The organism is Corallococcus interemptor (genome assembly GCF_003668875.1).
Classification (GTDB): Bacteria; Myxococcota; Myxococcia; order Myxococcales; family Myxococcaceae; genus Corallococcus; species Corallococcus interemptor.
Genome location: NZ_RAWM01000036.1, coordinates 1 through 55,928, shown reverse-complemented (window position 1 = coordinate 55,928; position 55,928 = coordinate 1). Strand labels below are relative to the sequence as shown.

Below are 55,928 nucleotides of genomic sequence, written 5' to 3'. Positions count from 1 at the left end.
ATCGGCCCGCGGGCTCGTAGCGTCTTTGGCTATATCTACGACTTCGGTGACGACTGGGTGCACCGCATCCGGGTCAAGAAGGTGCAGCCTCCCGAGGTCGGCAAGCGCTACCCCACATGCACCGCCGGAGCACGCGCTGCTCCACCCGACGACTGCGGTGGTGTCCCTGGTTATGAAGACCTGCTTGAGGCGCTTCGAGATCCGGAGCACGAGGAGCACGAAGAATTGTTGGAGTGGGTCGGAGGTTCCTTCAACCCCGAGGCGTTTGACCTGAAGGCCACGGACAAGGCGGTCCGCGCCGTCAAGTGACTGGATCCTCAGGAGCGGACCGGGAGCTCACGGAAGGAGATGCCGGTCCAACCCCCCTGCTCCACCGCGTCCTTGAAGCGGTCCGTGCCGATGAGCAGCGTGCTGAAGTTGCCCGCGCGGAACAGGTCGGTGTCCGTGGGGAGTGAGGCCCCGTCGAGGATGGGGTCATCCGGAAGACGCACCCCCAGCCGTCCGCAGGTGGCGCAGGGCGGTTCCATGTCGGGGGGCAAGCAGTCCCGATGGAGCTGGCCGCGTGGTTCGATCTGGAGCTCGAGGAGTTCTGGAGGCGTCTTTTGACGGAACCGCAGCTCGGTCTTGCAGCCGAGGAGCCCACGCACGCCCGCAGCCTGGAGGCTGTCGAAGGCGTCACGACGTACGAGGATCCAGCAGCTTTCGAGCCCTGAGAAGGGAGCGAACCGGCCTGTCGCGGTACCCACCAATGGACCGAAGGAAGTACCGGGTGGAAGCCGTGAACCTGGAGGCACCAGGGGACGGACCAGTTCCCGAAGACGGGTGAGTTCGTCAAAGGGTTCGGGCCGCGCTTCTTCGAACTCTCCTCGTTCTGGGAGGTTCGACAGATCTACAGCGGGGTATTGGTGTCCCCACCCGCCCCAGGTTGCGCCGCAACCCGGGCAGTCCTTGATGCCAGGCAGCTTCCATTTGTGCGTGGCATTGTAATCGGCGCTGTAGAGCGCCTGAGCCGCCTTGTCGTTTCGGAGCTCGAAGTAACAGGTCACGGGAGTCGGTCCTCGCATGCGCGAGGGTCAGTTGTACTTCTCGATGGGGCCACCCAGAAGCTGGAAGCGGTAGATGAGCTCCCCGGCGTGCTTGAAGATCTCTGGGGCTTTGGCTCCTTCGTTCTTGCTCTGGAACTCGCGCCACGCTTCATTCCATAAGCCACCTCTGGACCCACCACCGTGGATGCGTCGGTGAACGTGCACGGGGATGGGGATTGTGTACTGGTGGATGTCGATCCCTTTGAACTTGAACCACTCAGCAAGGTCCTGCGCCTGCGGGAAGATGTGGTGCTTCTCGAACTTCCCCGCCGGAGCTGCCGCTGAGGCGGCACGGGCTTGGGGTTCCCATACCAGGGGAACACCATCACCGGTTCCGCATCACCCGGCAGGCCCATGCTGCCGCCCCAGTTGCGCCGGGGTCCGCTTCCGGGCGCGGGAGCCACGGCCACGGGTGGTGGCCGGGGTGGCAGTCCGCGCGCCAGCACCACCTCCCCGGGCACGTCCTCGCACCGGAAGAAGCCGCACGCCGTGTCCCCGCACACGAGGGTCACACAGGCGTCGCTGCTCGCATCTCCGCACTCGGCTTCGGCTTCATCCCAGCGCTGCTGGAGCGGCGTGCTGGATGCGCATGCTGCCATCCACAGCGCCAGGAACATCAGCATCTTTCGCATGGCGGGAAAATCTACTCATATCTGGCGTCCCTATGACCAACGTCAGACTTGAAGATCTGGGCAACGCAACGACCCTCGGCTCCCTTCGCGAATCCCGATGGTCAGGGGAACTCCGTGCCTTCGAGGGATTCGATCCCTGCATCATCCGGAGCATCGACACAGACGTGGATGTCCCTGGATGCATCAAAACGGGTGACGGTCCCTACGTCATCCAGATCAACGGCTCGCTCAAGACGAAGGACCACCTCCATCTCTGGACCGAGGACTACTTTCCCGGGCTGATCATCGTCCGAGGAGATCTTCACGCCCGAACGCTGTCGTTCGGCAACGGAGCCCGGATCTTCGTCGAGGGCTCCGTTCTCGTGGAGGACTGCCTCTTCGGGCAGTACGGGGACCACAACGCGGTCCTCAGCGCCACGGGGGAACTTCAGGCGCGGGCCGTCTTCCTCGCGCACGGCGCCCGTGTCTACGCGGACAGAGGCGTGCGCGCCCTGGTCTACGCGCCGCGGGGAAGCTGGGAGTCTCTGACGCCTGACATTGAGAACGAAGGCATCGGGGATGGCGTTGCGTCCTTCGACCCCTCGGTGCTCGACCGCTACGGCGATCTCCACTTCCGTCAGGCCGAGGAATCCGCGCGTGCGGGGAAGCCCCTGTTCCTTCCCGGCGTGGAAGAGCGCTTTCCCCAGCGACTGTCCTCACGAAAGACAGACTGAACTCCAACCGCCCTGCTCCACCGCGTCCTTGAAGCGGTCCGTGCCGATGATCATGGTGCTGAAGTTGCCCCGCGGAGCCAGAAGAAGCCGCCCGCACACCAGGGTCACACAGGCATCGCTGCTTGCGTCACCGCACTCCGCTTCGGCTTCATCCCAGCGCTGCTGGAGCGGCGTGCTGGACGCGCACGCCGCCATCCACGCTCAGGGCAGCGGCCCCTCCACCAATCGCAATACATCCGCGAGCACTCCCGCCGCAGTCACCGCGGCTCCCGCTCCGTAGCCTCGAATCACCAACGGCGTCGGGCTGTACCGCTCCGACAGGAAGCTCAGCGCGTTCTCGCCTCCCTTCACCGCCGCCAGCGGATGCTCCAGCGGCACCGGCACCAGGCCCACGCTCACACCCTCCGGGCCCACGCTGCCCACGTAGCGCAGCACCTTGCCTTCCTTCCGGTGCGCGTCCACCCGCTTCTGGAAGATCTCATCCGCCTGCGGCAGCCGTGCCAGGAACTCCGGCAGCGGGCCCTTCGCGTCGAACTCCTCCGGCAACAGCGACGCCAGCGCCACCTCCTCCAGCTCCAGCGAACGCCCCAGCTCCCGCGCGAGGATGAGCACCTTGCGCGCCACGTCCGTGCCCTCCAGGTCGTCTCGCGGGTCCGGCTCCGTGAAGCCCTTCTCCATCGCCGTGCCCACCGCCCTCGACAGCGGCACACCGGCCTCCGTCAGCCCCAGGATGAACGACAGCGAACCCGACAGGATGCCCTCCACCCGGTGCACCGTGTCTCCCGTGCGCAGCAGGTTCTTCAATGTGTCGATGACCGGCAGCCCCGCCCCCACGTTCGTCTCGTAGAGGAACTTGCGCTGGTGACGCACCGCCGTCTCCCGCAGCGCCCTCCAGTGCTCCTGCCGCCCCGCGTTGGCCTTCTTGTTCGCCGTCACCACATGCAGCCCGGACGCCATCAGCGCCGGATAACCCAACGCCACGTCCTCGCTGCTCGTGCAGTCCACGAAGATGGGCCGGCCCGGACGCCTCGCCTTCGCCCACGCCCGGAACGTGTCCAGCGTGAAGCCAGACTCGCTCGCCTCCAGCCGCGCCTTCCAGCCATCCAGCGCCACGCCCTCCGGCGCCACCAGGCTGTGTCTGCTGTTGGCAATGGCACACACCCGCAAATCCAGCCCATGCGCCCGCAGCTTCGGCGCCTGTTGATGGATCTGCCGCAGCAGCTCCCCGCCCACCGTGCCCACGCCCGCCACCAGCAGCTCCACCACCTCCGTGGTGCCAAAGGCCTTGCGGTGCACGTGCGCCATCGCTCGCGGGCCGTCCTCGCGTGCAATCACCGCGGAGATGCTGCGCTCGCTCGACCCCTGCGCGATGGCCGCGATGCTGCAATCCACGTCCGCCAGCGCGCTGAAGAACGTCCCCGCCACGCCCACCCGGTGCCGCATCCCGTCTCCCACGATGCTCAACACCGCGAGCCCCGGCTGGTGCTCGATGGGGTCCACCTTCCCCGCTTCACGCTCCACCTCGAACGCATCCTCCAGCGCCAGCACCGCCCTCGCCGCCTCGGATTCGCCCACGCAGAAGCTGATGGAGGACTCACTGGAGCCCTGCGTGATCAGCACCACGGAGATGGACGCCCGCGCCATCGCCTCGAAGACGCGCGCGGCCGTGCCCGGCACTCCCTTCAACCCCGCGCCCGCGATGTTGATGAGCGCGATGTCCGGCAGGAACGACAACCCCCGCACCGGATGCCGCGACGCCGGCGCCGTGGCCGTCACCCGCGTGCCCGGATGCTCCGGCCGGAAGCTGTTGCACACCCGCACCGGGATGCCCCGCTCCCTCGCGGGGGCGATCGTCTTCGGATGCAGCACCTTCGCGCCGAAGTAGGCCAGCTCCATCGCCTCCTCGAAGCTGACTTCTTCCAGCGCGAACGCCTCCGGCACCAGCCGGGGGTCCGCGCTGAAGATGCCGTCCACGTCCGTCCAGATCTCCAACAGCCGCGCATCCAGCGCCGCCGCCGCCAGCGCCGCCGAGTAGTCCGACCCACCCCGCCCCAGCGACATCGTCTTGCCGCGCGCATCCCCACCGAAGAAGCCCGGCATCAACATCAACCCCGGCCCGCCCTCGCGCAGCGGCGCGAACCGCGCGCGGATCTCCTCCACCCGGGGCGTCGCCTGCAGCGGGTCTCCCGTGCACACCAGCGCCTGCCTCGGGTCCACGCTCACGGGCGAAAGCCCCCGCGCCTCCAGCAGCGCCGCGAGCAGCAGGCACGACGCCCGCTCCCCCAACCCGGACAGGTGCGCCAGCACCGACGGCGAGCACTCGCGCAGGAGCCCCACGCCCTGCAACAGCCCGCGCAGCTCGGCACCCAGCGCCACCAGCCCCTCCGCCAGCGGCAGCGTCTGCGCGGGCTTCAGGTCCGCGCTCAGCACCTTCGCGATGGCGGAGTGCGTGTCGTCGAACCGGGCGCAGGCCTCCTGCACGGACTCGCCCTCCTGCGCCACCTTCGCCGCCTCCACCAGGAGGTTCGTGATGCCCGACGCCGCGGAGGCCACCACCATCACCCGCTCGGCCTTGCGCGCCTCCTCCACCAGCGCCACCACGCCGCGCATCCGTTCCGCATCCCCGACACTGGTGCCACCGAATTTCATCACGCGCATGACACGGCCTCCTTGCGGAACGGCGGGGGGGCTCGGTGATGGGGGGGACTTGAGGGAAGCGGCGTCATTCGGGTCCTCGGGGGTGGCAGCTGACAGGGGAAACGAAAAAGCCCCGCGCTCGGGAGGAGCGCGGGGCCGGGTTCGGAAGGGGGACCTTCAGGAGGTCCACTTCGGAAGTCAGGCGGTCCGCGCTCCGCGAGGAGTCAGGCCGGTGCGAGTGCGAGTCTCGGTCAGCGCGGTCTGGACGCGCGCGCCCACGGAGGACGTCGTCCCCTCGTGCCGCTGGCTGTTCCCGCTGCGTCCGGCCATGGAGTCCCCATCCTAGCCGCTTCCACCAGGCAAGGTCAGGGGGCAGGCAACCAGCCCCCCGCTCCATGGCACCCACCGTGGTGCATGCGCCCCCGGCTGCCGACATTGAGCGTGTGTGAGCTGTCCCACCACCTTCCGGAGCAACCCATGACCACCCGCAAGAAGAGCGACACCGCCCACAAGCCTGGCTTCGCCAAGGACCGCGTGGATCGGGGCCTGGAGGCGGACGACACCAAGCCCCTCTACGGTGATGACGTGAAGCACTCCACCGAGGAGCAGAAGTTCGCCCTCGACAGCGACGGCCCCGTCGGCGGCCCTGTCGCGAACCCGCGGAGCGTGCTCGACAACGTGGACGACGAGGAGCGCGAGGAGCGCGGCCGCCTCAAGGCCGAGGCCCGCCAGGAAGAGAACGAGCCCACCCGGGAATGAAAAAAACCGGGGCCCCGACACCCACGTCGGGACCCCGGCTTCAACACCTTGAAGTGAAGCGCCCGGCTACTTGGAAGCCGGCGTCTCCACCAGCGTGAGCTTGCCCAGGTTGAGCGGCGTCACCTGCTCCTGGATGACCAGCGGGTCGCCCACGAGCACCACCTGCATGGTGGCCGGATCCAGGTAGGACTCGGCCACGCGCTGCACCTCCGCGGCGCTGGCGTTCTCCAGCCCCTCCACGGTGCGCTTGAACTCATCCATCGGCCGGCGGTGGAAGTAGAGCTGCGCGGCGCTGCCGCCCAGGCCCTCCACCGTCTCGAAGGCGCCCGGGAACGCGCGGATGAGGCCTTCACGCGCGGCGGCCAGCTCCTTCTCCGTGATGGGGTTGGACTTGATGCCTGCCAGCTCCTTGATGAACTCATTGAGCGCCGGGCCCGTCACGTCCTGCCGCACGGCCGCGTACGCGGTGAGCGGACCCACGCCCAGGCGCGTGCCCAGGTGCGCGTTGGCGCCGTAGCTGTAGCCCTTGTCCTCGCGGATGTTCATGTTCAGCCGGCTGCCGAAGAAGCCGCCGAACACCGTGGTGGCCAGCTCCAGCGGGTACTCGTCCGGGTGGCCCGCGGCGAGGCCGGGACGGCCCACCAGCACCACCGTCTGCTCCAGGCCCGGCTTGGGCACCACGCGCACCTGCTGACGCGGCGGCGCGGGAGGCGCGGGCGGCGGCTTGGGCGCCACGGCCCCGCCCTTCCACCCGCCGAAGTACTTCTTCCCCCACTCCACGGCCTGCTGGAGCGTCACGTCACCGGTCATGATGAGCGCGGCGGCGCGAGGCCCCGTGTTCTTCAGGTAGAAGTTCTTCGCGTCCGCCAGCGTGAGCGACTCCACCGTCTTCGGCGTGCCGCCGGACGTGTGGCCGTACGGGTGGTCCGCGCCGAACACGGCCTGGTAGTAGGCCTGCTGCGCCAGGAAGTTCGGGTCGCCCATGCGGCGCACCAGCTCACCCAGCTGCTGCTTCTTGCGGCGCTCGAAGGCCTTCGCGTCGAAGGTGGGCCGCAGGACGACGTCCGACAGCAGGCTCATCGCCGCGTCCACGTTGGTGGTGAGCACGCGCGCGCCCACGAAGGCGCCGTCCGGATCCACCGACATCGCGGGCGACACGCCCAGGTCCGCGAACGCGTTGTCCAGCGCCACCGTGTCGCGCTTGCCCGCGCCCTCCAGCAGCATGCGGTAGGACAGGTCCGCGATGCCCAGCTTCGCGGCGGGCTCCTGCGCCACGCCCGCGGCGAAGGCGATGCCCACGAACACCAGGGGCAATTCCTTGCGCGTGCTGACGATGACGGTGAGGCCGTTGTCCAGCTTCGCCTGCTCGAAGGTGGGCAGCACCAGCTCCGGCGACTGGCCGGGCTTGGGCTGCTGGTCGCGGAACGCCTCCGCGTCCGGCGCCGGTGTCTGGGTTTGCGGCTGGGATGCGGGCGGTGTCTCCGCGGGAGGCGTCTCCGCGGGCCTGGTGGTGGCGCAGCCGGCGACGGACAGCGCGAGGAGGGCAGTAAGGATTCGGCGGTGCATGACTTAACGGGCCTCCTTGCCCGGAGCGGAAGACGGCGCGGCCTTGCCGGCGGGCGGCACGGCGTGCAGCACGACGCGCCCGTCGGGGCGCAGCACGTCGTTGGCGAACTGCTTCACCGTTTCGGGCGTCACCTCCTGGTAGCGCGACAGGTCCTGCGCCACGTAGCTGGGCTCGCCCACGAACTGGTTGTACGACTGGAGCGTGTCGGACTTGCTGCCGGAGCCGCCCACGGCCTGCAGGCCCGCCAGCTGCCGCGTGTCATAGCGGGTGCGCGCGCGGACGATCTCCTCCTGCGTGACGCCGTCCTTGCGGACCTCGTCCAGCACCGCGTCGATCTCCTTCTTCAGCTGGTCCGTGGTGACGCCGGGCCGGGCCACCGCCTCGATGGAGAAGACGGACTGCGCGCCCTGGCTCTGCTGCACGGCCTCCACGTTCTGCGCCAGCTGCTTGTCCAGCACCAGCCGGCGGTACAGGCGGCTCGCGCGGCCCGTGCCCAGCGCGGTGGCCAGCACGTCCGCCGTCGCGTCTCCGGGCTTCAGGTACGGGGCGGTGAGCCAGGACATGGAGAGCAGCGGCAGCGTGGCCACCTTCTCGTCGTGGCGGATGGTCGTCTCGCGAGTGACCCGCACGGGCTTCACGTCCGGACGCTGGGGCTTGGGCCCGGAGGGCAGCGTGGCGAAGTACTTCTCCACCAGCGCCTTGGCCTTCGCGGGGTCGAAGTCGCCCACGATGGCGAGCGTCGCGTTGGAGGGCGCGTACCACTTGCGGAAGAACGCCTTCACGTCATCCACCGTGGCCGCGTCCAGGTCCTTCATGGAGCCAATCACGTTGCCGGAGTACGGGTGCGGAGGCGGGAACAGCGCCTGCCACGCCTTCTCCTGCGCCTCGCCGTAGGGGGCCGTCTCCACGCCCTGGCGGCGCTCGTTCTTCACGACCTCCTTCTGCGTCTGGAGCTTCTTCTCCGTGAGCGAGTCCAGCAGGAAGCCCATGCGGTCGCTCTCCAACCACAGCGCCGTCTCCAGCAGGTTGCTGGGCACGGTCTCGTAGTAGTTGGTGCGGTCGAAGCTGGTGGTGCCGTTCAGGTCCGTGGCGCCCGCCTGCTCCAGCAGGCCGATGTGCACGTCGTCCGGCACGTGCTTGGAGCCCTGGAACATCATGTGCTCGAAGAGGTGCGCGAACCCGGTGCGGCCCGGCGTCTCGTCGTAGGCGCCCACGTGGTACCAGACGTTGACGGCCACCACGGGCAGCTTGCGGTCCACGGAGAGGATGACCTCCATGCCGTTGGGCAGCGTGTACTTCTCATACGGGATGGCCAGGTTTTCGCGGCCGGGCTCCAGCGGCTTCGCCTGGGGGGTCTGAGCGAGCGCCGGAAGCCCCACGAACAGGGCCGCTGCGGCGAGGGCCTTCAATCGGGACAAGGTTCCTCCACGGTTCAGGACGGTCTGTCGCGCGCTTAGCACGCGCCCCGGGGCCTGTAAGCCGGAAGGCGACCGGGTGGGCGCCGGGGTGCCGGGTGTTGCTCGCCGTGCGACACTGCGGCCATGAGCCTGGAGGTGCCCCTTTCCCAGCAGGGCCGCTGCGCCGTCCACCCGGACCTGCCCGCGGGCGGTACATGCTTCCGCTGCGGCGGCTTCTTCTGCGCGGACTGCGCCACGTCCGTGCCGGGCCTGGTGGCACGGCTGTACTGCAGGGCCTGCGCGGCGCGCCCGGACGTGAACTACCTGGAGGCCCTGCGCCAGCGTTACTGGGGCAAGCGGGATGGATGGGCGTGGTGGGTTGCGGGAGTGACGCTGCTGTGCTGCGTGGCCACGGCCGCCGCCCTGACGGAGTGGGGGCTGGACGCGACGAAGGATTCGCTGTTCGCGCTCCTCTTCTTGGTGCCCGTACCGGTGGGCGTGGCCTTCTTCCTGGGCAAGCGCTGGGCGCGGCATGCGCTGCTGGCCACGCCGCTGGTGATGGCGGTGGTGGCGGGGGCCCTGGTGCCGGATGCGCGCTTCTTCTTCGCCTTGTGCGTCATGCCCGCGCTGCTCATCGGGGTGCGCATCCACCGCGACGCGCGCAATCAGCTCTTCTTCCAGCTGCCGGTGCCGCCCAGGGCGCTGAAGGCGCTGTGGGAGCAGCGCTTCAACAACCCCATGGCGCAGCAGGCCCTGCGGTTCGGGTTCAGCTCGGTGCTGATGCCCCTGCTCGCGCCCATCGCGGTGATTTGCGGCGCGGTGGCGCTGACGCGCGTGGACCCGGAGGCGACCCCGCCCATCGGCCGCCGGGGCCAGGCCATCACCGGCCTGGTCCTGGGGCTCGTGGGTCCGTTGCTGTGGTGGCTCGTCCTGCTGCCGTTGCTGAGCGGCCGGACCCACTTCTGACCGCGGCGGTCAGGGGGACCGGACGCTCACCCTCCCCCGCGTGCGGATGGCGTCGCGCGCCTTCTCCAGCGCGCCCTCACACGCGCCGGTCGCGTTGTCCAGGACCATCTCCGAGCCCACCCGGGACAGGTTCCCGTTCCGGTAGCACGCGCCCAAGGGCAGGTCCGTCAGCCACTGGCTGTGGACGAACGTCACGTGCAGCAAGCCGCCCTCCTCCAACCTGACGTCATGGGGGGACTCGAAGCCCATCACCGTGCCTCCGCTCAGGAAGATGGTCATGTTCCAAGACTGTCCGTCCAAGGCGAGGGTGCGGGCCGAGAAGCCACCCTCCCCCAGCACGAAGCTCACGCGCCGGTAGGTGCCGGGCGGCAGCCTCAGCTCTCCCCCCTTCCAGGCCTTCCCCGTGGAGAGGTCGATGGAGAACGGACCCGCGAGCGTGAGCGTGGCCGGGGGACCTTCGGGCTGCTCGCACCCGGTGCCCTGCGGCAGCGGGTCGCTCAGGTCGCCGCAGCGCATCCCCTCGCCCAATTCCACACGGATGTCGGCCACCTCCATGCGGACCTCATTCAGGGCGAAGCGCATGCCGTCGCTGGACATGATTTCGGGAGGACCGGCTGGGTCGGTCATGGCATGGACGCCGGACGCCGGAACCGGCAGGGAAGACGCGCCCACCGAGGCCGTGTTCAGCGAGAAGACGAGCCGGGTGGGGCTCGGGTCGCCACAGCCGGACATCCCCAGGGACAGCAAAGACAGACACAACCAACGTGAGTTCATGGACATGGGTTCACCGGTGGGAGGCGAGGTACATCCGGGTGCTGACTTCGATGTTCTGCTGCATGCGCTCGGCGGCGCCCGCGCACGCACCCGTCCCTGTCTCCAGGCGCAGCGTGGTGCCATCCAGGGTGAGGTCTCCCAATGCCAGACAGCTGGCCACGGGGATGCCGTCGAGCCACGTGGTCAAATCCAGGCTGCCCACCACGACGGTGTCCTCCGCGGGAACGGCGATGTCGAAGGGGCCCCGGGGCTCGAAGCGCAGGGCCGCGGTGGAGGCGAAGGCCACCTTCAGGACATGGCGCTGATCCTCCCAGGTGAAGCTCGCGTCCACGCTGAAGCTGGGGAGCGCGGGGGTGTTCTGGCCCAGGCGGGCTTCGATGCGGGAATAGGTTCCTTCCGGGATGCGGAGCGTCCGGTCCGGGATGATCGTGGCGCTCAACCAGTTCACGTCCAGCGGCTCCCGCACGCTCAACGCCCCGGGCTGTCCGTCCGCCGCGTCGGTGCAGGTCATCAACGGAGCCAGCTTGCCCTCGTAGTCCGAGCACTCGCGCCCGGACGGCAACTCCAGACGCACGTCGAACAGCGTGGCGTTGGCGGACTCCACCGTGAACTTGAGGCCGTCGTTCGAGGTGAAGGTGGGCGACACGAGCGGGGCGTCCATCGCCGTCCGCCGGGACGGCGAGGACTCCTCCGTCAGCGGACGCGTGTAGGTCGTCGCGTTGATGCCGAAGCGCAGCTCGGTGGTGTCCGGGCCGCTGTCACACGCAGGCAGACCCAGCACGGCGACAGCAAGGCCGGAAGCACGCAACCAGGGGATGGAGGGCATGTCGGAAGGAAGCACCGCGAAAGGGGGAGCGCCTCCGGCCGGACGTCCCGATGCGAGCGCCTCGGAAGGCCCTCGAAGCCCCAGCATGCCCGATGCCCGGGGAGATGGACAGACATCCGTGAAGGCAGGCCATGTCAGCGGACAGGCGGGTGCCCACGCTGAAGGAGGAACCCCCACAGGAGAGACGCCATGGCAACGCAACGAGTAGGCGACGTGATGACCCCGGACGTGGAGGTCGTCCGCCCGTCGGATTCCCTGAGGGTCGCCGCGGAGAAGATGCGCGCGCTGAACGTGGGCCCCATCCCGGTGTGTGACGGCGACCAGCTGGTGGGCATGGTCACGGACCGGGACATCGTGATTCGCGCGGTGGCACAGGGCCTGGACGCCGAGCGCACGCAGGTGGCCCAGGCGATGACCCGCGGCGTGGAGTTCTGCTACGACGACGACGACCTCACCCAGGCGGCCGAGAAGATGAGGGCCTCGCAGATCCGCCGCATCCTGGTATTGAACCGGGCCAAGCGGCTGGTGGGCATCCTCGCGCTGGGAGACATCGCGGCGGAGCTCAGCGACCAGGAGAGCGGCAGGACACTCGAGGAGGTCTCCGCCCCGTCACAGCCGGCCGCGCCGCACTGAAAGCAGCGGCTACATGCCGCCGAGCTTCGTCTCCAGCTCAGACAGGTCGCGGTGCACGGCGGCGTCCGTCTCCCGCAGGCCCTCCACCTTGCGCACGGCGGAGATGACGGTGGAGTGGTCCTTGTTGAAGCGCGAGGCGATCTCCGGGAAGGAGCTCTTGGTGAGCTTGCGGCTGAGGTACATGGCCACCTGGCGCGCGTGCGCGAGCGCCTTGTGGCGCCGGTCCTCCTTCAGCGCCTCCACGGTGACCTTGTAGAAGCGGGCCACCTCGCGCTGGATGGCCTCCACGTCCACGGTGCGCTGCGCGGGCAGGATGTCGCGCAGCACCTGGGACGCGAACTCCTCCGTCACCGGCTGCTTCGTGAGGCTGTGCATCGCGGACAGCTTCACGAGCGCGCCTTCCAGCTCACGCACGTTCTTCTGCACATGCTTCGCGATGAAGTGCGCCACGGGGTCCGGCAGGTTGAGGCCTTCCTGTTCGGCCTTCTTCTGGAGGATGGCGACGCGCGTCTCGTAGGAGGGCTCGCGGATGTCCGCCATGAGGCCCATGGCGAAGCGGCTGCGCAGGCGGTCCTCCATGCCGGGCACCTCCGCGGGCACCATGTCGCTGGTGAGCACGATGGCCTTGTTGAGGCCGAAGAGCGTCTCGAAGGTGTAGAAGAACTCCTTCTGCGTCTCCTCGCGCTTGCCCAGGAACTGGATGTCGTCGATGAGGAGCACGTCGCACTCTTCGCGGAACTTCCGGCGGAAGTCCGTCATGCGGTGCTCGCGCACGCTCTCCACGTACTCGTTCGTGAATTGCTCGCTGGAGAGGTAGACGATGCGCTGGGTGGGGTCCTTCTCCCAGATGTGGTTGCCCACGGCCTGGAGCAGGTGCGTCTTGCCCAGGCCGGTGCCGCCGTAGATGTAGAGCGGGTTGTAGTTGTGGCCCGGCCGGTGGGCCACGGCCTGCGCGGCGGCGGCGGGCAGCTGGTTGCTGTCCGCGACGACGTAGGTGTCGAAGGTGAAGCGCGGGTTGAGGCGCGAGGGCCGCGTCGAGTTCACCTTGATGGTGGGCGTGGGCGGCAGGTCGGAAGAAGTCGGCGGAGGGCCGACGACGACCTCATAGGCGACGCGGCCCAGGGACGGCTCCAGCCGGGCCAGGTGCGTCTCCAGCATGGAGCGGTAGTGGTCATCCACCCAGTCGCGGAAGAAGCGGTCCGGAACGCCCAGGACCAGGGCGTTCTCGCGCACCTCCATGGGGCGCATCCGCTCCAGCCAGGTGAGGGCGTAGTGCAGGCCCTCCTGGCGGATGGCTTCCAGCGTGCGGGTCCAGATGACGCCGGCACTGGGAAGCGAAGGCGAAGGGGCTTGGGCGAGGGCGTTCACGTAGGAGGCTCAAGAACGCGCGCGGAAGGAGGGAACCCGCGGGCGTTCGGCGGTGCTAACACCCGCTCTCCGGCTGATCAAGGAACCGGCCTGTAGCACGGATCAGCGGGACGCCCTTTGCGGGTGGAGATGAACACTCACCGTGGCCCACAACTCCTACGTCGGATCCAGCCGCATGAGGACCTCGGCCGGATCCTCGTGGGGCACGGTGTGGAAGCCGCACTTCTCCAGGACGCGGATCGACGCGAGGTTGTGGGTGGCGACCCACGCATGCAGCGGCCGGGTAGGCACGAGCGGGAGGAACTCGGAGAGGGCCCGGGTGGCGAGCCCCTGGCCCCAATGCTCGCGGCCGATCCAATAGGCGACGAGGCGCTGGCCCTCCTGTTCCCAGCTGCCGATGTTCCCCACCACCACGCCGCCCATCACGATGGTGCGGTTGATGTTCCCGGGGCGCAGGACGTTCGTGCGCCAGTGGGTCATGAACGCATCACGCTCCCGCGATGGAAATCCGGCCATGCGAGCCGCTTCGGGGTCGCGCTGGTGTTCGAAGAACAGGGGGAGGTCTTCATCCGTGACGTCGCGGAGGATCATCCTGGAGAAGCTACTTGAACGGGCCGCGCACCCACCCGCTCGCCGTTCCTTGCCCCCTGCTCCCTTTTCCTACATGATCGCCCGGTCCACCCGGCGCAGGGCTGCACGGTCGGCGCTGGTGATCCTTTCGACCTTACCCACTTTTTCCAAGGGGTCGAACAGGCACTTTCCTCCAAGAGTTACGGCAGGTTGAGCGTCCTCAATCTGCTGCGGAGTGAAAGTCGCAGGGGTGGCTACAAGGGGGGCCCAGCGGCAAGAATCTGGACCCTTAAAGGCGGCATGAGCATCCCCCAGCAGGCACCAAGATCCAGGTGGCATTAGGTCAGCAGAGGCAAAGGCCGAACAAGGCCGACTAGCGCATGCCGGGCCCATGGACGCCAGGTGGTGACCTACGAAGGACGTGGCAGTAGGAACATCCCATCGCCGAGCTCCAGAAGACCCAGCGGGTGCACAGCAGCTTCAAGCCTTCGGGCGGCAAACCCGAGACCTGGGCTCATGCCCGGAGAGACGACGAAGACGCTCTCCGGGCACTGCCTGCGTGTGGGCTACACCTTCTTCATCTTCTTGAGCTCGTAGCGCTCAAGCTCGTCAACCACCTGCTCGGCCCGTACGGCGGAGAAGCCACCGTGGACCTGCATCTCGTTGATGATGCTCTGGCGGACGCTGTGACGGGCGTGACCGTCGGCAAGGCAGAGCATGTACTTCACCACAATTACAATTTCCTTGAAACTCATGACGTTACTCAATGGACCATGGGTGTTTTAAGACCCGGAAATTGAAGAGGCACGCTGGCCTCTTCGGTGATCCATTATTCCAGTAGCGGCGGATCACATTTTGATGTGTTTGTAAAATTGAACCTTTGACCGCTTTGGTACAGCGCTATTTCGTAGCGCGTCGCGTTAACGAATCAGGCTGAAGCGGAGTCGACCGGCACGTCCCAATCAGGGGCCCGTCTAGGTGGCGAGATATTCTGCCGAGCCTGGGGCTCCTGGAACCCGACGCCGAAAAAGTGGACGGTATTGAGAAGAGCTATTTCCGCCGGCCCTCCTGGCCGCGCCCTCCCTCCCCTCTTCCAGCCTCCGAAGCCGCGGCGCGCTACCCCAAGGTGGGGAGAGGGCCGTCCGGCACGCGCCCTGCCCTGCGCCGGTGCATGGATATGGAACATCGGGTGGCGTTGGCGTCCCCCTGGGAAAGGCCGAAGCAGAGCCCCAGGAAGGTGCACGCGGGACGGACGGGAAACCTGTGGGGGAAGCCCTGCGCGGCGCGCTTAGGACGGCATGAAGCCCAGCCGCGCTCGAGAGGCAGGAAATCGCGGGGCTCCGCGCGTGGCGCCGTAGACGGTAGGAAATCGCGGGGCCTGGAACGCGGCGCGAAATTGCGGGCCGCGGACTCATCGCCGGAAGTGGCAGGAAATCGCGGGCCGCAGGCGCGTCGCCTGTGGCGGGCCTCAAGCTTGTGGACCCGTCCCTCGGCCACGCGGGCAGCCCAACACCCTATTAGCGCCCCCAGTCGGCATTCGGCTGGAGCTTGGCGCCAGAGGGCACCAACATGGAGAAGATCGACGCAGCTACCACCGGGAAGCGCACCAAGGCCATCCTGCGGGCCATCCGGGCCGCAGGCGAGCTGATTGGCCTGCTGCGGCTCCTCGCCGACCTCGCTGACCTCCTGACCCGCTTCTAGCGGACCAAGCTGGGGAGCTTGCCTGCGGGCAGGCTCCCCGGCTGCCGGAACCCGAGCCCCGCAACACGGTAGCCACCGACAGTGCCTCTCGCCCGCCCTGGCTGCGTCGCGACTGGCCCTGGAGGCGGGCCGCGTCGCCCGGCATGTCCCCTGCTCTGCACCGGCGCATGGACATGGAACAGCGGGTGGCGTTGGCGTGGTGCCTGGGACGTGCGGAAGCGGCCGGGTTAGGAAGGTCCTTTTGGGTACGGCTCCCACTTAGCAGGGGCGACCAGTTGCGCAGGCCAGAGACCACGAAGCCCCTTAGAGCGGGGCTTCGGACCTTTCCAAGGAGAGGCTCACGGGAGCAGATAGCTCGGCGCAGGCCCCGGCGTGAGCGAACCGCCTGAGCCGCCCGCACCGACCGTAGGTCGGCTCCAGAGGCTGTTCATCCTCTCCTGCTGCAGGCGTAGCTGCTCAGCCTGTTGACGCGCGATCTCATCGCGCTGCCGCTGAGCCCAGGCGTCGAACTCGGCTTGGGCTTGGACCTGTCTCGCGGCATCAGCGGCGGCCTGCTGTCGCGCCATCTGCGCAGCAAATTCCTGCGCCTGAGCGGCCTGACGCGCCAGCTCAGAGGTCATGTTGAACTGCGTAGCCGTGTCCGCAGCCTGCTGCTGGGCCAAGCGAGCCATCTCTGCCTGTCGCCGTACTTCCGCAGCCTTCGTGGCTTCCATCGCCGCGAAGGCGACGGCGGCTTGGGCTTGCTTCATCTCCTCGGCCTTCGCCTTCTCCGCCACTGCCATCGCTAAGGCGGAGATTCGCCTCACCTCCGCCACGACCTTCGCCTGGTGCTCCGCCTGAAGCTTACGCTCGCCTTCATCTCGGACGGAGTCTCGCCACGCGCGGCGGTAGCTCAGGGTGCCTCCCTCAAGGTCACACCAGACCATGAAGCTGGCTTCCCGATCGATCAGGAGGCCCGCCGGCGGCGCAGTATGCACTCCCCCCTTCTTCTGGCTAAGGGCGTAGGCATCCGCAGGAGATGGTCCCAAGCCAAGCTCAATGGGCCCCTGGAACACCTTTTGACCTTCAGAATGGGTGTAAACCTGGATGTCGATGAGGTAGCCGCTGCCGGGGGCGGCGCGCGAGAGCACGTCCTTGATGCGGGGGAACGCATCCCCGAGGGCGCGATCGATTTGAACGTCGATGGCTTGGTCCTGCACCCAACGCACCGCCCCGTCGATGCCGTTCCCAACTCGGACTCGGACGGACTCAATCTTGACCTTGGCAGGTGGGCCCTGGAAGGTGTTGTCAGTAACACCGATGCTCGCCCTGATTTCCGGAGAATCCGCTCGGGCTTCGAGGGAGAATCCGAAGAGGAATGCGTTGGACGTCAGGGTGGCGATAGTGACGGCGCGGACGCTGCGCTTCATGGTGTGTCCTCCGACCGCTGGTACTGCCCGGTGCGCCAGCTAAGGATGCCGACCTGCGCGGAGAGATGTCCTTCTCCCAGATATCTTCAGAAACTTGGAGCCTGCCTTGGGTAGCGAGGGGCGACCGCCGACGCATGGGTTCTTTTCCACACGAGGTGCCGCAAAGAACGCCTCGGGCCCGCGAACCTATTCACGGAGTGGCGGTCTGGTGTTCAGTCGTGCACCGTCACAGGTGCTCCCATGTAGAGAGTCTTCGTCCCCAACTCCTGTCCGAGGTGCCCGGCAAGGTTCATGCCTGGGTGGTGCAAGAAGGCAACAAGGGCGTCGTAGCGCCACAACCTGCCAGCCGCCCTACTCGACTTTCCTGAAAAGTGGTTAGTCGGGGCGGGATAGCCGCGGCACGGAGCCTGCTCTGCGCCGCCGCATGAACATGGAACAGCGGGTGGCGTTGGCGTGGCGCCTGGGGAAGGCCGAAGCGGAGCTCCAGGAAGCTGTGCGCGGGCTGGACGGGAGTCCTGCCTCCAGGACCAGGTACGCCCAGGCCCGTGAGGAGCACCGGCGGGCTGAGCGGCTTGCCCTGGTGGTTCTCGGTGCCCAGGAGGCATCGAGCCACGTGGAGCAGGTGCCGGCCACCTGACGCACGGCCCAGCGCCCTCGCCTGGGCGTTTCAGCACTTGGAAAGCCCGCGGGGCCGTCCGACGCCCGGAGAGCCCGTCCGCTTCACCAGCGAGGGCCACGACTTGAGGTGCCGCCCGATTTAACTGGCCCATTCAGACCAAGGAAGCGGCGTCCCGCTTTTTCGGCCCATGGTGGTCCGCCTCACCGAGGCGAGAGCCCCGGTCCGAAGCGCCGCCTGAATTGACCCTTCCACTAGACCCAGGAGCTTTCCGCCCTGGGATCCGACCGACCTCGGAGCAGCTCTGCTCCGCGGGGTGAGCGTGGAGGGAACGCACCCTTCAAAGCCCATCTGAATTGGACCTCATCTGCGCGCTGCATGATGTCCGTGCCCAGTGGTGGCCGGACACGACATGAGGCACCACCCGCGAGCGCCTCTCAAGAAGGCACCTCTTCTTGGCGCTGCATGATGCGGGCATGCACGAGCTTCCCTCTGCAAATGGCGCTTCGAACTTCATTCACAACCACCCCAGTCAGTCCCTCATCAACCACGACTTTCCGTGCGCATGACGCACAAGGAGTACCCCTTGGACACCAACGTTGCAGTTACCGTCACTAAACTCGCTGCGCAGAACCCGCTCATTGCCCTGGTCTTCTTCCTGGTCTGCTTCATCTGGTGGCGGGAGAGGATGATCAGCAAAGCCTGGGACATGATGCTGATGAAGACGATGGCCCCTCCACCGGAGAATCCACGGAAGAGGAAGCGTAGGTAGGAGGCGGGCCTTCGTGGCTGAAGATGCGGCAACGAAGGCTCTGAGACGCCTCGCCTCGCGCAGTGGAGATGGACCGCTTCACCATGTTGGAAGTTGTCATTTGCGCAGGCCTTATTAGGTACTCCTCAGCAGGGACGCCTTCGTCCCCGGAGAGCCGACCAATCTTGGCGCACATCATCCCCGTGGGATGAGCGTGGCGGAGGGACTGCGCCCTTCGAGGGCCCATCTGAATCGATACATTTCTCAGTGCTGCATGATGGGGAGCGCCCGTCATCGAGCGCCGTTGGTCTGCGGAATGATGAGGGAAATGCTCTCCATCTCCCTTCGAAATTGGACCCCATCTCGGCGCTGCATGATGGGGAGAGCCCGCCGCCAGGAAGCGGCGTTTTGTCGCGGGATGATGCTCAGTGCCGAGGAGGTGCCCTCCAACTTCCCTTCGAAATTGAACCCCATCTCGGCGCTGCATGATGCCGATTTGGACCACCAAACCCGAAGAACAAAGGAGTTTCACGATGAATGAAGTGCAAAACGATGTTTCCCGGCATTTCTCCTCTCGCCGTTTCTGGCTGAAGGTTCGGCGCCGGTGGCTGCCTGTCGTTGCCTTGGTCTTCAGCCTCGCCAATTCGACTGGGGGAATGGCGTCCACGGTCCACAAGTGGGGCGGAAACGAGGCGACGCAGAACTTCACCTGGCACTGCCACGAAAGCACTGCGTCGCATCTTCAGGAGGAGTCCCCTGCGGCATGCACCGCGCCGCAGGCCCAGTAGGACAACTACGAGCCGCCCCGGTCAGACATCGCCGGGGCGGCTCCCTACCCTGAGCCGCTACCTGGCCACAGGCACGCAAAGACGGTCAGAGCAGCTCAGCGACGACCGTATCCAGCTCCGTTTCAGCAAGCAGCTTCTTGAGTCGCCTGTACTCGGCCATGACGGGAGTCGCTGCCTGTCGCCGAGGGATCGGGAATCCGAACTGAGCCTTCAGCGTGGCTGGCCGTAGCGGGAGCACCAGCTTCGGTACGTCCAACATCCGGAGGGTATGGGGGCAGACAAGGGGAGTGAGATTGGACGTCAATTCGATGAGTGTGAACATGCAGGCCCATTCAGCGGAGCCCGCATTGACGTGTCGCGCACCACCTGCGAGGATGGGATGGTTGCACTAGAACGCGCTCCGCCAATACGGAGAACCGCTGTTCAAGGCTGAGGTGGTGCCAGCCATCTCGCCAGGGCCGGGGCCAGAATGGCCCGGCCTTCTTTTTTTATCCTGTGAGTTCGGGCCAAGAGAATCGTTGGCCCGCAAAGAGTTGGTCGGGAAGGCTCCCGATGTTAACTTTCGATCACTCTTGAATGCATACTGCCATTGGCGCTTGAATTTCGAGCGCGAATAGACAGTGGCAAACTTTTACGCCTGACTGCCTCGTGGATTGAGGCACGCGCTGTGAAAGTCAGCCCCAATCGGTGCATGTGATGCCAGCTACTGGTCGACGAGCTCGCAGCCGGTAACGACGACTTTGTCCGCAGCCAGCCCGGACACACGCCCGCGGATGGTGATGTGGGCGCCTCGGGAGAGGTTAGCCACCTTCTCGACGTGCTGTTCGGGGATGAAGCAGTGGAGCTTGGTAGGCTCGGTGCTGCTGGCGGAAGCGAGGACGAGGAATACGTTCCCGAGAGGGTCTCGCCCCCGGCCCTCCGCCCAGCCAGACGTCTTGATGAGGTGCCCGCGGTAGTTGGCATCCGCGAGCAGTTCGTTCGAGGCGTACGCCCGGAGGAAGGGGCCGATGTCCACCTGCTTGGGCTCCCCGGTGGCACTGGTGGGCTTGGCAGCCCTGCCCGACGTGTCCGCCAGGTTGAGGGCGACGCAGGAGCCGACGTAGCACAGGCCCAAGGCGCAGAAGGCGAGGAGGATGTTCCGCGTGGTGAGAAGCTGCCGGCGGACGGGCGCGCCGCACTTGGGGCAGGCCGCCGCGGAAGTCGCCACGTCGTTGCCGCACTCCCTGCACTTCACCAGCGCCATCACCCGCTCCTGAAACGAAAGGCCGTCTCGTTCCACGGCCTTCGAGCCGTGCTCGGCGACACGACATAGAAGACACGTCTCTAGTGACGTGGTAGGGTGGTTGTAGGCCCTCCTACGGTCCCGCCGCAAGATGGTGCGGCGCCAGGCCGAAAGAAGACGCCGCCCCGAGCGGGCGGCGCAGTACGAGTCCCCCGTGTACCGAGACCTCCAGCAGCGGCTGGCGGCTGCCGTACGTCGTCTGCGTCAGCAGAGGGAATGGACCCAGGAGGAAGCCGCGCACCGCTGCGGGATGACGGTGCGCGTCTATCAGCGCGTTGAGGGAGAAGAGGTCAACCTCACCCTCACCACCATCGCGCGGATCGCCGAAGGCTTTGAGGTGGATCCGGTCGAGTTGTTCAGGGTGGCGAAGGGACGGTAGGCGGCGGCCGGGGCGATAGCTGGGGAGCAGCCTGGTTGGGCTGCTTTCTTGGAGGTCCTTCCGGACGTGCCCTACTTTTCATTCCGGCTCTTTCTGCTGGTGCTGTTGATGGCGGGAACTGCCGCCGCGCAGCCCTCCCCTTCCCCTCGACAGCTTCGGCAGCGCGCCCTCTCGCTACTGGCGAGTCCGGTGGATGCTTCCGTCCAGGTTGCAAAGGGGACGCTCACCACCCTCATGTTCGACTCGCAGCTCTTGCCCAAGAGCGTCGTTGTGCAAGGGCGAGACACCCACTTCGAGCGCTTCGTGGTGGAGGAGCGCACCGTCACCTTCAAGCCCAAGGTGGACTTGGCCGATGACGAGCGGCTTCTCCTCACCGTCCGCTTCGCGGATGGGGCAGCTCCGCAAGAGGCCATCTTCGTGCTCGTCCCTGCTGGGGAGCAGGTGGATGCGGCTGTGGAAGTCCTTCGCCGCGCGCGCAACGCAGAGGCGCTTCAGCAGGAACTGACACAGGTGCAGGCTCAGCTCACTGCGCTTCAAGGCCGGTGCGGCGAAGGCGGGCCTTCAGGACTCATCCTCTCCGGGATGCTGGACTCACCTGTCGGCGTCAAATGGTTCGACTCGGCTGCTCCTTCGGGAAATGCCAGCGGGCTCAAGCTGGAGACTGGCGCGGTCTACCGGACCAGCACGTGGGCCGTGGTGATGGTGCGCGTGGTGAACCTCCCGGGCCAGCGCCCGTGGAGTCCCGGAGGGGTGCGTCTCTTCCGCCTGAATGGCCAGCCCGTTCCGGTGAAGTCCGTACGCATGGAGAAGCCCCAACTCGCTCCGGGTGAAGCGGGCCTCGTGCTCGTGGAAACCGGGGCGCTTTCCGAGCAGCCCACGGAGGACCTGCGGCTGGAGCTTGCGAGCCCCTCTGGGGACCGCGTCCTGCGAATCAGCGGTGTGGCTCTGCCGGCGCTGCGGTGATTGAGAAAGGGACGAGAAGAGGACCATGACGACGTCACCCGTTCATCCCGACCACCTCTCCCCCGGAAGCCAGGTGGGGCCCTGGAAGATTCTCGAACTGCTGGGAGGAGGCGGCGGGGGCCGGCTCTTCAAGGTGGAGCGGGAGGAGCATCCTGGCCAGCCCTTCACGCTGAAGGTGGCTCTGCGGCCCGCGGGCCAGCATGAGCAGGAGGAAGAGGACGCGGATGGCCGTGTTTCGCGCGAGGCCGCCATCCACATGGCCTTCGACACCGGGTTGAAGATTCATGCCCTGGACCACTGGCTGGGGCCGTCCGGCTACCTCTACTTCGTAACGGACTACGTGGAGGGGGAGACGTTCACGGAGTGGTGCTGGAGGGTGCAGCCCACCGCCGCGCGGCTGCTGGAGGTCTTCACTGAAGTGGTGCGGCTCGTCGACCGGCTGCACCGGCGACAGTTGTGGCACCGGGACTTGAAGGGGTCCAATGTCCTCATCCGCAAGGAGGATGGGCAGCCGGTCCTCATCGACTTCGGCGTGGCGCGGCAGCCAGGCATGGTCACCTTGACGGTGGGCGTGCCCCCAACCGCGCCCTACCTCCTTCCTCCGGAGTCACTGACCTTCCTGGCCGAAGGCTCCTGGAAAGAGGGTGCAGCCTTCGAGCCTGGCCCCGCGGGCGACCTCTACGCATTGGGAGCGCTGCTCTACGAGGCACTCACCGATGGTTACGCCTTCGATCCGAAGCTGCCCTACGACAAGCTCGTCCTCGCCATCGCGACGAAGGTTCCTTCCGCCCCCTACGTCCTCAATCCGCGGGTGCCGCGAGCACTGAGCGACATCGCCATGCGGCTGCTCGCGAAGCGCCCCGAGGACAGGTACGCCGACGCTGAGGCCCTTCTGCAGGCCCTTTGGGACGCAGCGAAGGAGAAGAGGAAGCCTGAGTGGCAGATCTCCCTGGAGCAGCCGTTGCCAGAAGAGGTGAACGCCTCGGAGACGTCGGCCGAGAGCGATACGGAGCGCTCAGAGGAACCGCTCGCTGCCGAAGAAGAGGATCTGGAGGCCGACGCCCAATCCAGTGCCGCGGCTCCAAGGCTAGGGCGGACCCGCAGGCGCGCAGTGGCATGGGCGCTGTGTGGCGCACTGGCGGTTTTTCTGGCCCTGTGGCTAGCGCTCAGCATGCTCGCGCCCCCATCAGAGAAAGGAAGTTCGCTCGTGCCCTCCTCCATCGTCTCCGCCCTCCGGCGCTTTCCCCTGTCCCGGCACGTTGCTGCGTGGGTGTGCGCCACGGCCGGGCTTGCCTGCCCGAGTGTGCCTACTCGGCCTGAAACCGATGTGAGCTGCCCGGAGGCTTCGACGCAGGCCATGTTCCAGCGCCTCAAGCTCCGCAAGGAGCTCAAGGCCGTCATCGACATCAATCAGCCGGGTGATCAAAGCCAGCTCGGCACCTATCAGGACGGTCCCGTCGTGGGGCGCATCGTCGGCTACGCCTGGGCGGATCCAGCTCTTCCGGACGGCACGTTGTTGTACGGCCGGTTGTGGACGGGGCCAGGCATCTACGAGGGGGATAAAGAGGCCGTAATCACGCGCTACACGGAAGCTCGTCTGCCGGATGGGAGCGTCTACCCGGTCTGCATCGTGCTGGGAGGTCCGGATGGCCGGGTTCCCAAGCAGCCAGGTTCCAAGAGCGGAGCGGTCGTACTGCCCCGAGAACTCCCCGCGGCTGCCGTGTGGCGGTGGCCATGAGCGGAGGCAATGCGCCGATGGGACGATAAGGGCCGTCTCTCAGCATCGACGACCTACCCATCATGGGGCCGCAGGGTAGCATTCGGGTCTGACACCACCGTCAGGCCGCTTACAGTAAATGTGTAATGCCTGGAGCCGACCGCTACCTCGCTCAGTCGACCTGTAGCTAAGCGGTCAAAAATTTGCCTTTAATTTCAGGTACTTATACGATTTTTCGCATTGGTTCGAATCGATTCGAACTTATGCATGAGTCAGTTCGATCCTGATTCGAGGAATTTTTACCCCCTTGCGGGAACCCGCAATTCCTGTGTATAGGCCTTGATGTATAGTCAAGTTTCCGTACGCGAGGTGATGCGCATGGGGGAATGCGGTGCCGATACAGGCGTTGAGCCGCACAGAAGCCATGGAGCGCGTCCGGACCCTGCTGGACCAGGGGTACATGTTGTACACGGATCGTGTCTGGGCCGTGTTCGAGAGGAGTCGTATGTCCTCGCTAGACGTTGAAAACGTCCTCCGCTGTGGAGACATCGAACAAGAACCGAAACTCGATGGCGACACCTACCGATACTTCGTGGAGACGCAGCGGATGTGCGTTGTCGTCTCGTTCCCCGAGGAGAAAGTAATCCAGGTTGTTGGCGGGTGGAGAAAACAATGAAGTGCGCTCACTGCAATGGCCCCCTGGAGTTTCGTCGAGAAGACCGCCTGTATAGCGAGTGCGGCCTCGACAACATCCTGCTGAAGGACGCAGAGATTGGTGAGTGTCAGGTGTGCCACGCGCGAACTTACGTGGTGCCGCATCCGCAAGTGCTGAACGCCAGCATTGCGCGCACCCTAGCGCTCAAGCCAAGTCTGCTCACCGGGAAGGAGATCCGATTTCTGCGGAAGCACCTGGGTTACTCAGGCGTCGACTACGCGAAGCAGGTCGGTGTGAGTGCCGAGACGGTGTCCCGCTGGGAGAACGAAAGACTCGAGATGGGCTGGTCGAACGAGCTCCTTCTTCGGATGACCGTCCTCATGCGACTGCGACTCAAGTCGTACGACGCATACGACAACAGCTTCGAGGAAGAGCCGTTCAAGAACTTCGAAGGGGTCAACAAGGACAAGAACATGCGTGGCCCTGCCGGCCTCGAGTTCAATATTCATGAGAACCGGTGGCGGCATGGTCCCGTAATCGTGTCCAACGCGGCGTAGCCCGCCTGGCGGCCACCGCACGGTGCTCCCAAAACAAAAGGGCCTCACTCCCTGTGGAGTGAGGCCCTTCGTCGTTTCAGGGACCGGCGTCGGTGAGCCGGCTGAGCAACGGCCTTAGAGGGCCAGTTCGTCGCTGCCCAACAGAGGGACATCGCAAGCTGCGATGAGGACCTTCGTGATGTTGACACCGGACTGGGCTGCCAACGCGTCGAACATACGCTCCGCAGCAGCTCTGTCGGCGAACCAGCCGATGAGCGTAGTGTTGGGGAGCATCCATTTCCTGCCATCTGCCAAGAACAAGGCGTCAAAGAATCCGTTCTTGATGCACCTGTCCTTGAAGTCGCGGTGAGGGCCGTGGATGTCGTAGCTGAAGATGAAACGATTCATGTTGGTTTACCGTGTAAAGAGAAGGGAGCCCGGCTGATGGCAGCACGGGCTCCGGAGGTTTTCAGAAGCCACGCGTGAACAGAGGGATGCTCCGCGGGGTGGTCGCGTCACACGCCAAATGGGACACGTAGCCGGCCGCCGTGCCGGCGGCTGCGCCTGCCAAGAAGTGGAGGAACAGCTCCAGCAACTGGTCGAGGAACGCCGAGTTTCCGTTGGCCTGGGTCGCAGCAACACGCTGGTGAACCAGGGCTGCCTCGTTCCGCAGCATGGCCGGCAGATCGACCTTCTTCTGCAGCGCCCCGTAGGTCACGGCGCTGGCGGTAGTCAGGCTGTGGAAGGTGCTGCGGTGGTGGGAGTGGATGGCCGGCTCGATGATGTCGGGCATCCGCGAGCCGAGGACTCCGCCCAGAACACCACCCAGAACCTCGGCAGCGGTGTTGGCACCGGACTGACCGGAAGGTGCAAGGGCGAAAGCGAAGGTGCCGCCGGCGATGCCGCCGACGACGGTGTGAGTCTTGCGATTGGACATGGAAGTACCTGTGCCTGCCCAGCAAGGGGCAGGCTCTGCGAGAACCGTCAAAGAGAACCCGCTGCGTACGCCGGTACGCAGCGGGGGATTACTCGTGGCAGCGCTCACCGACAGAAGCGGGAGAGCTAGCGTGTGGCGCACGCGCCAGTGGAAACGGCCGCATCAGTCGGTAAGGACTAGATGGGGACGGCCAGCTTCCAGACCCGAGCATTCCGCGGATAGATCGGCTTCCCGGTTCGGGGATCCCGAATCCAGGCCCGGAAAATCCACTTCATGCCAGGCGGCGGCGGCTCGTACTTATGGGAGTCCATGTGGGCTCCTTTCGTACTTCTGGCCACCCGTTTGACACGAGATGTTTGACAGTTTTGGCAGAGCTACGTACAGTACGTAGCCTCATCTCTGCCGCCGGACCTGTCGCACACATGGTCGGGTGGACGTCTCACCATGAGAGTCACGGTGTTAGCGCACCGTGGCCTCTGTCTCAGGGAATCGAGCTCTTCTTCCTGATGTTTACATCGGAGGACATCTCCTTTTCTACGATCGCCACCTTCGCATGGGCTTGACGCATGGTCAAGCTGATTGTGGGCGATCCGCGATCGACTTCCTGAATTGTATTCCGGGGCGGCTGATGCCTGCCTGGTGGGTAGTCGGGCCCCTCTACTATGACATTCTGACACGGATCCGCCGCAGATGCTGTTCAAGCATCCCGGTGCTGATCGCGTAAGTGCTCGCCACGTCCCTCAAAGTGGGATTCGGGATCATGGCGATGGTGCGCCGCGGAGCCAGGATGCAGCCCGCGAAGGCCCAGGCCTGCCACTCGGCACACATGTAGGGCGGAACCTCCTCCCTGGAGACGCGGGCCAAAAGGTGCTGAGTCTGCGGCGAGATGCGGCGCCGCCGGATGACAGGCGTGTGCAACACGGCGTGGCCGAACTCGTGCGCCAACGTTGCTCGGGCCCGATTCGCCGCAGGGCCTCCCCGGAGCATGTTGTCCCACAGGTCCTCACGGATGAGGATTTCGGTCGTGGACCCGGAAGGATCCGTCAGCCCCAGGTTGTCGCCCATCTCCGTCACGCTCGCCGGCGACACGTAGATGCCGTAGCGCGGCAACACGGCCTCGGCCAGGTGCAGCAAGTCCACGGGCATGGGGCTCTGTTGCGCCTGTGGAAAGAAGGAGCCCAGGAACGCGTCGGCTACGTCCTCAATGGTCGCCATGCGCAGGGGCGGCATGGAGATGGTGTCTTCGCCCTGAAGCGCGCTCACTCGTCCTCTCCCTTCAGCAGGCGCAGCAACTCGTCCATTTCACGGTTCCCGAGGTCGCGGCGTTCAATCCGGCGGGCGAGCGCGAGTCCAAGTTCCTGGTAGCGCGGCGGGGCATCCCCCAAGGCGAGCTGCACCGGCTTCGTCTGGGCGGACTGCATCTCCAACTCCGCCTCGGTGAGGTTCGGAACGATCTCGATGAGGGCGGGCCAGTGCTTCTTGTTGAGCGGAGGGCGCACCCCGCGCTCAACCTCGCCGAGGTAGACGTGTGTCACACCAACACGGTCGGCCACCGCCCGCAGGCTCAAGCCGGCGGCTACGCGGCGAGCTCGAATGAAGTTTCCGAAGACGGATTCACCCATGAGGGCACCTTGGAAGGCTGTTGCTTACCAGTAAGGCTATAGCCTTCCAACGTCCCGGGTGTCAACTTAGAGTGATGTACTCCCAACTCCCAGAGGCGGAGTGCATCTGCGAGCTGAACGGAATTTCACCTGCCACCTGCCGCTGGCATACCCTTGCCCTGACCCTTCATCTCATCCCGGACGGGGAGCCGTTCATGATCGTCGGCCTGCCGAAATCTCGCTGTGAGCGCTGTGGCAGGGAGATGACGCCACAGCAGACGGCCCCTACGAACCCAGAGGTCTGCATGGCCTGCTTCGACTGGTGTGGCCCCCGTGGCGGCGAACTGCCTACTCGACCACGACGGAAGCCCACTGACGCCGAGCGGAAAGAGCACGAGAGGTCCGTCGACGTTCGCTTCAGCGGCGACCGCGACGACGATTGAAGAAGAGGCTGCCTCCGGACGCGTGGGCACCTCAAGGGCCGCCGTCCATGGACGGGCGTAATACGCGGCCGATGCCTTCCAGGAGTCGGTAGTACAGGTACCTCGGCAGCGGGCCGAACGCTTTGAAGGTCGCGGCGAGGCGCTCCACCTGTGCGCGTGGGCCGTGGACGAGGAGCGCGAGGAAGCCGTAGGCGAGGTAGACGAGCTGCACCATGCGCCGCAGCCCCGTCCACGTGAGGGCGCGGACGTCCTCCAAGTCGAAGCCCTGCTTCACGAAGCGGTTGGCTTCCTCGATGCCCCATCGGTCCAGGTAGGCGTCCACGACGCGGTTCGCGTCCTCTGCGGTGCGGACGTTCTCGTTGGTGATGATGGCGAGCGGCTTTTGGCCGATGAGTCCTCCACCAGCGAAGACCACGGAGTACCGGGTCTCCCCAGGGGACTTCATAGAGTTCCCCCCTGGCCTGTAGCGCTGGAGGTAGACGTCCGGCACCCAGCCGACTTCGACATGATGGATAGGCGTCTTGCGCCCTTGAAGCCGCCGGATCCGGTGGCGGTGTGGCCGCGGACACCGCGCTGCCAACTCGCTCGGATTCACGTTCCCCAATGGAGTGAAGAGGGTGCGCTTCCCCTCAAACTTGAGGCGGATGGCGTACCGCAGGCCCAGCGCATTGAAGTCGTTGAAGCGGTCCTGGCTGTCGAAGCCAATGTCAAAGGCCCAGAATGCGTCCTTTGGGACCTGCTGTGCCACGGCCTTGACCACCGGCATGTACGAGGCGCTGTGGCTCTTGTACTCCGGCGACTTGCTCGAGAAGAGCCTGGACATGAGGGGGATTCGCCGACCCTGCACGCCCACAGCTTCCACGGAGATGATGTTGTAGCCAGTGCCGAGCTCACCCGTGCTGCCGTCGTGCACCGTCGCCAGGTACGGCATCTTCCTGGCCCGTGGCTTGGTGATGTCCGTCAGGTCGACCGCGATGGTGGGCCGCGTGTAGCGCTCGTCTCGTAGGAGTGGGGCCACCAGCTTCAGGTAGTCAGCCTCCACGGCCGCGTCGTCGTAGCGCGTGGAAGAGAGGCCTCGGGAGAGACGCTTCTCGGTGTGGATGAGCTTCCGAGGCTCGTCCAAGGCCCGGCCGATGTTGGAGAGGAGGGAGCTGCGGTTCTCCAGCAGGCCGAAGAGGGCGTCCCGCAGGAAGCGGCGGTTGGGCCGGTACAGCCGCCCACCCACCGCCTCCACGTACGCGTCGAAGCGCTCGGCAATGGACTTCTCCCGAGGCACACCCCTCCCGGCACTGGACGCGCCGGTCGGTGGTGCCTACCCTGCACTCGTCCCTGACAGGATGAGCGCGGCCGACCTGGCCTCGTTCAGTTGTTCCGGGGGTCCGGGCTGTTGGCGCAGCCCGCTCCCCCTCTCTTTCGCTGTGGCCCCTCTTCCGGGCCCGCTCCCTCTCCTCTCAGTCGCTTTCCTCTGCGCGGCCTCCTTGGCGCCTCCACACGCACGGCATGTGCGCGGGCTGGCAGGCAAGGTGGCGACTGTTGCGGGGTGGGCAATGCTCCGGGCCTCTCAAGGGCGAAAAGACCCGCCGGGTAGTGCACAGAGACCTGAACCAAGATTCATGTGGTCAACGTTTATGCTCGAATTTCGAGCGAATATTTCGACCCCCTCTTGATTCAGTCACCCGCCATCCATGTCGGGGTGGAGCGCGGCCTAACGCGATCCTCGCCAAACCCTCGGATGGATCATTCTGGCACTCGGCTCTCGCCTTCCGCCCCATTTCCCCACATGATCGGGACCGTCCCGCCCGGCCAGAGTATTTTGGGTAAGGTCGAGGTGATCCTTGATTGACTTGTCCAGGAAATAGGGTTACGGACGCCCCCTTTCCACTGTACGGGTCGCGCCGGTGATTGGCGCCGCCTTCAGCCTTCAGGAGTCGTTGTGTCCAAGCGCACGTACCAGCCGTCGAAGATCCGGCGCAACCGCGCCCACGGGTTCCGTAAGCGGAATGCCACCAAGGGCGGCCGGGATGTCCTCAAGCGCCGCCGGGCCAAGGGCCGTAAGCGCCTGGTGGTGTCGTCGTTCAAGAAGTAACTGGACGCACGGACGATGGCCGAGGGAGCGGCGCCGCGGGTGCCTCAGGCAACCGACGAGCGCTTCCCCAAGGCCCTTCGCCTGCTCCAGCGCCGTGAGTTCCTCGAAGTCCAGGAGGGCGGTCAGAAGGTTCCGTCCGACTGCCTCCTGGCCCTCGTTCAACGCAACAACCGGGCGCACTCCCGCGTAGGGCTCACCGTCTCCAGCAAGGTGGGCAACGCGGTGGTGCGCGCACGCCTGCGCAGAGTGCTCCGCGAGCTGTTCCGCAAGCACCGCGGGCAATGGCCCCCCGGTCTCGACGTAGTCCTGGTCGTTCGCTCCTCGGCGAAGGAAGCCTCCTTCGCACAAGTTTCCCGTGCGTTCGACGGCGTCACCCGTAAGCTGCAACGGCTCTTTCCAGCACCCCGCGTGCCGCCTAAAGAGCCTGCCGCCCCATGAGTCCACTCGCCTTCGTCATCGCCCTGCCCATCCGCTTCTACCGGCGGTTCCTGGGGCCGCTGCTGCCGAAGGCGTGTAGGTTCCATCCCTCGTGCTCCACCTACGCCATGCAGGCGCTGGAGAAGCACGGCGGCTTGAAGGGCAGCGCCCTCACCGTCTGGCGCCTGCTGCGCTGCCAGCCATTCCACCCCGGTGGATTCGATCCCGTCCCCTGACGGTTTGCTTCCGCCCGCCCTCCGGCGCCTTGCCGCTGGCACAGGGAACTCCATGACGAACGACCCGCTGTCGCCCCAGTCCAACGATTCGCAGAAGCGGCTGCTCCTGGCGCTCGCCCTCTCCTTCGCGGCCACCGCCGCCTACACCTTCTTCTTCGCCCCCAAGGGGCCGCCCCCGGGCGCGGAAGGCGCGGACGCGGGCGTGGAAATCGCCGCGACGACCGACGCCGGCACCCCGGGCATGGCCGCCGTGCCGCCGCCGGGCGCCACCGGCGAGGACGCGGGCACCCACGCGGAGGCCCCGCTCCCGCCTGCGCGCACCGTGGAGTTCAGCCGCCCGGAGGTGAAGTACACCTTCTCCTCCGAGGGCGCCGGCCTCACCTCCGCCGTGCTCCAGGGCACGAAGATGCGCGAGCAGCAGTCGCTCACCGTCAAGGAGGGCTTCGAGAAGCTCTTCGGCAAGGACATCCCCCCGCCGCCGCAGATGAACGTGGCGCACCCGGTGGCCGGCCAGCCCCTGCCGCTCGCGGTGACCATCGAAGGCGGCGCGCCGCTGGCGGCGAACACCCGCTACGCCGTGCAGGAGGGCTCCACCGGCAACGGCGGCAGCGTGGCGTTCACCGGCCGCCAGGGCCCGTGGGAGGTCACGAAGACCCTCGTGTGGCCGCGCGACGGCTTCGAGTTCACCTACACCCTCCAGGTGCGCAACACCTCCGCCCAGGCGCAGTCGGGTGAGCTCAAGGTGCACTACGGCCGCGCCATCGACCCGGAGTTCGAGCACGCGCCGTCCTTCTTCGGCGGCGTGGGCAACCTGAGCCGCTCCGCGTGCTGGGTGGAGGACAAGCTCCACAACCTGTCCCCGGGCGACAAGCCGCCCGAGGAGACGAAGGGGCCCATCTCCTTCTTCGGCATCAACCAGCAGTACTTCCTGTCCGCGCTCTACCCGCTGGACGGCGCGCTCAACGGCCACTGCACGCTGACCGCCACGCCCACCGCGCGCGAGGTGTCCGCGGGCTTCCCGCTCAACGTGGGCCCCGGCCAGGTGGCCACGTTCCGCTTCGGCGGCTACCTGGGCCCCAAGGATCCGGACCTCCTGCGCATCGTGCCCGGCACGGAGCTGCGCGCCGTGGCCGGCCTGTCCACCACGGCCTTCCACCCCATGCTGGAGGACACGGTCGACTTCGGCATCTGGGCGGTGGTCTGCAAGATCCTGCTCGCCGTCATGAAGTTCTTCCACGGCATCGTGGGCAACTGGGGCGTCGCCATCATCCTGCTCACCGTGGTGGTGAAGCTGGCGCTCCTGCCGCTCACCTACCGCTCCATGGTCAGCATGGAGGCGGTGAAGGTGCTCCAGCCGAAGATGGATGAGATCCGCAAGAAGTTCGCGGACGACAAGGAGCGCCAGAACCTGGAGATCATGAAGCTGTACCAGGAGGCGAAGGTGAACCCCCTGGGCGGCTGTCTGCCGCTGCTCATCCAGATGCCGGTGTGGATCGCGCTGTTCACGTCGCTGCGCAACAGCTTCGAAATCTACGGCGAGCCCTTCTTCGGCCCCATCTGGCGCGACCTCACCTACAAGGATCCGACGTACATCCTGCCGCTGGCGCTGGGCGTGTCGATGATCATCACGCAGAAGATGCAGCCGCAGATGATGGACGCGGCGCAGGCGCGGATGATGACGTGGATCATGCCCATCATCTTCACCTTCACGCTGCTGCAGTACCCGGCGGGCCTGTCGCTCTACATCTTCACGAACAACGTGCTCTCCATTGGCCAGCAGTGGGGCCTGCGCAAGTGGCTGGACCGCAAGAAGAACCAGACGGGCGGCGGGACACCGGCGGTCATCACCGCCGGGGGAGGCAAACGCAAGTGAGCGGGACTCAGGGCGTGGCGGCGGGCGGCGCGGACTTCCGCCCCCGGGTGGAGAAGCTGCTCACGGACATCCTCGGGCTGATGGGGTTCCCGGCGCGGCTGGAGCTGCAGGACACCGCCGACGGCAGCCTGTCCGTGGCGCTCCACTTCGAGTCCGGCGCGCCTCCGGGCGTGGAGCCGGGCAAGCGCAGCCAGGTGCTGGATTCGCTCCAGTTCCTGCTCAACAAGATGCTCCACCGCCCTGGCGTGGAGCGCCGCTGGGTGATGCTGGGTGCGGGCGCGCACCCGGAGCCCCGCCAGCGCCGTGAGGCCGCGCCGCAGCCGCCGGCCCCTGCTTCGGCTCCGGTCGCGGCCGTGGCCCAGGCGGCGGCCTCCTCGCCCGCGCAGGCGCCGGCCCGGGGGGCTGCTCCCGCTCCGGCCGCGCCGCGAGAGGCACGCAACGCCCGGGGTGGCCAGCCGGCGCAGCAGGCCGCGAAGCCCGCGCAGGCCCAGGCCTCCGCGAAGGCCTCGGAGGCGGACGAGCGCGCGCTGCAGGTCGAGGAGGATCCGGCGTTCCGGGAGGCCGTCCGCAAGCTCGCGGAGAAGTCCGCCAGCCTGGGCCGCTTCTATGCGTTCGCCGCGATGAAGACTGAGGACCGCGCGCGCGTCCTGAAGGCAGTAGAAGGAGTGGGTGGAGTGAAGGTGGCGGCGGAAGGCGAAGGCCGCAACCGACGCGTGGTGTTCACCCCGGCGAAGCCCGCCCCGATGCCCAAGCGGAGCCTGCTGCCGGACGACGACGAGGACGACGCCGACGCCTGAGCGGGTGTGCCCGCTTGGGACCGCCGGCGGGCGCGAGAGGAGCGAATGGGTAAGGCGAAGGGTTTGAAGGACAAGCTGTACGGCGCGGCGGTGCTGAAGATGAGCTTCCGCCTGCGCGGGGACGAGGAGTCTCCGGCGTTCCGCTTCGTCTACCCGGGCGTGCTGCGCGACCTGGAGGTCGACGACGCGGAGGTGGAGAAGTACATCGAGGAGCACCGCGACGACGTGGAGCGCGCCGCTCGCGGATCCACGCCGCCGCAGGGCGTCCGGTAGGTTCAAGGGCAGGGAGTCATGCGCGTGTGCCCGGCCTCCGGTGCCCCCTGCCCTGCCATGACGTCTGACTCCGCCACCATCGTCGCCCTCGCCACCGCACCTGCCTCGGGGGCGGTGGGCATCCTCCGGGTGTCCGGACCGGCCGCGCTGGAGGTGGGGCGGAGGCTCGCGCCCGGAGTCCCCGCCTCCCCGACTCCGCGCCATGCGTACCTGGCGTCGTTCGTGGACGCGGCGGGTGCGGTGCTGGATGAGGGGCTGTTCCTCTACTTCCAGGCGCCCCGGTCGTTCACCGGCGAGGACGTGGTGGAGCTGCAGGCGCACGGCAGTCCCCGCCTGTTGCGGCTGCTGCTCGCGAGGGCGCTGGAGGACGAGCGCGTGCGTCCGGCGCTTCCCGGTGAGTTCACCCGGCGCGCGTTCCTGAACGGCCGCATCGACCTGACCCGCGCGGAGGCCGTCGCGGACCTGGTGGCCGCGGATTCGGAGGCGGCCGTGCGCGCCGCGGCGGCCGGGCTGTCCGGCGCGTTGGCCGAACGGATCCGCGCGCTGGAGACCCCTCTCCGCGAGCTGCACGCGGACCTGGAGGGCGTCCTCAACTTCCCGGACGAGGCGGAGGGCGCGGACGCGGAAGCAGTTCCTCGCGTCGCGGAGCTGCGCGCCGTCGCGGAGGCGCTGCGCGCGGAGGTGGGCCGTGGACGGCTGGTGCGCCAGGGCGCGCGCGTGGCGCTCTACGGTCCGGTGAACGCGGGCAAGTCCACGCTGTTCAACCGGCTGGTGGGCGAGGCCCGCGCGCTGGTGGACGCCGAGCCCGGCACCACGCGAGACGCGCTGGAGGCCCGCGTCGAGTGGGAGGGCCTGGGCGTCACGCTCTACGACACCGCGGGCCTGCGCGAGGCCCCGGGCCGCGTGGAGGCGCTGGGCATCGCGCGGACACGCGAGCTGCTCGCGGCCGTGGACCTGGCCGTGCTCGTGCTGCCGCCGGGGACCTCGCGTGAAGAGGCCGCGTCGTGGACTCGGGAGGCCGGTGCCACGCCCGTGTTCGTCGTCACCGGCAAGTGCGACGTCATGCCTGGCGCGGAAGCCGAAGCCACTGCCCCGCCGCGCGTCAGCGGCCTCACGGGCGAAGGCGTGGAGGCGCTGCGGACGTCCGTGCTCACGCGGCTGTGGGGCGGTGGCACGCCCTCGGCGGTAGCGCTCGTTTCGGAGCGTCACGCGGATGCCCTGCGTCGCACCGCCGAGGCGCTGGGCCGCGCGGAAGACGCGTCACGGGTGTCCACCCTGGAGGTCCTCTCCGGCGAGGTCGGGCTCGCGCTGGAGGCCCTGGGCGAGGTGTCCGGAACCAGCGTCTCCGATGCCCTTCTGGACACCCTTTTCCAGCGCTTCTGCATCGGGAAGTAGTGCCCGGCGGGCGGCGGTCCGCATGTCAGACCCCTCCCTAGAATGCCTCGCGTTCACCGGCGCTCCCCGAGGATTCATGACGGCACTTCAGCACCTTCAACCCACCTCCCTCTCCCTGCTCTCGGCGCTTCCTTCGGGCTGGGTCGGGGAAGTCCTCGATGGCGAGCTGGTGGCCTCGCCCCGCCTCTCCGTGGCGCCCGCGCGCGCGGCCTTCATGATGGGCGTGGAGCTGGGAGAGCGGCTGGACCCGCGCCGTGGCGGCAACGGCCGCTGGTGCTTCCTGCGCGCGCCGGAGCTGCACCTGGGCGAGGACATCCTCGTGCCCGACCTGGCCGCCTGGCGCCGTGAGCGCGTGGCCGCCCCGCCGGAGCCCGGCGCCGCGTTCTTCACCCTGGTGCCGGATTGGGTCTGCGAGGTGCTCACCCCCGCCACCACCGCGCTGGACCGCGCCCGCAAGCTGCCCCTCTACGCACGGGCCGGCGTGTCCTACGTCTGGCTGGTGGACCCCGTCGCGCGCACGCTGGAGGTCTATCAGCGCCTCAAGCGCGGCTGGCTCCTCACCGCGAGCCACGAGGACGACGCCCTGGTGCGCGCCGAGCCCTTCTCGTCCGTGTCCCTGGAGCTGGGCGCGCTGTGGCTCCCCGACGCGCCGGAGGAGATGCCCCGGCTCGCCGCGGTGCCCTGAAGAAGCCCGAGGCGCTCAGCTCGCGTGCTTGAGGCGCGCTTCCCCGGAGGCGCGCGACAGTCGCCGCACCGCGTGCAGCAGCAGGTCTGGATCCACCGGCGCCGCCACGAAGCCCCGCGCATGCACGGCCTGGGCGCGGGGCAGGTCCCGCTCCGGCGCCTTGCCCGCCACCAGCACCTGCGCGCGCAGCCGCTGCGCCAGCACCTCCATCGCGGGCAGCGGCGCCACCACCACCTGTGCCTCGCTCGCGGCGCACACGTCCGCCGTGCTCGCCACCTTCACCGTGAAGCCCGCTCCGCCCAGCACCCGCACCAGGCCGGCCGCCGCATCCGAGCCCCAGCCGTACACCAGCACCTGCTCGTGCTCGGTGACGCGCGGCTCCGGTGCCGGCGTCCACGCGGGCTCCAGGGGCGACAGCAGGGGCAGGGCCTCGCCATCGCCCTGCTTCACCGGGGCCGGAGCCGCCATGTCCGTCAGCTCCGCCAGGGACTGGCCCACCACGATGGACGGCGACTCGTCCCACTCCGGCAGGGTGAAGCCCTCCATCCCGGGACGGCGCTGGGGCGTCGCGGGCTCGCCCCGGTACAGCCTCCCGATGGCCCGTTGCAGCGCCGCGTCCGTGGCCAGCCGGGGCACCACCCGCGCCTTGCCGGACACGCTCTTCACCACGTCCAGCGTGGCCAGGCTCGCCGGGGCGGCCAGGGCCACCACCAGCACCTCGCGCATCCCCTGCCCTTCCAGGCGCAGCGGCACCACCCGGTGGGCCTCCGCCACCTTGCACGGAATCAGTCGCGCGAGCGACGCGTCCAGCGCGCAGGCGTCCAGGTCCACGGCCTCCACGCCCGTCTGGGCCGCCAGCGCGGACAGCACCGCCTCCGCCGAGCAGAAGCGCTGGTCCACCACCACCTGCCCCAGCGCCGCGCCCCACTTGCGCTGGTACGCCAGCGCGGACTGCAGCTGCAACGCATCCACCACACCCCGCGCGAGCAGGATGTCCCCCAGACGCTTCTTCATCGCACGCTCTCCTCCGGCCCCCCTCCGTGCTTCGGCCGGGACGACCTACCCACCACTCCCTCCCCCTCTACGGCAGGAAGGTGTAAATTTACAGCTAAACCGGAGGGAATGGGGGGCGGCCAGGCGTTGGTTGCCTGCTCGGACCCAGAAGGAGCCGTTCGGCCACTTCTTCCCACCGCTTCACCGTTCTTCAACGAACCCCGCCTCAATCCTTGAGGGGGGGACGACAAAGCGGACGTTCATTGGCAGACCCCAGGGTGGCCGCATGTCGCAGACGTCCCTAGCCTGTAAGCATGGCTGATGCGTGCCTGAGAGAGTTCGTGCGGATGCTCCGCGCGCGCCGTGCTTCGCCCGGGGGCCTGGCCGGGGTGGACGCGGAGATGGCGGGGCTGCGGCTGGAGCCTTCCAGCCTCAAGCCCTACCTGCACTTCCTGCCGGGCCGCTACACGCGCAACCTCGTCCACCGCGACGAGGGCATGGAGATCATCCTCAACTGCTGGTCGCCGGGGACCGTCTCCCCCGTCCACGACCATGACGGCCAGGAGTGCTGGTTCAGCATCCAGCGCGGCCACTTCCTCCTGGAGAACTACGCGCTCCTGGAGGGCGGGACGGAGCCGGGCCTCGCGCGGCTGGGGGCGCCGGTGCGCGTGGGGCCGGTGGGCGCCGGACACGTGGACTTCCGGGACCCGGCCGCCTCCATTCACCGGGTGAGCGTGGCCGGCAACGCGCCGGGCATCACGCTGCACGTCTACGCGGGCCCGGTGGCCAGCTGCCTGGTGTTCGATCCGCGGCGCCACCGCTGCGCGTCGCACAGCTTGCGCTACCACAGCATCTTCGGGCGGCCGGTGCGGCCCAACGAGGGCCGCGTCCCGGTGCCCCTGCACGTCTGAGCGCTACCAGCGCACCTCCGGCAGCGGCGCGTACAGCATGCGCCCCTCCGCGCCCGGCCCGGTGAGGCCCAGCTTCGCGCCCACGCGGTACACGGCCCGCACCTGCTCCAGCACCTGCGAGGACATGGCGGCGTGGCTTCCGGCCTCGTCGTCGCTGTTGTCCGCCTCGTGCTTGCCCAACAGCTCCGACAGCACCTGTCCGGTGGGCCGGGGGCGCGGGAAGACGACGACGCGGACCTGCGCGTCCTTGTCCAGCTTCGCGGCCTGCTTCGCCAGCTCCAGCGCCTTCGGGTAGCCGCCGAGCGCGTCCACCAGCCCGCGCTCCAGCGCGTCCTCACCCGTCCACACGCGCCCCTTCGCGACCGCCTGCAGCTTCTCCAGCGGCATGTTGCGCGCCTGGGCGGCGCGGCTGGTGAAGTCCAGGTAGATGGTGTCCAGCTCGGACTCCAGCTGCGCGCGCTGCTCGGGGGTGAACTCCTGGTCGGAGGAGGCGAAGGTGGCGTTCTTGCCGAAGGCGATGGTGTCGAAGTTCACGCCCAGCTTCGCCCACAGCTCCGACGTGACGAACTTGCCGTTGTACACGCCGATGCTGCCCGTCAGCGTGCCCGGCTGGGCCACGATTTTGTCCCCGGCCATGGCCACGAAGTAGCCGCCGCTGGCCGCGTACGTGCCCATGGTGACGATGACGGGCTTGCCCGCCTCGCGCGCGCGCTGCACTTCCCGGCGGATGGTGTCGCTGGCGGAGTAGCTGCCGCCCGGGCTGTCCACGCGGAAGACGATGGCCTTCACGGACGGGTCCTCCACCGCCTTGCGGAAGGCCGCCGCCACCGTGTCGCCGCCCATCACCTGCCCGCCGAGCGGGTTGGACTGGCTCTTGCCGCGCAGCACCTCGCCCACGCCGTAGATGAGCGCGATGGTGGAGGTGCCCGTCTGGTGCGGCCGGCCGGCGCGCTCCAGGTACTTCTCCACGTAGAGGAACTCCGCGCCGTCACCGGCCTGCTGCTTGAGCTCGTCGTGGATTTCATCGCGGTAGCGCAGCCCGTCCACCAGCTTCGCGTCCACGGCCGCCTGGCCCATGAAGGGCGCGCGGTCGATGAGCGCGCGCACCTCGTCCTCGGACAGCTTGCGGCCCTCGGCCACGCCCTTCACCACCTGGCGGAAGAGGCTGCCGCCATAGGCCTCCGTGGCCTCGCGCTGGTGGGGGCCGTAGGACTCGTCGGTGAAGGTGTTGACGGCGTTCTTGAACTCGGCGCGCTTGCCGAACTCCGGCTTCACGCCGAACTTCGCGAAGGCGTCACGCGCGAAGGGCGTCTCCATCGTCAGGCCGGTGAGCCCCACGTCGCCGGAGGGCTGGATGTAGACGGAGTCGAAGGCGCTCGCGAGGTAGTAGGCGCCGGTGCCGTTGCCCGCCTCGCCGAAGCCGTCCGCGTAGGCCACCGCCCGCTTGCCCGATGCGCGGAACGCCTTCACCGCGTCCCGCAGCTCCTGCACCTGCGCCGCGCTGCCCGGCTGGCCAATGCGCACCACCAGCGACTTCACCCGGGAGTCCGTGGCGGCCTTCTCCAGGCCCTCCACGACGTCCCGGAGTGACGTGGGCTCCTCGCCGAACGCGCCCGCCAGGGACGTGTCCAGCGTGTACTCGGGCAGCGGCTGCTGGAGGTCCAGCTCCAGCACCAGGTTGGACGGCACGCCCGGCTTGCTCGACGCCGCGAGCATCAAGAGCCCCACCACACCCACCACGAAGAGGATGGACAGCGCTCCAATGAAGGCCAGCGCGCCAATGAAAATGCGTTTCATCCGGAAGGACTCCTGGTTCCCACGTGCCCCCGAGGGGCGTTCCCCGACCTTCAAGCGGCCTACCATCAACGCACGCGCGGGACGACGCTTGCGTGCGATGCACTGACAGGCGGCGGACGGGGAGCCAGGGCCCGCCCGTCCTGGTGGCCGGGGGGCGGGCCGGCACCCGGGGCCGTGCGGGGGCCGCCGCGGTGCACACCGTCCTTCTTTGGAGCCAGGGGAGCCAGGGGCGGCCGGCCCCGGGAGGTACGGGATGCAGAAGCGACGGTTGGGCAATTCCGACATGGAGCTGACCGCGCTGGGGTTTGGCGCGTGGGCCATTGGAGGGGGCGGCTGGGCGTTCGCCTGGGGGGCGCAGGACGACGCGCAGTCCATCGAGGCCATCCAGCGCGCGCTGGATTCGGGCATCAACTGGATCGACACGGCGGCGGTGTATGGCCTGGGCCACTCCGAGGAGGTCGTGGCGAAGGCGCTGAAGGGCCGGGATAAGCGGCCGTATGTCTTCACCAAGTGCGGGATGGTCTGGGATGACGGGGGCAAGGTCAGCCGCAGGCTGAAGGCGGACTCGGTGCGCAAGGAGTGTGAGGCGTCCCTGCGCCGGCTGAAGGTGGATGCCATTGATTTGTATCAGGTGCACTGGCCGGTGGAGGCCGGGGCGGAGCTTGAAGAGGGCTGGACGGCGCTGGCGGAGCTGCAACGGCAGGGCAAGGTGCGCTGGCTGGGGGTGTCCAACTTCAATGTCTCTCAGTTGGAGCGGGTGCGGCGCATTGCGCCGGTGACGTCGTTGCAGCCGCCGTACTCGATCATCCACCGGGACATCGAGGATGAGCTGCTGCCCTACTGCCAGACGCAGGGCCTTGGCGTGATTGTGTATTCACCCATGGCGTCCGGCCTGCTGACCGGAGCGATGACACGCCAGCGCATCCAGGCGATGCCGGACGACGACTGGCGCCGGAACAGCGAGGACTTCCAGGAGCCGAAGTTGTCGCATCACCTGTCGCTGGTGGAGCGGATGCGTGAGGTGGGCGCGAGGCATGGGCGTTCTCCGGCGGAGGTGGCCCTGGCCTGGGCGTTGCGGGATCCGGCCGTGACGGCGGCCATCGTGGGGGCGCGCAGTGGGAAGCAGGTGGATGGCTTCATCCACGCGGGGGACTTCCGGCTGACGTCCGAGGAGGTCCGCGAGGTGGAGGAGGTCCTGGGCTCCGGCTCCGCGATGGCGCCCGGGGGCATCTACGCCTGAGTCAGTGCTCCCCTTCCCCGCCCACGGTCCGCTCCAGGGTGACGATCCGCTCCCGGTCGGAGGACTGTGCATCCGCGAGGTGGTTCAGCGCGCGGCCCACCTGTCCGAACATCCGGATCTGCGTGCTTTTGATTCCATGCACTTCCTGCGTCAGGGTCGAGACGTGCGTGGTGAGCTCCCCCACGTTGTCCCGGAACTCATTCATCTCCGCATCCAAGGCACTGACTTGTTCAGAGATGGCATGGATCCGATCCGACATACGCTGGGTCTTCCGGAAAAGGACCCGGCACTTCATGTGGACCGTTCTCAGCGCCCTTTCCGTCCGCGCGAACTGCTCCTTCGATTCCTCCTGCATCTCGCGGAACTCCTGCAGCATCCGCACCATCACGTCCCCGCCCGTCGCCGTCGCCAATCCGTCCCTCCTGATGATGGGCTGCGTACCTAGCACCTTGTCCTGACATGACATTGCATCCAACCTCCGGTTCGGATCCGCGCCAGGATACATGACAACCCGTGGGGTAGGAAGTACGGCGCAGGACCTGGGACGGACAGCGGATGTCCCCGCGTGGACGCCTGCCCTCAGAGCATGGGTTTCTCGGGATGGGAGGACCCGGTGGAGCGGTTAGAAGTCCCGTGCCCACTCCTTTGTCCCCCGAGGACCGCATGACGCGTCGTACCCCGCTCGCCCTGCTGGCTGTCCTGCTCGTGACGGCTTCACCCGCGTGGGCTTTGGCTCCGGCTCCTCTTCCCAAGCCCACCGCGGCTGCTCCCGCGAAGCCCGCCGCGCTGACGCCCGTCGCGAGCGTGGAGGGCATCACCGAATACCGCCTGCCCAATGGCCTGCGCGTCCTGCTCTTCCCGGACCCCACCAAGGCCACCGTCACCGTCAACGTCACCTACCTGGTGGGCAGCAAGCACGAGGGCTACGGCGAGACCGGCATGGCCCACCTGCTCGAACACCTGATGTTCAAGGGCACGCCCACCACCCCCAACGTGCCCCAGGCGCTGACCGAACGCGGCGCGCGCCCCAACGGCACCACGTGGCTGGACCGCACGAACTACTACGAGACCCTGCCCGCGTCGGACGACAACCTGTCCTGGGCGCTGTCCTTCGAGGCGGACCGCATGGTCAACAGCTTCATCGCGCAGAAGGACCTGGACAGCGAGATGACCGTGGTCCGCAACGAGTTCGAGTCCGGCGAGAACGACCCGCGCGGCATCCTCTTCAAGCGCACCATGAGCGCCGCGTACCTCTGGCACAACTACGGCAAGGCCACCATCGGCGCGAAGGCGGACCTGGAGCACGTGCCCATCGACCGGCTCCAGGCCTTCTACCGGCGCTACTACCGCCCGGACAACGCGACGCTCGTCATCGCCGGCCGCTTCCAGCCGGAGAAGGCCCTGGCGCTCGTGCAGTCCACGTTCGGCAAGCTGCGGAAGCCCTCGGAGCCCGTGCCCCTCACGTACACGGAGGAGCCCACCCAGGACGGTGAGCGCGAAGTGACGCTGCGCCGCGTGGCGGACAACCAGTTCCTCACCAGCATCTACCACGTGCCCGAAGGCGCCCACCCGGACTTCGCCGCCATCGACGTGCTCACCGAGGTGATGGGCGACGTGCCGTCCGGCCGCCTCTACAAGGCGCTCGTGGAGACGAAGAAGGCCGCGCGCGCCAGCGCGTTCAACTTCCAGCTGCGCGACCCGGGCGTCATCGGCTTCAGCGTGGAGGCCCGCAAGGATCAGCCGCTGGGCCCCGTGCGCGAGACGCTGATCAAGACCGTGGAGGAGGCCTCCCGCACGCCCTTCTCCGACGAGGAGGTGAACCGCGCGAAGGTGAGCCTCGCGAAGCAGGCGGAGCTGCTGCTCAACAACTCCGAGCGCGCCGCCATCCTCCTGTCCGAGTGGGCCGCCGTGGGCGACTGGCGCCTGCTCTTCCTGCACCGCGACCGCATCGAGGCCGTCACCCCCGCGGACGTCACCCGCGTGGCCGCCACGTACCTCAAGGGCTCCAACCGCACCCTGGGCACGTTCCTGCCCACGGCGAAGCCGGACCGCTCGGAGCTGCCGCCCCCGGTGGACGTGGCGAAGATGGTGGAGGGCTACCAGGGCAAGGCCGCCGTCGCGCAGGGCGAGGCCTTCGACCCCTCCCCCGCCAACATCGAATCGCGCGTGCAGCGCGGGGAGCTGCCCAACGGCGTGAAGTACGCGCTCTTGCCCAAGAAGACGCGCGGGGAGATGGTCAACCTGGCGTTGGATCTGCGCTGGGGCACCGCGGAGGCCGTGAGCGGCAAGCTGACCGCCGCCTCCTACGCGGGCGGCATGCTGATGCGCGGCACGAAGAAGCACACCCGCCAGCAGCTCTACGACGCGCTCGACAAGCTCAAGGCCCGCGTGGGCGTGGACGGCGGCTCGATGGGCGCCAGCATCTCCATCGAGTGCCCTCGCGCGAGCCTCCCGGAGGTCCTCAAGCTGGTGACGGAGGTGCTTCGCGAGCCCGCCTTCGACGCGAAGGAGTTCGCCCTGCTCAAGCAGGAGCGCCTGGCCTCGCTGGAGTCGCAGAAGAGCGAGCCGCAGCCCCAGGCCAGCATCGCGTTCTGGCGCGTGCTCAGCGCCCAGTACCCCAAGGGCCACCCGTACTACATCCCCACGCTGGAGGAGCGCCTGGCCGACGCGAAGGCCGTCACGCTGGAGCAGGTGCGCGACTTCCACCGCCAGTTCTACGGCGCCTCGCGCGGGGAGATGGCGGTGGTGGGTGACTTCGACGCGAAGGAGCTCACCTCGCTCGTGGGTCCCCTGCTCGATGGCTGGAAGAGCCCGGCGCCGTACGCGCGCGTGCCCCGCACGTTCCAGGCCGTGCCCCCGAAGTCCGTGGTGCTGGAGACGCCGGACAAGGCCAACGCGTACTTCCTCGCGGGGCAGATGCTCCAGCTGCGCGACGACGACGCGGACTGGCCCGGCGTGATGATGGGCAACTTCATGCTGGGCGGCGGCTTCCTCAACTCGCGGCTGGCCACGCGCGTGCGCCAGCAGGACGGCCTGTCCTACGGCGTGGGCAGCAGCGTGTCCGTCGAGGAGCTGGACCCGGTGGGCTGGTTCCTCACGTACGCCATCTACGCGCCGCAGAACGCCCAGAAGCTGGAGGCCGCCATGCGCGACGAGGTGACCCGCGCCGTGCAGAAGGGCTTCACGCCGCAGGAGCTGGACAAGGCGCGCGCGGGCCTCCTGGAGTACCGCCAGTCCGCTCGCGCGCAGGACGGCACCCTGGCGCAGCAGCTGGTGGATCGCCTGTACCTGGGGCGCACGCTCGCGTTCGACGCGGACGTGGAGGCGAAGCTCCAGAAGCTGACCCCCGAGGACGTGCGCAAGGCGCTGTCCAACCACCTGGACTTCAGCAAGGCGACGTTCGTGCGCGCGGGTGACTTCGCGGGCGCGTCCAGGAAGCAGGCGCCGGTGCCAGCGCCGGGGGCGGCCAACTAGAGTCCGCGCCCATGCCCGTGCGAGTGGTGGAAGGCGACCTGCTGGACCAGCCGGTGGACGCCATCGTCAATGCGTGGAACCGGAACATCATCCCCTGGTGGCTGCTCTTGCCCCAGGGGGTGTCCGGGGCCATCAAGCGCCGGGGCGGCACGGCGCCCTTCCGCGAGGTCGCGCGCGTGGGGCCCATGCCCCTGGGCTCGGCGGTGGTGACGGGGCCGGGGCGCCTGCCCTTCAAGGGCATCATCCACGTCGCGGGCATCAACATGCTCTGGCGCGCGTCCGCGCGGTCCATCCAGGACTCGGTGCGAAACGCATTGGCTCGCGCCGGGGAGCACGGCTTTGGCTCCGTGGCGTTCCCCATCATCGGCGCGGGGTCCGGGAGCTTCGACGAGGACCGCGCGCTGGAGCTGATGCGCGAGGCCCTGGGGGATGCCCCCGCTTTCGACGTGCGCGTGGTGCGCTTCCGCCGTTAGACGCGCACGGCTTCACGCACGCGATGGCCATCAACCCCAATGGCCGCATCCCCGCCATCGTGGACCGCGCGGAGGGTGACTTCGCCGTCTTCGAGTCCGGCGCCATCCTCCTCTACCTGGCGGAGAAGACGGGCCGGCTGATGCCCTCGGACGCGAAGGGCCGCTCCCTGGTCACCCAGTGGCTGATGTTCCAGATGGCCGGCGTGGGCCCCATGCAGGGGCAGGCCAATGTCTTCTTCCGGTACTTCCCGGAGAAGATCCAGCCCGCCATCGACCGGTACCAGAACGAGACGCGCCGCCTGTACACGGTGCTGGAGAGCCGCCTGAAGGACCACGAGTACCTGGCCGGCGACTACAGCATCGCGGACATCGCGAACTGGGCGTGGGTGCGCATCCACGACTGGGCCGGCGTGTCCGTGGACGGGCTGCCGGGCGTGCAGCGCTGGCTGGCCGCCATCGAGCAGCGCCCCGCGGCGCAGCGCGGCCTGAAGGTCCCCGCGCCTCGCGAGGAGAAGCCCAAGACGGAAGAAGAGGCCCTCCAGCACGTGCGCAGCTTCCTCCAGCGCTGAAGCACCCTCCCCTCCCCTGCCCCGTCATGCATGGACCCGGACATCCGGCCCGGGTGTGCACATGATGGGGCCGTGCAAGGCTCCCCATCCGGGAGCCCGGGGAGTGGATGACATGGAAGTGGTGCGGAGCCTGGGCCGGTGGGCCGGACTGTGTCTGGCATTGGGACTGTGGGGCGCGTGCACGCCGAGCGGCGGCACCGTGCGCGCGTCGCGGGACAACGTGGCGCCGGATGGCTGCGCGCCGGCCACGTGCTCGCAGGCGATGGTGGCCTGTGGGCGGACGCCGGACGGGTGTGGGGGCTTCATCGACTGTGGCGACTGTCAGGCCGGCACGTGCACGAATGGCCGCTGCGTGGCGCCGCCGGTGCCCGCGGAGCCGAAGAAGGAGCCCTCGGGTCCCATCAGCACGTGCACGCCCGGATGCAAACCCAACGAGTCCTGCGTGGACGACCGCTGCGTCTGTCAGCGCGCGACGTGCGCCACGCTGGGGCTGAAGTGCGGCACCGCGGACGACGGCTGCGGCGGCGTGTTGCAGTGTGGCGCGTGCGTGCCGGCGTGCCGCCCGGATGAGATGGAGTGCTGCGGCGCGTGCATCCCCAGGTCGGACGGGCGCTGCCCGGAGAACGTGCACTGCCCTTCCCGGTCGAACCCGCCGGCCACCCGCTGACGGGCCCGGAACCCGGAATGTCAGACCCCCCCGCTATACCCTTCCCCGTCGCGCACACGGGAGGTCCGCCGGCCTCGCTGGTTCGAGTCCGAAATCCCATGCGCCCTCACCGCACGGGCAGGCCTGGCTCCCGTGTGTGCGACGCCATGTGAAGGCACGAGGGTCTGGGGGACTCGTGCGGGCAAGGTCCCATGGATGCCATCGCCGTCGAGGGCCAGAGACGCCACCGGTGTGTCAGGCGCGCCCCCGGCGGATCCACGATGACTGGTGCGCGCGAGGCGGGCGGCGTTGTTACCCCTCCCACTGCCCGCCTCGCGTGCTCCCGAACTCGTGGGCATGTCTGTGTTTGGGCCACCGCCCCGGTGGGTGGGGAACCAGCCGGGTGAACGGCGTCCCCATGCCCGGCTTGCCACGGACGCGTCCGGGCGTGATACCCCCCGGGACGCGATGGAACTCCGATACGACATCGTCGTGGTGGGCCTGGGCCACGCGGGCTGCGAGGCGGCACTCGCTTGCGCTCGCATGGGCCTGTCCACCCTGGGCGTGACGCTCAAGCGCGAGCGCGCCGCCGTGATGAGCTGCAACCCCGCCGTGGGTGGCACCGCCAAGGGCCACCTGGTGCGTGAGCTGGATGCGCTCGGCGGACAGATGGGACGCGCGGCGGACCTCGCGGGCACGCACGTCAAGATCCTCAATCCCTCCAAGGGCCCCGCCGTGCAGGCCACTCGCGTCCTCTGCGACCGCGACGCGTACGCCGCCGGCATGCAGGCCGTGCTCTTCACCCAACCCAACCTCACCGTGCGCGAGGGCGAAGTCGCCGCCGTCGTCGCGGAGGAGGGGAGGGTGAAGGGCGTGGTGCTGGGCGACGGCACCCAGGTGGTGGCCCGCGCGGTGCTCCTCACCACCGGCACCTTCCTGCGCGCGCTCATGCACGTGGGCGAGCAGAAGGAGGTCGGTGGCCGCCTGGGTGACGAAGCCGCGCGCGGCCTGTCGGAGTCACTGCACTCGCTCGGCTTCACCCTGGGCCGCTTCAAGACGGGCACTCCCGCGCGCCTGTCCCGCGACAGCATCGACTGGGACGCCGTCACGCCGCAGCACGGAGACACCGGCGTGCGGCCGTTCTCCTGGCGCACGCAGCTGGAGCAGGGCCTCCCGTTCCCGCGTCTGCCCCCGGTGATGTGTGGCCTCACCGCGACCACGGAGGCGACGCACCAGCTGCTGCGCGGCAACCTCCACCGCTCACCGCTGTTCCAGGGGGACATCGTGGGCCGGGGGCCGCGGTACTGCCCGTCCCTGGAGGACAAGGTGGTGCGCTTCGCCGCTCGCGAACGGCACCAGGTGTTCCTCGAACCCGAGGGGCCCACGTCGCCGCTCGTGTACCCGGCGGGCCTGTCCACCAGCATGCCCGCGGACGTGCAGCTGGAGTTCCTGCGCACCATCCCCGGCCTGGCCCGCGTGGAGGTGGTCCGCTACGGCTACGCGGTGGAGTACGACTACGCGCCCCCCACCCAGCTGCACGCCACGCTGGAGACGAAGGCCGTCGCGGGCCTGTTCTTCGCGGGTCAGCTCAACGGCACCTCCGGCTACGAAGAGGCCGCCTTCCAGGGCCTGTGGGCCGGCATCCAGGCGGCGCTCCAGGTGAAGGGCGAACCGCCGCTCGTCGTGGGCCGCGATGAGGCGCACGGCGCGGTGCTCGTGGATGACCTGGTGACCAAGGGCGTGGATGAACCGTTCCGCATGTTCACCAGCCGCTCCGAACACCGGCTCCGCTTGCGCGAGGGCAACGCGGACCTGCGGCTCGCGCGTCACGGACATCGCGTGGGGCTGTTGCCGAAGGAGGCCCTGGAGCGCGCGGAGGCCCGGGCCCACGCGGTGGCGGAGGAGGTCGCGCGGCTCAAGCGCTCCGGTCTGGCGATGCGGCTCAAGCGCCCGGAGGTGACGTACGCGCAGCTGGCGCAGGAGCGCGAGGACTTCCCGGCCCTGGCTCCCGACGTCGCGGAGGAGGTGGAGGTGGAGGTGAAGTACGAGGGCTACATCGCCCAGGCCGCCCGGGCCGCCGCGCGCGAGGCCGAGGCCTCCGACCGCTGGCGCATCCCGGACGCGTTCCGCTTCACGGACGTGCGGGGCCTGAGCACGGAGGCGGTGGAGAAGTTGTCCGCGCACCGGCCCGGGACGGTGGGGCAGGCTCGGCGGATTCCGGGCCTGACGCCTGCCGCGGTGTCGCTGCTCCTGGTCGCGCTCAAGCGAGGGCAGGGGCTGTCAAGTGATCAGGAACAGGGCTGTGGATAACGTGTGGATATTTCTGGGGATCCATTTCTCCTGAATGATTCCAAGGACTTGAAGGGCCCTTCGGGGTGGAGGTGTTGTGGATAACGCGCGGTTCGCAGATCTGCTGGCCTCGGGATGCAGTGCGTTGGGCGTCTCCGTGGGACCGGACGTGGGGCCGAAGCTCCAGCAGCTGATGGCGGAGCTTTTGAAGTGGAACGCGAAGGTGAACCTCACGGCCATCACCGCGCCGGAGGAGGTGCTGGAGAAGCACTTCCTGGACTCGCTGGCGGTGCTGCCGGAGGTGAAGGGCGCGACGTCGCTGCTGGATTTGGGCGCGGGCGCGGGCTTCCCGGGGCTGCCGCTCAAGCTGGAGCTGCCGGACATGGGCGTGACGCTGGTGGACACGGTGGGCAAGAAGATCGCGTTCATCAAGGCGGCCGCCGCCAGCCTGCGCCTCACCGGCGTGCGCGGACTTCACGCCCGGGCGGAAGGGAAGCCGGAGGCGGAGGGGATTCCGCGCGCGCAGGTGCTCATCGCGCGAGCGTTCATGGACCTGCCGGACTGGCTGAACCTGGCGCCCGCGTACGTGGAGGAGGGCGGGCGCGTGGTGGCGATGCTGGGCAAGGCGCAGACGGACGCGGAGCTCCAGGCGCGCGCGGCCGAGCGCCACCTGCGCGTGGTGTCCGCCCGGGCATACCGGCTCCCGTTCTCCGGCGCCGAGCGTCAGGTCGCGGTGTTCGCGAAGCAGTAGGGGAGGGTGGCCGGCTTCAGGGCGCGCCCGCGCCGGCCCGCTCCTGCTGGATCATCCGGAAGTGCTCCAGCACGTGCTCGAGCGCGTGCTCGGAGACGAAGTCGAGCCCCTGCATGGAGGCCGCGGCGGCGGAGGCCGCCCGTTCGAACATGGCCTCCTCGTAGCCCTGCACGGCGCGGCTCCAGTCCGGATCCGCCGCGAGCGCGAGCCCCAGCTCCAGTCCATCAAGCATCGCCATGTTCACGCCCTCGCCAGCGAAGGGCGGCATGACGTGGGCCGCGTCCCCGAGCAGCGTCACCCCGGGCCGGTGCGTCCACCGGTGGCCCACGGGCAGCGCGACGATGGGGCGCTCGCTGATGCGGTCATTGCACGCGTCGATGAACGCGAGCAGGGACGGCGCCCACCCCGGCAGCAGCGCCTTGAGCTGTTCGCGGGCCCGGGCCGGGGAGGATGTGTCCACGAGTCCCTGGCGGAGCTGCGCCTCGGACACCCGGAACATGAAGTAGGCGCGCACGTGGCCGCCGCTGCTGCGCTGGGCGATGAGGCCCTGGTTGTTGCCGACGACGGAGATCTTCCCTCGAGGCAGCAGCTTCGCGACCGCCGGGTGCCGCGTGTCCACGTCGTCGATTTGAAGCTCGATGAAGAGGATGCCCGTGAAGGCCGGCGTCGCCGGGGACACGAGCGGGCGGATCCGCGACCACGCACCATCCGCGCCGACCACCAGGTCGAACTCGCCGAGCACGCCCGCCGGGCCCATGACGCGGTAGCGGCCGTCGGGGAGGGGCTCCACGGCGGACACCTTGCTTCCCCAGCGGATCCGCTCCGAAGGGAGGCTGTTCAAGAGGAGGGAGCGCAGCTGCGTGCGGTCGATTTCCGGCCGGTCTCCGTCGCTCGCTTCGTTGTGCTGGAAGTGGAGCGTCCCCTGGGCGTCGTAGATGGCGTCGCCCTGGTCGTCGTACCGGGCCACGGCCTTGAACCCTGACTCCAGCCCGGCCTCGCGAAGCGCGCGCAGACCGGAGTCGGCGTGCAGGTCCAGCGAACCTCCCTGGGGACGGGCGAGCGGGTGCTCATCCAGTTCGAACACCGTGGCCGTGATGCCCCGGGTGGAGAGGATTCGCGCCAGCGTCAGCCCACCCGGACCACCGCCGATGATTCCTACTGTTCTGGTTGTTTGCATAGGCTGCTATGTAAATCAGGATAGCAACCTATGCAACTGAACCGGGCCGACTGCCTCGGGTTCATGAGAGGGCAGGGGAGTGGAGTCACGGGTGGAGCGTGGCGGCGATGACCGTGGAACACGGCGTGAGTGGATCCGCGACTTCGACGGAGCTTCGATGCATCACGTCGTCACCCCAGTAGGGAGGGCCGTCTTGTCCGAGGCGCGAAACCTGTCGGACAGTCGGACAGGTTTCGCCCGCCGCGCGGCTGGGGGAGCCCGCTTCAACGGATCCGCTTGAACCTGTCCGACAGTCGGACAGGTTTTGGAGAACCGCGTCGGGGAGGCGGACCTCGCTCGGATCCGCGCGAACATCGTGCCCATGCCTCGTGCGAACCGTTCGCCTGACGTGCCTCGGAGTGACGGACACCTCCCGCAACCCCGGGCGTGCTGAGCTCGCGCGCTTCCTTCGCAGCCGCCGTGAGCGATTGCTCCCGGAGGACGTGGGACTTCCCTCCGGTTCGCGGCGGCGCACGCCGGGCCTTCGCCGCGAGGAACTGGCGCGGATCGCCGACGTGGGCGTCAGTTGGTACACGTGGCTGGAGCAGGGGAGGGACATCCACGTCTCCGAACCGCTGCTGGAGCGCCTGGTCGTCGCGCTCCGCCTCACGCCGACGGAACGCCTGCACCTCTTCGAGCTCGCGCACGGCCGCCCCGCGCCCAGGGCCGTGCGCTCTCCGGACTCCGTCAGTGACGCGCTTCAGCGGCTGCTCGACGCGCATCCCTTTCCGGCGCTCGTCTCCACGCGACGCTGGGACATCATCGCGTGGAACGCGGCGGCCACCGTCCTCTACTCGGACCTGGCACTGCCCTGTGGGCGCTGTTCATGAATCCGGACCGGCGCGCGCGCATGCCTTCATGGGAGGAGGCGGTGCGCCGCGAGGTGGCGGTTTTCCGGATGGACGCCGCGCGCGCCGCGGACCGGTCGGAGTTCGACGTGGTGGAGACACCCTCCCTATTAAAGGTGCTCGTCCTTCCAGAGCTGGGACCCATCGAGTTCGAGAACGTCACGCTCACGTACTCGGAACCGGATGGGCGGGAGCTGCGCGTGTCCTTCTATGCGCCGCATCCCGGTCCCTACCTGGAGCGCACCCGCGCGCTGTTCCTGCAACGGGCGCGGACGTAGCGCGGACTCAAGGGTTGAAGCGGACGCCGGTCCACGCCTCGCTCGCGGTCCACAGCCGGTCAGCTTGTTTCGGAGCCACGGCCTGGTCCTTCACGCCGCGCCGGATGGTGGCATCGGGCGGAGCCATCACGGCGATGTCCACGTTCTCGCAGTAGACGCCGCCCCTGTTCTCAAGCTGGGGACTGGTGGCGCACCAGACCGTGGTCGCGGCGCCCTGCTCCGGCGTCTTCATCGGCTCAATCTTGTTCGAGTTCTCGATGGAGGCGCGGACCTCCTCCTCGGACATGGGCCGGACCAGCTCCGTGAGGATGCCGCCGGGATGAACGGCGAACGCGCGGACCCGGTGGGCCTCACCGCGCGCATCGCGGGTGAGCGGCGTGGCCATGATGCCCGCGTTGTTGATCAGCAGGTGCAGCGGCCGGCCGGACGCGAGGAAGCGCGAGGCGAACGCATCAATAGATGCCGGGTCGATGAGGTCCAGTGGCTCCAGCTCCACGCCCTCCAGTCCGGCGAGCGCCGCGCGCGCCTTGTCGGGAGTCCGCGCGGGGACGATGACGGTGGCACCCGCGGCGTGGAGCGTGCGGGTGGTCTCCAGTCCGATGCCCGCGTAGCCGCCGGTCACGATGGTGACGGCGCCCTCCAGCCGGGTGTTGCCGAGGGCCTCGCGGGCGGTGGTGGTCGCGCCGAAGCCGGAGTTCAGGGGCTGCTGTTTCGTGGTCATGGGCACAAGGTGCAGGCCCGGGTCCCGCGCGAAAAGAGCGTCAATTCATCCTATGAGTGGCACCACCTGGATGCGGATCCGGGAAGGGGAGGGCACTTCATGGACACGGTGAAGCTGCGGGTCGCGAGGCCGGCCCGGGACCTGGACGCGGTGGTGCGCTTCTACCGGGACGGGTTGGGCTTCGAGGTGCTCGGACGGTTCGAGGACCACGCGGGGTTCGACGGCGTGATGCTCGGGCACCCGGGAGCGCCGTACCACCTGGAGTTCACGGTGGAGCGAGGACACGAAGCGCCGCGAGCGCCATCCGAGGACCACCTCCTGGTGTTCTACGTGCCGGATCCGGAAGCGTGGTCCGAACGGGTTCACCGCATGGAGGCCGCGGGCTTCCCGCCGGTGCCGTCGCGCAACCCGTACTGGGACTCGAACGGAAAGACCTTCGAGGATCCGGACGGCTACCGAGTCGTGCTCCAGCGAGCCGCCTGGTCGCGCTGACCCGCGTGAAACGCCAGCGCGTGTTCCACGTGGAACACACCCAGGTCCGATGAGCGTGACCCCGGTGGATGAGCGGCTTCATGTTCCACGTGGAACGTCCATGGCGGGGAGCAGCTTGCTGCCCATGTTCCACGTGGAACACGCGAAGGCAGAAGGCGGACCGGTGGAGCTGAAGTGGCCGGGGGCGAAACCTCCGCGAAGCATCTTGAGACGCTGCGCGAAAGCCCGCTCATGAAGGACCGGACTCAAGCCGTTGTCCGCACGGCGCGCGAGTTCGGCCCGCATCACGTTGCGGCTTCGCAGCTGCGCATGGACTCGATGCCTTGAGTGCGCGGCAATCCGGCTCCTGATGAGGCAGCGCTGGAAGGGATGAAGCGATGGAGGCACGGGCTGAGTGGTCGGCCGGTGTTCCACGTGGAACACGGCCGGCCTCCGGTCCGTGCGTGGAGGCGCTGTCGAACAAGCGTTGAAGCGGTGCTCGACGGTTCGCGGTGCCGTTGGACGTGACTGCTCTGGAGCGCTCGATGAGGCGCAGGGAAGGGGAGCCAGTGCTCATGCGGCTTCGCATGTTCCACGTGGAACACGCTTCAAGAAGGGGCTCACCTGGCCGCTTGGACCACGGCCGTCGGCGTGAGGGGCTGGGCGTGGGGAGTGCCGTGGAGCGGTGAAGAAGGGGCCGCATGAACGGCCTCACATCAGGCACCGCAACGCTCCCATGCGTGGACCTTTGGATGCCGGATCCACGCACGCCTCCGTGATGCGGTGGATGCGAAGCGAAGTGGATGAAAGGAAGCCCCAGGCCGGCTGCCCGTGCTCCAGCCGTGGTGCGGAACGCATGCGCTGGAAGAGGTTCATGCACGCGCTCATTTGAAACCCGTGTGACGTGTTCCACGTGGAACGTGCCGATGGATCCACTGCCTTGGGCACCGTGGTCTGGACCAGCGCAGGACCGTTCCTTCGTCCAGGCATGTTGGCGAAAGCAGGAGCTTGTTCCACGTGGAACTCCTGCCCGCCGGTTGAGTCCTTCGCGGCCACGGTGCTCATGAAGCACTGGGTGTCTGTTCGAAGCGGTGAGGTCGCGAAGGCATGCGCGTGTTCCACGTGGAACGTCATGCCGGGAGGCAACGCTTCCGCCAGCACGGCGTGAAGAAGCGCTGCCCGTTGTTCGAAGCGAAGGAGTCGTGGGGCTCATGGGTGTTCCACGTGGAACGCCCACTGCGGATCCACGTCCACGCATGCGTCACCTGCGCGAACGCCAGGTCGGTGGTCGCGATGACGTGAGCGTGTTCCACGTGGAACGCCCCGCGCTGGCCTGTGGCTGCGGGCCAGTAGTGGAGACGCTGGATGCTGAAGCTTCTTGAGCACAGGGAGCTTCTTGAACGCGTGACGTGTTCCACGTGGAACGGCCTCAGGCGCGTCCGGGGCCGTGAACTGGGGGTGGCCATGCCGATGCCGCGCTCTTCTTCACGCCGCATGTTCGAAACGGCGTGCGCGTGTTCCACGTGAGGGCGTCGTGTTGAGCCTCGGACCTGAGTGAACGGGACCCGCGCGGAGGTCGAACCCGTGCGAGCTGTTCCACGTGGAACGCCGGGCACGGACGTGCGGCCTTGGACTGACGCAGCCAACGAAGCGCGGCCGGGCAGACTTCCTCAAGGTGATGGCGAACCGTTCACGCGAGTTCCACGTGGAACGGTCGCTGGCCGAACCGCCGTCGAATGGGCCATCCCGAAAAGGACCGCCCCGTTCATCCGCGTGGCGGTGCGCGTGGTCGTCGCTCACGTTCAACGCGGGCACCTCAGCGAGGATGCGCGACCTTCAACCGGCGCGGTCCACGAAGCGTGTCGAGTCGTTCAGCGCGTGGCGGTGCGCAGGCCGACGCGCGTGTTCTCCGGGAACCTCCCGGCACGGGGGCGCGAGCTTCAACCGGCGCGGTCCATGAAGCGCGCTGGGTCGTTCATCCCGTGCCCATGGCGGTGCGCATGCCGCGCGCACGTTCCGTTGCGGACCTCCCGGCACGGATGCGCGACCTTCAATTGAAGCGACCCGTGGAACGCGTTGGACCCCTCATCCGCGTGGCGGAGCACATGCCGACGCGGACGTTCCGCTTCCGGCCTCCCCGTATGGATGCGCGAGCTTCAACCGGCGCGGTCCACGAAGTGCGCCGGGTCGTTCATCCTTGTGCACGAAGCGCACCGGCGTTCTCCCCGGTGGCGGCAGTGTTCACGCCCTCGCGCGAGTTCCATGCGAGACGCCTCCCCGGATGGACCAACCTGGAAGAGCACCGCCGTTCGTCCGCATGACGGTGCGCATCGGTCGCGCGAGTTCCATGTGGAACGGCTGCCTGGATGGACCGGCTCGGACGACGCGGTTCCGAAAAGCACTAGGGTCATCCGCGCGGTGGCGGGGCTCAGGTCCTCGCGAAAAGGGCTCAGGTGTTCCGCCGACCGTGGCTGGAACCACGGCGCCGCATGAACCCACGAAGCCGCCAACACGAATCCCCCGCGCGCGACCCCCTGAAAAACCCAACACCCTTCCGCCCCGCACGGAATCGCCCTTCCGAAAGCAGCCGGGCAGGCACGCCCACGTCCCCCCATCCGCGCGAATTTCCGCCGTTCACCCACCTTCGAGCGAGGGGCCGGGCAGGGCTCCGGCGCCACCGTGGATGGGAAATTGATCCGTCCTCGAACCCCGTGCTAGCTGCCTGATCAGGCTCCGATTCGCGCGCACGTCCGCGCGAACCGCGAGCGGGGCTCTGGCGTCAGCCGGAGCGAGAGAGGATGGGCCACGTGGGTCGTATCATCTGCATCTCCAACCAGAAGGGCGGCGTGGGTAAAACCACCACCGCCATCAACCTCGCCGCGAGCCTCGCCTCCGCGGAGCGCCGCACCCTGCTGGTGGACATGGACCCCCAGGGCAACGCCGGCAGCGGCCTGGGCCTCAAGCGCGAGAACCTCACCGGCACCGTCTACGACGCACTCCTCGGCGGCCGCCCGGCAGCCGAGCTGGTCCACCCCACCGAGCTGCGCTTCCTCCAGGTCATCCCCGCCACGCCCGACCTCACCGGCGCGGAGGTCGAACTCGTCAACCAGGAGCGCCGCGAGTTCCGCCTGCGCGAAGCCCTGCTGCCGCTCAAGGACAAGTACGACTACATCATCATCGACTGTCCGCCCTCGCTCGGCCTGCTCACGCTCAACGCGCTGGTCACCGCGGACTCCGTCCTCATCCCGCTCCAGTGCGAGTACTACGCGCTCGAGGGCCTGTCGCAGCTCACGCACACCATCGACCTGGTCAAGCAGGGGCTCAACCCCTCGCTGAAGATGGAAGGCATCCTGCTGACCATGTTCGACGCGCGCGCCAACATCGCCCACCAGGTCGTGGACGAGGTGCGCGGCTACTTCAAGGACCAGGTCTTCCAGGCCGTCGTGCCGCGCAACGTGCGCCTGTCCGAGTGCCCGTCCTTCGGCAAGCCCATCATCCTGTACGACATCAAGTCCAAGGGCTGCGAGAGCTACCTGGCCCTGGGCCGCGAGCTGATGCGCCGGGACTCCCCCAAGCCGTCCAAGCGCCGGGTCGCCTGACCGGCCGCCTCCTTAATAGAAGCGAATGGTGGGACCGGGTGCCCGGTTCGCCGTGAAGCACCCAACAGGCCCATGCGCGCCGGCCCTCACGGCGGCGCGGGGAGTTCCCAACCGCCGTGCAGAAGAACGCAGACACCCAGAAGCGCGCCCTGGGCCGGGGCCTGTCCGCCCTCATCCCCCAGGCC

Annotated in this window: 53 protein-coding genes and 2 pseudogenes (1 of these 55 running past the window's edge); 32 read left to right on the top strand and 23 right to left on the bottom strand. The window is 68.0% G+C overall.

The features are described 5' to 3' along the window. A protein-coding gene (locus tag D7X96_RS16060; RefSeq protein ID WP_120548151.1) for a plasmid pRiA4b ORF-3 family protein crosses the window boundary here: on the top strand, positions 1–309 show its 3' portion. 288 nt of this gene lie to the left of the window's left edge; the window shows 309 of its 597 coding nt (coding positions 289–597); its start codon lies beyond the left edge, outside the window; it ends in the stop codon at positions 307–309. Positions 310–317: 8 nt separating this feature from the next. Here the strand turns inward: D7X96_RS16060 and sitI6 are convergent, their stop codons facing one another. Both sitI6 and sitA6 read right to left on the bottom strand, forming a co-directional pair. Further along, a complete protein-coding gene (gene sitI6 / locus D7X96_RS16055) occupies positions 318–1,046 on the bottom strand; it encodes a SitI6 family double-CXXCG motif immunity protein (protein WP_233609993.1) in 729 nt (242 codons plus the stop codon). Positions 1,047–1,091: 45 nt separating this feature from the next. Further along, a pseudogene (gene sitA6, locus D7X96_RS16050) lies at positions 1,092–1,702 on the bottom strand (SitA6 family polymorphic toxin lipoprotein); the annotation flags it as partial. A 47-nt stretch (positions 1,703–1,749) separates the two neighbouring features. Between sitA6 and D7X96_RS16045 the strand changes: the two are divergent. Further along, positions 1,750–2,430 carry a hypothetical protein gene (locus D7X96_RS16045; protein WP_120548154.1) on the top strand — a complete coding sequence of 227 codons (681 nt, stop codon included), beginning with the start codon at positions 1,750–1,752 and terminating at the stop codon, positions 2,428–2,430. Between the two features lie 90 nt (positions 2,431–2,520). Here the strand turns inward: D7X96_RS16045 and D7X96_RS41980 are convergent. After that, a pseudogene (locus D7X96_RS41980) lies at positions 2,521–2,625 on the bottom strand (SitA6 family polymorphic toxin lipoprotein); the annotation flags it as partial. Between the two features lie 6 nt (positions 2,626–2,631). Continuing rightward, positions 2,632–5,088 carry a bifunctional aspartate kinase/homoserine dehydrogenase I gene (gene thrA, locus D7X96_RS16035; protein ID WP_121770119.1) on the bottom strand — a complete coding sequence of 819 codons (2,457 nt, stop codon included), beginning with the start codon at positions 5,086–5,088 and terminating at the stop codon, positions 2,632–2,634. A gap of 456 nt (positions 5,089–5,544) precedes the next feature. On the opposite strand from thrA, the gene D7X96_RS16030 reads away from it, so the two are divergent. Then, positions 5,545–5,826 (top strand): hypothetical protein, encoded by a 282-nt coding sequence (locus D7X96_RS16030; protein WP_120548157.1) that lies wholly within the window; start codon positions 5,545–5,547, stop codon positions 5,824–5,826. Between the two features lie 66 nt (positions 5,827–5,892). On the opposite strand, the gene D7X96_RS16025 is transcribed toward D7X96_RS16030, so the two are convergent. Further along, positions 5,893–7,392 (bottom strand): M16 family metallopeptidase, encoded by a 1,500-nt coding sequence (locus D7X96_RS16025; protein WP_120548158.1) that lies wholly within the window; start codon positions 7,390–7,392, stop codon positions 5,893–5,895. Positions 7,393–7,395: 3 nt separating this feature from the next. Next, complete coding sequence (locus D7X96_RS16020; RefSeq protein ID WP_121770118.1) at positions 7,396–8,802, bottom strand: M16 family metallopeptidase; 1,407 nt, start codon at positions 8,800–8,802, stop codon at positions 7,396–7,398. Between the two features lie 144 nt (positions 8,803–8,946). On the opposite strand from D7X96_RS16020, the gene D7X96_RS16015 reads away from it, so the two are divergent. Beyond that, entirely contained in the window at positions 8,947–9,756 is an 810-nt protein-coding gene (locus D7X96_RS16015) for a hypothetical protein (protein ID WP_244219599.1), read from the top strand. A gap of 9 nt (positions 9,757–9,765) precedes the next feature. Here the strand turns inward: D7X96_RS16015 and D7X96_RS16010 are convergent, their stop codons facing one another. Together D7X96_RS16010 and D7X96_RS16005 are read right to left on the bottom strand one after the other, a co-directional pair. Beyond that, positions 9,766–10,530: a hypothetical protein gene (locus tag D7X96_RS16010; RefSeq protein ID WP_147468318.1), complete on the bottom strand. Its 765-nt coding sequence runs from the start codon at positions 10,528–10,530 to the stop codon at positions 9,766–9,768. 10 nt (positions 10,531–10,540) lie between these two features. Next, positions 10,541–11,356 carry a hypothetical protein gene (locus D7X96_RS16005; RefSeq protein WP_147468317.1) on the bottom strand — a complete coding sequence of 272 codons (816 nt, stop codon included), beginning with the start codon at positions 11,354–11,356 and terminating at the stop codon, positions 10,541–10,543. A gap of 189 nt (positions 11,357–11,545) precedes the next feature. Here D7X96_RS16005 and D7X96_RS16000 point away from each other — a divergent pair, with 189 nt between their 5' ends. Next, a complete protein-coding gene (locus tag D7X96_RS16000; protein ID WP_121723677.1) occupies positions 11,546–11,989 on the top strand; it encodes a CBS domain-containing protein in 444 nt (147 codons plus the stop codon). 9 nt (positions 11,990–11,998) lie between these two features. Here D7X96_RS16000 and dnaA read toward each other — a convergent pair whose 3' ends face one another. The 3 genes from dnaA to D7X96_RS39565 form a co-directional block, all read right to left on the bottom strand. Next, a complete protein-coding gene (gene dnaA, locus D7X96_RS15995; protein ID WP_120548164.1) occupies positions 11,999–13,357 on the bottom strand; it encodes a chromosomal replication initiator protein DnaA in 1,359 nt (452 codons plus the stop codon). Positions 13,358–13,513: 156 nt separating this feature from the next. Then, positions 13,514–13,948 carry a GNAT family N-acetyltransferase gene (locus tag D7X96_RS15990; RefSeq protein ID WP_121770116.1) on the bottom strand — a complete coding sequence of 145 codons (435 nt, stop codon included), beginning with the start codon at positions 13,946–13,948 and terminating at the stop codon, positions 13,514–13,516. Between the two features lie 545 nt (positions 13,949–14,493). Next, positions 14,494–14,682, bottom strand: coding sequence for a hypothetical protein (locus D7X96_RS39565; RefSeq protein ID WP_147468316.1), 189 nt, complete (start codon positions 14,680–14,682; stop codon positions 14,494–14,496). A gap of 814 nt (positions 14,683–15,496) precedes the next feature. Here D7X96_RS39565 and D7X96_RS41480 point away from each other — a divergent pair. Beyond that, entirely contained in the window at positions 15,497–15,628 is a 132-nt protein-coding gene (locus D7X96_RS41480; RefSeq protein WP_279637394.1) for a hypothetical protein, read from the top strand. Between the two features lie 338 nt (positions 15,629–15,966). On the opposite strand, the gene D7X96_RS15985 is transcribed toward D7X96_RS41480, so the two are convergent. Beyond that, positions 15,967–17,037 (bottom strand): hypothetical protein, encoded by a 1,071-nt coding sequence (locus D7X96_RS15985; protein ID WP_121770115.1) that lies wholly within the window; start codon positions 17,035–17,037, stop codon positions 15,967–15,969. A gap of 1,900 nt (positions 17,038–18,937) precedes the next feature. Here D7X96_RS15985 and D7X96_RS39560 point away from each other — a divergent pair. Then, positions 18,938–19,192 carry a hypothetical protein gene (locus D7X96_RS39560; RefSeq protein WP_147468315.1) on the top strand — a complete coding sequence of 85 codons (255 nt, stop codon included), beginning with the start codon at positions 18,938–18,940 and terminating at the stop codon, positions 19,190–19,192. 703 nt (positions 19,193–19,895) lie between these two features. Here D7X96_RS39560 and D7X96_RS40450 read toward each other — a convergent pair. Next, positions 19,896–20,435: an OB-fold protein gene (locus D7X96_RS40450; protein WP_208647321.1), complete on the bottom strand. Its 540-nt coding sequence runs from the start codon at positions 20,433–20,435 to the stop codon at positions 19,896–19,898. 193 nt (positions 20,436–20,628) lie between these two features. On the opposite strand from D7X96_RS40450, the gene D7X96_RS15960 reads away from it, so the two are divergent. From D7X96_RS15960 to D7X96_RS15940, 5 genes are all read left to right on the top strand, one after another. Continuing rightward, the gene (locus D7X96_RS15960) at positions 20,629–20,853 is read left to right on the top strand and encodes a helix-turn-helix domain-containing protein (protein WP_158616660.1); all 225 of its coding nucleotides are present in this window, start codon (positions 20,629–20,631) and stop codon (positions 20,851–20,853) included. Positions 20,854–20,919: 66 nt separating this feature from the next. Next, positions 20,920–21,816, top strand: coding sequence for a DUF2381 family protein (locus tag D7X96_RS15955; RefSeq protein WP_121770111.1), 897 nt, complete (start codon positions 20,920–20,922; stop codon positions 21,814–21,816). Between the two features lie 25 nt (positions 21,817–21,841). Further along, positions 21,842–23,554: a serine/threonine protein kinase gene (locus D7X96_RS15950; protein ID WP_121770110.1), complete on the top strand. Its 1,713-nt coding sequence runs from the start codon at positions 21,842–21,844 to the stop codon at positions 23,552–23,554. Between the two features lie 403 nt (positions 23,555–23,957). Further along, positions 23,958–24,209 carry a hypothetical protein gene (locus D7X96_RS15945; protein ID WP_121770109.1) on the top strand — a complete coding sequence of 84 codons (252 nt, stop codon included), beginning with the start codon at positions 23,958–23,960 and terminating at the stop codon, positions 24,207–24,209. Beyond that, positions 24,206–24,745: a helix-turn-helix domain-containing protein gene (locus tag D7X96_RS15940; protein ID WP_121770108.1), complete on the top strand. Its 540-nt coding sequence runs from the start codon at positions 24,206–24,208 to the stop codon at positions 24,743–24,745. The genes D7X96_RS15945 and D7X96_RS15940 overlap by 4 nt, the downstream gene beginning before the upstream one ends. 114 nt (positions 24,746–24,859) lie before the next feature. Here the strand turns inward: D7X96_RS15940 and D7X96_RS15935 are convergent, their stop codons facing one another. From D7X96_RS15935 to D7X96_RS15915, 5 genes are all read right to left on the bottom strand, one after another. Next, on the bottom strand, positions 24,860–25,132 hold the full coding sequence (locus D7X96_RS15935) for a hypothetical protein (RefSeq protein ID WP_121770107.1): 273 nt from the start codon (positions 25,130–25,132) through the stop codon (positions 24,860–24,862). A 61-nt stretch (positions 25,133–25,193) separates the two neighbouring features. Beyond that, on the bottom strand, positions 25,194–25,661 hold the full coding sequence (locus D7X96_RS15930; protein ID WP_147468314.1) for a hypothetical protein: 468 nt from the start codon (positions 25,659–25,661) through the stop codon (positions 25,194–25,196). A gap of 660 nt (positions 25,662–26,321) precedes the next feature. After that, on the bottom strand, positions 26,322–26,924 hold the full coding sequence (locus D7X96_RS15925; protein WP_121770105.1) for an ImmA/IrrE family metallo-endopeptidase: 603 nt from the start codon (positions 26,922–26,924) through the stop codon (positions 26,322–26,324). Then, a complete protein-coding gene (locus tag D7X96_RS15920) occupies positions 26,921–27,283 on the bottom strand; it encodes a helix-turn-helix domain-containing protein (RefSeq protein WP_121770104.1) in 363 nt (120 codons plus the stop codon). The genes D7X96_RS15925 and D7X96_RS15920 overlap by 4 nt, the downstream gene beginning before the upstream one ends. Positions 27,284–27,736: 453 nt before the next feature. Further along, entirely contained in the window at positions 27,737–28,981 is a 1,245-nt protein-coding gene (locus D7X96_RS15915) for a transposase (protein WP_121770103.1), read from the bottom strand. A 657-nt stretch (positions 28,982–29,638) separates the two neighbouring features. Here D7X96_RS15915 and rpmH point away from each other — a divergent pair. The 8 genes from rpmH to D7X96_RS15875 all read left to right on the top strand — a co-directional run bounded on the left by rpmH (position 29,639) and on the right by D7X96_RS15875 (position 35,467). Then, positions 29,639–29,791, top strand: coding sequence for a 50S ribosomal protein L34 (gene rpmH / locus D7X96_RS15910; protein ID WP_120526629.1), 153 nt, complete (start codon positions 29,639–29,641; stop codon positions 29,789–29,791). 15 nt (positions 29,792–29,806) lie between these two features. Continuing rightward, positions 29,807–30,229 carry a ribonuclease P protein component gene (rnpA, locus tag D7X96_RS15905; protein WP_120548166.1) on the top strand — a complete coding sequence of 141 codons (423 nt, stop codon included), beginning with the start codon at positions 29,807–29,809 and terminating at the stop codon, positions 30,227–30,229. Continuing rightward, positions 30,226–30,444, top strand: coding sequence for a membrane protein insertion efficiency factor YidD (gene yidD, locus D7X96_RS15900; protein ID WP_014400870.1), 219 nt, complete (start codon positions 30,226–30,228; stop codon positions 30,442–30,444). The genes rnpA and yidD overlap by 4 nt, the downstream gene beginning before the upstream one ends. A gap of 52 nt (positions 30,445–30,496) precedes the next feature. Continuing rightward, a complete protein-coding gene (gene yidC / locus D7X96_RS15895; protein ID WP_121770102.1) occupies positions 30,497–32,317 on the top strand; it encodes a membrane protein insertase YidC in 1,821 nt (606 codons plus the stop codon). After that, complete coding sequence (locus D7X96_RS15890; protein ID WP_121723680.1) at positions 32,314–33,114, top strand: hypothetical protein; 801 nt, start codon at positions 32,314–32,316, stop codon at positions 33,112–33,114. The genes yidC and D7X96_RS15890 overlap by 4 nt, the downstream gene beginning before the upstream one ends. Before the next feature lie 45 nt (positions 33,115–33,159). Then, positions 33,160–33,387 carry a hypothetical protein gene (locus D7X96_RS15885; protein WP_014400867.1) on the top strand — a complete coding sequence of 76 codons (228 nt, stop codon included), beginning with the start codon at positions 33,160–33,162 and terminating at the stop codon, positions 33,385–33,387. A gap of 57 nt (positions 33,388–33,444) precedes the next feature. Beyond that, on the top strand, positions 33,445–34,782 hold the full coding sequence (gene mnmE / locus D7X96_RS15880; protein ID WP_121770101.1) for a tRNA uridine-5-carboxymethylaminomethyl(34) synthesis GTPase MnmE: 1,338 nt from the start codon (positions 33,445–33,447) through the stop codon (positions 34,780–34,782). 76 nt (positions 34,783–34,858) lie between these two features. Continuing rightward, a complete protein-coding gene (locus D7X96_RS15875; RefSeq protein ID WP_121770100.1) occupies positions 34,859–35,467 on the top strand; it encodes a Uma2 family endonuclease in 609 nt (202 codons plus the stop codon). 15 nt (positions 35,468–35,482) lie between these two features. On the opposite strand, the gene D7X96_RS15870 is transcribed toward D7X96_RS15875, so the two are convergent. Then, positions 35,483–36,481, bottom strand: a complete 999-nt coding sequence (locus D7X96_RS15870) for a GspE/PulE/PilB domain-containing protein (RefSeq protein WP_121770099.1) — start codon at positions 36,479–36,481, stop codon at positions 35,483–35,485. 326 nt (positions 36,482–36,807) lie between these two features. Here D7X96_RS15870 and D7X96_RS15865 point away from each other — a divergent pair, with 326 nt between their 5' ends. Then, positions 36,808–37,371 (top strand): cysteine dioxygenase, encoded by a 564-nt coding sequence (locus D7X96_RS15865; RefSeq protein WP_244219598.1) that lies wholly within the window; start codon positions 36,808–36,810, stop codon positions 37,369–37,371. Positions 37,372–37,374: 3 nt separating this feature from the next. Here D7X96_RS15865 and sppA read toward each other — a convergent pair whose 3' ends face one another. Continuing rightward, positions 37,375–39,168, bottom strand: a complete 1,794-nt coding sequence (sppA, locus tag D7X96_RS15860) for a signal peptide peptidase SppA (RefSeq protein ID WP_120548173.1) — start codon at positions 39,166–39,168, stop codon at positions 37,375–37,377. Between the two features lie 253 nt (positions 39,169–39,421). Between sppA and D7X96_RS15855 the strand changes: the two genes are divergently transcribed. Continuing rightward, the gene (locus D7X96_RS15855; protein ID WP_121770097.1) at positions 39,422–40,408 is read left to right on the top strand and encodes an aldo/keto reductase; all 987 of its coding nucleotides are present in this window, start codon (positions 39,422–39,424) and stop codon (positions 40,406–40,408) included. Position 40,409: 1 nt separating this feature from the next. Here D7X96_RS15855 and D7X96_RS15850 read toward each other — a convergent pair whose 3' ends face one another. Then, positions 40,410–40,820: a hypothetical protein gene (locus D7X96_RS15850; protein ID WP_147442725.1), complete on the bottom strand. Its 411-nt coding sequence runs from the start codon at positions 40,818–40,820 to the stop codon at positions 40,410–40,412. 251 nt (positions 40,821–41,071) lie between these two features. Here D7X96_RS15850 and D7X96_RS15845 point away from each other — a divergent pair, with 251 nt between their 5' ends. The 6 genes from D7X96_RS15845 (at position 41,072) to rsmG (ending at position 48,610) form a co-directional block, all read left to right on the top strand. After that, positions 41,072–43,882: a M16 family metallopeptidase gene (locus D7X96_RS15845; RefSeq protein ID WP_199747030.1), complete on the top strand. Its 2,811-nt coding sequence runs from the start codon at positions 41,072–41,074 to the stop codon at positions 43,880–43,882. Between the two features lie 11 nt (positions 43,883–43,893). Beyond that, positions 43,894–44,355, top strand: a complete 462-nt coding sequence (locus D7X96_RS15840) for a macro domain-containing protein (RefSeq protein WP_120548177.1) — start codon at positions 43,894–43,896, stop codon at positions 44,353–44,355. Between the two features lie 23 nt (positions 44,356–44,378). Next, the gene (locus D7X96_RS15835) at positions 44,379–44,924 is read left to right on the top strand and encodes a glutathione binding-like protein (protein ID WP_121723956.1); all 546 of its coding nucleotides are present in this window, start codon (positions 44,379–44,381) and stop codon (positions 44,922–44,924) included. A gap of 112 nt (positions 44,925–45,036) precedes the next feature. Continuing rightward, the gene (locus D7X96_RS15830) at positions 45,037–45,591 is read left to right on the top strand and encodes a hypothetical protein (protein WP_147442726.1); all 555 of its coding nucleotides are present in this window, start codon (positions 45,037–45,039) and stop codon (positions 45,589–45,591) included. A 447-nt stretch (positions 45,592–46,038) separates the two neighbouring features. Beyond that, positions 46,039–47,880 (top strand): tRNA uridine-5-carboxymethylaminomethyl(34) synthesis enzyme MnmG, encoded by a 1,842-nt coding sequence (gene mnmG, locus D7X96_RS15825; protein ID WP_121770096.1) that lies wholly within the window; start codon positions 46,039–46,041, stop codon positions 47,878–47,880. 76 nt (positions 47,881–47,956) lie between these two features. Then, the gene (gene rsmG, locus D7X96_RS15820; protein ID WP_120548181.1) at positions 47,957–48,610 is read left to right on the top strand and encodes a 16S rRNA (guanine(527)-N(7))-methyltransferase RsmG; all 654 of its coding nucleotides are present in this window, start codon (positions 47,957–47,959) and stop codon (positions 48,608–48,610) included. A 16-nt stretch (positions 48,611–48,626) separates the two neighbouring features. On the opposite strand, the gene D7X96_RS15815 is transcribed toward rsmG, so the two are convergent. Continuing rightward, positions 48,627–49,787, bottom strand: coding sequence for an FAD-dependent oxidoreductase (locus D7X96_RS15815; protein WP_121770095.1), 1,161 nt, complete (start codon positions 49,785–49,787; stop codon positions 48,627–48,629). A gap of 398 nt (positions 49,788–50,185) precedes the next feature. Between D7X96_RS15815 and D7X96_RS40960 the strand changes: the two genes are divergently transcribed. After that, the gene (locus tag D7X96_RS40960) at positions 50,186–50,656 is read left to right on the top strand and encodes a helix-turn-helix domain-containing protein (protein WP_244219597.1); all 471 of its coding nucleotides are present in this window, start codon (positions 50,186–50,188) and stop codon (positions 50,654–50,656) included. Next, positions 50,653–50,952 (top strand): hypothetical protein, encoded by a 300-nt coding sequence (locus tag D7X96_RS40955; protein WP_244219596.1) that lies wholly within the window; start codon positions 50,653–50,655, stop codon positions 50,950–50,952. The genes D7X96_RS40960 and D7X96_RS40955 overlap by 4 nt, the downstream gene beginning before the upstream one ends. A gap of 7 nt (positions 50,953–50,959) precedes the next feature. Here D7X96_RS40955 and D7X96_RS15805 read toward each other — a convergent pair whose 3' ends face one another. Beyond that, complete coding sequence (locus tag D7X96_RS15805; protein ID WP_121770126.1) at positions 50,960–51,673, bottom strand: SDR family NAD(P)-dependent oxidoreductase; 714 nt, start codon at positions 51,671–51,673, stop codon at positions 50,960–50,962. A gap of 99 nt (positions 51,674–51,772) precedes the next feature. Here D7X96_RS15805 and D7X96_RS15800 point away from each other — a divergent pair, with 99 nt between their 5' ends. After that, positions 51,773–52,165, top strand: coding sequence for a VOC family protein (locus tag D7X96_RS15800; protein ID WP_121770094.1), 393 nt, complete (start codon positions 51,773–51,775; stop codon positions 52,163–52,165). A 2,786-nt stretch (positions 52,166–54,951) separates the two neighbouring features. Next, positions 54,952–55,743, top strand: coding sequence for a ParA family protein (locus tag D7X96_RS15790; RefSeq protein ID WP_120548196.1), 792 nt, complete (start codon positions 54,952–54,954; stop codon positions 55,741–55,743). Positions 55,744–55,928: the final 185 nt, after the last annotated feature.

Coding starts and splice junctions, on each gene's coding strand:
- D7X96_RS15985 (WP_121770115.1), bottom strand. CDS start 17,037: ATGAAGCGCAGCGTCCGCGCCGTCACTATCGCCACCCTGACGTCCAAC.
- D7X96_RS15885 (WP_014400867.1), top strand. CDS start 33,160: ATGGGTAAGGCGAAGGGTTTGAAGGACAAGCTGTACGGCGCGGCGGTG.
- D7X96_RS16025 (WP_120548158.1), bottom strand. CDS start 7,392: ATGCACCGCCGAATCCTTACTGCCCTCCTCGCGCTGTCCGTCGCCGGC.
- D7X96_RS15930 (WP_147468314.1), bottom strand. CDS start 25,661: ATGTCCAATCGCAAGACTCACACCGTCGTCGGCGGCATCGCCGGCGGC.
- D7X96_RS15845 (WP_199747030.1), top strand. CDS start 41,072: ATGACGCGTCGTACCCCGCTCGCCCTGCTGGCTGTCCTGCTCGTGACG.
- D7X96_RS40955 (WP_244219596.1), top strand. CDS start 50,653: ATGAATCCGGACCGGCGCGCGCGCATGCCTTCATGGGAGGAGGCGGTG.
- D7X96_RS15935 (WP_121770107.1), bottom strand. CDS start 25,132: ATGAATCGTTTCATCTTCAGCTACGACATCCACGGCCCTCACCGCGAC.
- D7X96_RS15945 (WP_121770109.1), top strand. CDS start 23,958: ATGGAGCGCGTCCGGACCCTGCTGGACCAGGGGTACATGTTGTACACG.
- D7X96_RS15950 (WP_121770110.1), top strand. CDS start 21,842: ATGACGACGTCACCCGTTCATCCCGACCACCTCTCCCCCGGAAGCCAG.
- D7X96_RS15830 (WP_147442726.1), top strand. CDS start 45,037: ATGGAAGTGGTGCGGAGCCTGGGCCGGTGGGCCGGACTGTGTCTGGCA.
- mnmE (WP_121770101.1), top strand. CDS start 33,445: ATGACGTCTGACTCCGCCACCATCGTCGCCCTCGCCACCGCACCTGCC.
- D7X96_RS15855 (WP_121770097.1), top strand. CDS start 39,422: ATGCAGAAGCGACGGTTGGGCAATTCCGACATGGAGCTGACCGCGCTG.
- sppA (WP_120548173.1), bottom strand. CDS start 39,168: ATGAAACGCATTTTCATTGGCGCGCTGGCCTTCATTGGAGCGCTGTCC.
- D7X96_RS15870 (WP_121770099.1), bottom strand. CDS start 36,481: ATGAAGAAGCGTCTGGGGGACATCCTGCTCGCGCGGGGTGTGGTGGAT.
- D7X96_RS41480 (WP_279637394.1), top strand. CDS start 15,497: ATGGAGAAGATCGACGCAGCTACCACCGGGAAGCGCACCAAGGCCATC.
- D7X96_RS15865 (WP_244219598.1), top strand. CDS start 36,808: ATGCTCCGCGCGCGCCGTGCTTCGCCCGGGGGCCTGGCCGGGGTGGAC.
- D7X96_RS39565 (WP_147468316.1), bottom strand. CDS start 14,682: ATGAGTTTCAAGGAAATTGTAATTGTGGTGAAGTACATGCTCTGCCTT.
- D7X96_RS15835 (WP_121723956.1), top strand. CDS start 44,379: ATGGCCATCAACCCCAATGGCCGCATCCCCGCCATCGTGGACCGCGCG.
- D7X96_RS16000 (WP_121723677.1), top strand. CDS start 11,546: ATGGCAACGCAACGAGTAGGCGACGTGATGACCCCGGACGTGGAGGTC.
- mnmG (WP_121770096.1), top strand. CDS start 46,039: ATGGAACTCCGATACGACATCGTCGTGGTGGGCCTGGGCCACGCGGGC.
- D7X96_RS15875 (WP_121770100.1), top strand. CDS start 34,859: ATGACGGCACTTCAGCACCTTCAACCCACCTCCCTCTCCCTGCTCTCG.
- D7X96_RS40450 (WP_208647321.1), bottom strand. CDS start 20,435: ATGGCGCTGGTGAAGTGCAGGGAGTGCGGCAACGACGTGGCGACTTCC.
- D7X96_RS16005 (WP_147468317.1), bottom strand. CDS start 11,356: ATGCCCTCCATCCCCTGGTTGCGTGCTTCCGGCCTTGCTGTCGCCGTG.
- D7X96_RS15800 (WP_121770094.1), top strand. CDS start 51,773: ATGGACACGGTGAAGCTGCGGGTCGCGAGGCCGGCCCGGGACCTGGAC.
- yidD (WP_014400870.1), top strand. CDS start 30,226: ATGAGTCCACTCGCCTTCGTCATCGCCCTGCCCATCCGCTTCTACCGG.
- D7X96_RS15840 (WP_120548177.1), top strand. CDS start 43,894: ATGCCCGTGCGAGTGGTGGAAGGCGACCTGCTGGACCAGCCGGTGGAC.
- D7X96_RS15805 (WP_121770126.1), bottom strand. CDS start 51,673: ATGACCACGAAACAGCAGCCCCTGAACTCCGGCTTCGGCGCGACCACC.
- rnpA (WP_120548166.1), top strand. CDS start 29,807: ATGGCCGAGGGAGCGGCGCCGCGGGTGCCTCAGGCAACCGACGAGCGC.
- D7X96_RS16045 (WP_120548154.1), top strand. CDS start 1,750: ATGACCAACGTCAGACTTGAAGATCTGGGCAACGCAACGACCCTCGGC.
- D7X96_RS39560 (WP_147468315.1), top strand. CDS start 18,938: ATGAATGAAGTGCAAAACGATGTTTCCCGGCATTTCTCCTCTCGCCGT.
- D7X96_RS15990 (WP_121770116.1), bottom strand. CDS start 13,948: ATGATCCTCCGCGACGTCACGGATGAAGACCTCCCCCTGTTCTTCGAA.
- thrA (WP_121770119.1), bottom strand. CDS start 5,088: ATGCGCGTGATGAAATTCGGTGGCACCAGTGTCGGGGATGCGGAACGG.
- yidC (WP_121770102.1), top strand. CDS start 30,497: ATGACGAACGACCCGCTGTCGCCCCAGTCCAACGATTCGCAGAAGCGG.
- D7X96_RS16010 (WP_147468318.1), bottom strand. CDS start 10,530: ATGAACTCACGTTGGTTGTGTCTGTCTTTGCTGTCCCTGGGGATGTCC.
- D7X96_RS16030 (WP_120548157.1), top strand. CDS start 5,545: ATGACCACCCGCAAGAAGAGCGACACCGCCCACAAGCCTGGCTTCGCC.
- D7X96_RS15815 (WP_121770095.1), bottom strand. CDS start 49,787: ATGCAAACAACCAGAACAGTAGGAATCATCGGCGGTGGTCCGGGTGGG.
- D7X96_RS15940 (WP_121770108.1), top strand. CDS start 24,206: ATGAAGTGCGCTCACTGCAATGGCCCCCTGGAGTTTCGTCGAGAAGAC.
- D7X96_RS15920 (WP_121770104.1), bottom strand. CDS start 27,283: ATGGGTGAATCCGTCTTCGGAAACTTCATTCGAGCTCGCCGCGTAGCC.